The organism is Streptomyces avidinii (assembly GCF_014650695.1).
Taxonomy (GTDB): Bacteria; Actinomycetota; Actinomycetes; order Streptomycetales; family Streptomycetaceae; genus Streptomyces; species Streptomyces avidinii.
This window is the reverse complement of the sequence record NZ_BMVL01000012.1, coordinates 135,187-191,493: the sequence shown is the minus strand read 5'-3', so window position 1 is coordinate 191,493 and position 56,307 is coordinate 135,187. Positions and strand designations below refer to the sequence as shown.

At 72.0% G+C, this 56,307-nt stretch carries 52 protein-coding genes and 7 tRNA genes (1 of these 59 only partly in view); 40 read left to right on the top strand and 19 right to left on the bottom strand.

Features of this window, described 5'->3' with window-relative positions:
- Together IE257_RS28250 and IE257_RS28245 are read left to right on the top strand one after the other, a co-directional pair.
- Positions 1 to 991, top strand: partial view of an MFS transporter gene (locus IE257_RS28250; protein ID WP_189972698.1) — the 3' portion only. The gene continues 554 nt to the left of window position 1, outside the view; 991 of the gene's 1,545 nt are visible here — the last part of the coding sequence; the start codon falls outside the window, past its left edge; it ends in the stop codon at positions 989 to 991.
- A gap of 69 nt (positions 992 to 1,060) precedes the next feature.
- The gene (locus IE257_RS28245; RefSeq protein ID WP_189972697.1) at positions 1,061 to 2,536 is read left to right on the top strand and encodes a membrane-associated oxidoreductase; all 1,476 of its coding nucleotides are present in this window, start codon (positions 1,061 to 1,063) and stop codon (positions 2,534 to 2,536) included.
- Positions 2,537 to 2,548: 12 nt separating this feature from the next.
- Here IE257_RS28245 and IE257_RS28240 read toward each other — a convergent pair whose 3' ends face one another.
- On the bottom strand, positions 2,549 to 3,238 hold the full coding sequence (locus IE257_RS28240) for a lysophospholipid acyltransferase family protein (RefSeq protein ID WP_189972696.1): 690 nt from the start codon (positions 3,236 to 3,238) through the stop codon (positions 2,549 to 2,551).
- Between the two features lie 234 nt (positions 3,239 to 3,472).
- On the opposite strand from IE257_RS28240, the gene IE257_RS28235 reads away from it, so the two are divergent.
- The 3 genes from IE257_RS28235 (at position 3,473) to IE257_RS28225 (ending at position 5,850) form a co-directional block, all read left to right on the top strand.
- Entirely contained in the window at positions 3,473 to 4,648 is a 1,176-nt protein-coding gene (locus IE257_RS28235; RefSeq protein WP_189972695.1) for a glycerophosphodiester phosphodiesterase, read from the top strand.
- 73 nt (positions 4,649 to 4,721) lie between these two features.
- Complete coding sequence (locus tag IE257_RS28230) at positions 4,722 to 5,306, top strand: RNA polymerase sigma factor (protein ID WP_189972694.1); 585 nt, start codon at positions 4,722 to 4,724, stop codon at positions 5,304 to 5,306.
- Between the two features lie 37 nt (positions 5,307 to 5,343).
- Positions 5,344 to 5,850, top strand: a complete 507-nt coding sequence (locus IE257_RS28225) for a GNAT family N-acetyltransferase (protein ID WP_189972693.1) — start codon at positions 5,344 to 5,346, stop codon at positions 5,848 to 5,850.
- A gap of 28 nt (positions 5,851 to 5,878) precedes the next feature.
- Here the strand turns inward: IE257_RS28225 and IE257_RS28220 are convergent, their stop codons facing one another.
- Entirely contained in the window at positions 5,879 to 6,325 is a 447-nt protein-coding gene (locus tag IE257_RS28220) for a hypothetical protein (protein WP_229920704.1), read from the bottom strand.
- Positions 6,318 to 6,686, bottom strand: coding sequence for a hypothetical protein (locus IE257_RS28215; RefSeq protein WP_189972692.1), 369 nt, complete (start codon positions 6,684 to 6,686; stop codon positions 6,318 to 6,320). The genes IE257_RS28220 and IE257_RS28215 overlap by 8 nt, the downstream gene beginning before the upstream one ends.
- 555 nt (positions 6,687 to 7,241) lie before the next feature.
- Between IE257_RS28215 and IE257_RS28210 the strand changes: the two genes are divergently transcribed.
- The 8 genes from IE257_RS28210 to IE257_RS28175 all read left to right on the top strand — a co-directional run bounded on the left by IE257_RS28210 (position 7,242) and on the right by IE257_RS28175 (position 17,947).
- Positions 7,242 to 8,297: a methionine ABC transporter ATP-binding protein gene (locus IE257_RS28210; RefSeq protein ID WP_189972691.1), complete on the top strand. Its 1,056-nt coding sequence runs from the start codon at positions 7,242 to 7,244 to the stop codon at positions 8,295 to 8,297.
- On the top strand, positions 8,294 to 8,962 hold the full coding sequence (locus IE257_RS28205) for a methionine ABC transporter permease (RefSeq protein WP_189972690.1): 669 nt from the start codon (positions 8,294 to 8,296) through the stop codon (positions 8,960 to 8,962). The genes IE257_RS28210 and IE257_RS28205 overlap by 4 nt, the downstream gene beginning before the upstream one ends.
- Before the next feature lie 92 nt (positions 8,963 to 9,054).
- Complete coding sequence (locus tag IE257_RS28200; RefSeq protein WP_189972689.1) at positions 9,055 to 9,918, top strand: MetQ/NlpA family ABC transporter substrate-binding protein; 864 nt, start codon at positions 9,055 to 9,057, stop codon at positions 9,916 to 9,918.
- Between the two features lie 236 nt (positions 9,919 to 10,154).
- Positions 10,155 to 10,853: a GNAT family N-acetyltransferase gene (locus tag IE257_RS28195; RefSeq protein ID WP_189972688.1), complete on the top strand. Its 699-nt coding sequence runs from the start codon at positions 10,155 to 10,157 to the stop codon at positions 10,851 to 10,853.
- A 91-nt stretch (positions 10,854 to 10,944) separates the two neighbouring features.
- Entirely contained in the window at positions 10,945 to 12,144 is a 1,200-nt protein-coding gene (gene cbiE / locus IE257_RS28190; protein WP_189972687.1) for a precorrin-6y C5,15-methyltransferase (decarboxylating) subunit CbiE, read from the top strand.
- A 273-nt stretch (positions 12,145 to 12,417) separates the two neighbouring features.
- Positions 12,418 to 15,495, top strand: coding sequence for a nicotinate-nucleotide--dimethylbenzimidazole phosphoribosyltransferase (gene cobT / locus IE257_RS28185; RefSeq protein ID WP_189972686.1), 3,078 nt, complete (start codon positions 12,418 to 12,420; stop codon positions 15,493 to 15,495).
- A 355-nt stretch (positions 15,496 to 15,850) separates the two neighbouring features.
- Positions 15,851 to 17,086, top strand: coding sequence for a uroporphyrinogen-III C-methyltransferase (gene cobA / locus IE257_RS28180; protein ID WP_189972685.1), 1,236 nt, complete (start codon positions 15,851 to 15,853; stop codon positions 17,084 to 17,086).
- 42 nt (positions 17,087 to 17,128) lie between these two features.
- On the top strand, positions 17,129 to 17,947 hold the full coding sequence (locus IE257_RS28175; RefSeq protein WP_189972684.1) for a TrmH family RNA methyltransferase: 819 nt from the start codon (positions 17,129 to 17,131) through the stop codon (positions 17,945 to 17,947).
- A 4-nt stretch (positions 17,948 to 17,951) separates the two neighbouring features.
- On the opposite strand, the gene IE257_RS28170 is transcribed toward IE257_RS28175, so the two are convergent.
- The gene (locus IE257_RS28170) at positions 17,952 to 19,166 is read right to left on the bottom strand and encodes a serine/threonine-protein kinase (RefSeq protein WP_189972683.1); all 1,215 of its coding nucleotides are present in this window, start codon (positions 19,164 to 19,166) and stop codon (positions 17,952 to 17,954) included.
- Positions 19,167 to 19,693: 527 nt separating this feature from the next.
- Here IE257_RS28170 and IE257_RS28165 point away from each other — a divergent pair.
- The gene (locus tag IE257_RS28165; RefSeq protein ID WP_372453106.1) at positions 19,694 to 19,903 is read left to right on the top strand and encodes a hypothetical protein; all 210 of its coding nucleotides are present in this window, start codon (positions 19,694 to 19,696) and stop codon (positions 19,901 to 19,903) included.
- A gap of 220 nt (positions 19,904 to 20,123) precedes the next feature.
- Here IE257_RS28165 and IE257_RS28160 read toward each other — a convergent pair.
- The 5 genes from IE257_RS28160 to IE257_RS28140 all read right to left on the bottom strand — a co-directional run bounded on the left by IE257_RS28160 (position 20,124) and on the right by IE257_RS28140 (position 20,590).
- A tRNA-Val gene (locus IE257_RS28160) sits at positions 20,124 to 20,198 on the bottom strand.
- Positions 20,199 to 20,240: 42 nt separating this feature from the next.
- Positions 20,241 to 20,312 (bottom strand) — tRNA-Val (locus IE257_RS28155).
- Between the two features lie 19 nt (positions 20,313 to 20,331).
- A tRNA-Val gene (locus IE257_RS28150) sits at positions 20,332 to 20,403 on the bottom strand.
- Position 20,404: 1 nt separating this feature from the next.
- Positions 20,405 to 20,478: transfer RNA gene (locus IE257_RS28145), tRNA-Cys, on the bottom strand.
- A gap of 39 nt (positions 20,479 to 20,517) precedes the next feature.
- A tRNA-Gly gene (locus IE257_RS28140) sits at positions 20,518 to 20,590 on the bottom strand.
- A 180-nt stretch (positions 20,591 to 20,770) separates the two neighbouring features.
- On the opposite strand from IE257_RS28140, the gene IE257_RS28135 reads away from it, so the two are divergent.
- From IE257_RS28135 to IE257_RS28125, 3 genes are all read left to right on the top strand, one after another.
- A complete protein-coding gene (locus tag IE257_RS28135; protein WP_189972682.1) occupies positions 20,771 to 21,853 on the top strand; it encodes a chorismate-binding protein in 1,083 nt (360 codons plus the stop codon).
- A complete protein-coding gene (locus IE257_RS28130; protein ID WP_189972681.1) occupies positions 21,850 to 22,671 on the top strand; it encodes an aminotransferase class IV in 822 nt (273 codons plus the stop codon). The genes IE257_RS28135 and IE257_RS28130 overlap by 4 nt, the downstream gene beginning before the upstream one ends.
- Before the next feature lie 72 nt (positions 22,672 to 22,743).
- Positions 22,744 to 23,568 (top strand): GNAT family N-acetyltransferase, encoded by an 825-nt coding sequence (locus IE257_RS28125; protein ID WP_189972680.1) that lies wholly within the window; start codon positions 22,744 to 22,746, stop codon positions 23,566 to 23,568.
- On the opposite strand, the gene IE257_RS28120 is transcribed toward IE257_RS28125, so the two are convergent.
- Positions 23,565 to 24,062 carry a DsbA family protein gene (locus tag IE257_RS28120; RefSeq protein WP_189972679.1) on the bottom strand — a complete coding sequence of 166 codons (498 nt, stop codon included), beginning with the start codon at positions 24,060 to 24,062 and terminating at the stop codon, positions 23,565 to 23,567. The two genes, IE257_RS28125 and IE257_RS28120, sit on opposite strands and share 4 nt — an antisense overlap.
- Before the next feature lie 176 nt (positions 24,063 to 24,238).
- Between IE257_RS28120 and IE257_RS28115 the strand changes: the two genes are divergently transcribed.
- Positions 24,239 to 24,700 carry a hypothetical protein gene (locus tag IE257_RS28115; RefSeq protein ID WP_189972678.1) on the top strand — a complete coding sequence of 154 codons (462 nt, stop codon included), beginning with the start codon at positions 24,239 to 24,241 and terminating at the stop codon, positions 24,698 to 24,700.
- Positions 24,701 to 24,961: 261 nt separating this feature from the next.
- Here the strand turns inward: IE257_RS28115 and IE257_RS28110 are convergent, their stop codons facing one another.
- Complete coding sequence (locus IE257_RS28110; RefSeq protein WP_189972677.1) at positions 24,962 to 25,582, bottom strand: CGNR zinc finger domain-containing protein; 621 nt, start codon at positions 25,580 to 25,582, stop codon at positions 24,962 to 24,964.
- A 201-nt stretch (positions 25,583 to 25,783) separates the two neighbouring features.
- Positions 25,784 to 26,197 carry an SsgA family sporulation/cell division regulator gene (locus IE257_RS28105; protein WP_030011909.1) on the bottom strand — a complete coding sequence of 138 codons (414 nt, stop codon included), beginning with the start codon at positions 26,195 to 26,197 and terminating at the stop codon, positions 25,784 to 25,786.
- Between the two features lie 177 nt (positions 26,198 to 26,374).
- On the opposite strand from IE257_RS28105, the gene IE257_RS28100 reads away from it, so the two are divergent.
- Positions 26,375 to 26,857, top strand: coding sequence for a TIGR02611 family protein (locus IE257_RS28100; protein WP_189972676.1), 483 nt, complete (start codon positions 26,375 to 26,377; stop codon positions 26,855 to 26,857).
- Positions 26,858 to 26,903: 46 nt separating this feature from the next.
- Positions 26,904 to 26,975, top strand: a tRNA-Val gene (locus IE257_RS28095).
- Positions 26,976 to 27,050: 75 nt separating this feature from the next.
- On the opposite strand, the gene IE257_RS28090 is transcribed toward IE257_RS28095, so the two are convergent.
- Positions 27,051 to 29,381 carry an SCO7613 C-terminal domain-containing membrane protein gene (locus IE257_RS28090; RefSeq protein ID WP_189972675.1) on the bottom strand — a complete coding sequence of 777 codons (2,331 nt, stop codon included), beginning with the start codon at positions 29,379 to 29,381 and terminating at the stop codon, positions 27,051 to 27,053.
- Between the two features lie 151 nt (positions 29,382 to 29,532).
- On the opposite strand from IE257_RS28090, the gene IE257_RS28085 reads away from it, so the two are divergent.
- Positions 29,533 to 29,604, top strand: a tRNA-Val gene (locus IE257_RS28085).
- Between the two features lie 62 nt (positions 29,605 to 29,666).
- Here IE257_RS28085 and IE257_RS28080 read toward each other — a convergent pair.
- Positions 29,667 to 30,392 carry a 3'-5' exonuclease gene (locus IE257_RS28080; RefSeq protein WP_030723568.1) on the bottom strand — a complete coding sequence of 242 codons (726 nt, stop codon included), beginning with the start codon at positions 30,390 to 30,392 and terminating at the stop codon, positions 29,667 to 29,669.
- Positions 30,393 to 30,594: 202 nt separating this feature from the next.
- On the opposite strand from IE257_RS28080, the gene IE257_RS28075 reads away from it, so the two are divergent.
- Together IE257_RS28075 and IE257_RS28070 are read left to right on the top strand one after the other, a co-directional pair.
- On the top strand, positions 30,595 to 31,173 hold the full coding sequence (locus IE257_RS28075; RefSeq protein ID WP_189972674.1) for a DUF4365 domain-containing protein: 579 nt from the start codon (positions 30,595 to 30,597) through the stop codon (positions 31,171 to 31,173).
- Entirely contained in the window at positions 31,173 to 32,378 is a 1,206-nt protein-coding gene (locus IE257_RS28070) for a hypothetical protein (protein ID WP_189972673.1), read from the top strand. The genes IE257_RS28075 and IE257_RS28070 overlap by 1 nt, the downstream gene beginning before the upstream one ends.
- Before the next feature lie 4 nt (positions 32,379 to 32,382).
- Here IE257_RS28070 and IE257_RS28065 read toward each other — a convergent pair whose 3' ends face one another.
- Both IE257_RS28065 and IE257_RS28060 read right to left on the bottom strand, forming a co-directional pair.
- The gene (locus IE257_RS28065) at positions 32,383 to 32,883 is read right to left on the bottom strand and encodes a DUF4232 domain-containing protein (protein ID WP_189972672.1); all 501 of its coding nucleotides are present in this window, start codon (positions 32,881 to 32,883) and stop codon (positions 32,383 to 32,385) included.
- 10 nt (positions 32,884 to 32,893) lie between these two features.
- Positions 32,894 to 33,409: a GNAT family N-acetyltransferase gene (locus IE257_RS28060; protein ID WP_189972671.1), complete on the bottom strand. Its 516-nt coding sequence runs from the start codon at positions 33,407 to 33,409 to the stop codon at positions 32,894 to 32,896.
- A 240-nt stretch (positions 33,410 to 33,649) separates the two neighbouring features.
- On the opposite strand from IE257_RS28060, the gene thrS reads away from it, so the two are divergent.
- Together thrS and IE257_RS28050 are read left to right on the top strand one after the other, a co-directional pair.
- A complete protein-coding gene (gene thrS, locus IE257_RS28055; protein ID WP_189972670.1) occupies positions 33,650 to 35,626 on the top strand; it encodes a threonine--tRNA ligase in 1,977 nt (658 codons plus the stop codon).
- A 69-nt stretch (positions 35,627 to 35,695) separates the two neighbouring features.
- Complete coding sequence (locus IE257_RS28050) at positions 35,696 to 36,256, top strand: HIT family protein (RefSeq protein WP_030387176.1); 561 nt, start codon at positions 35,696 to 35,698, stop codon at positions 36,254 to 36,256.
- Between the two features lie 73 nt (positions 36,257 to 36,329).
- Here the strand turns inward: IE257_RS28050 and IE257_RS28045 are convergent, their stop codons facing one another.
- The 3 genes from IE257_RS28045 to IE257_RS28035 form a co-directional block, all read right to left on the bottom strand.
- Positions 36,330 to 36,752, bottom strand: coding sequence for a DnaJ family domain-containing protein (locus IE257_RS28045; RefSeq protein WP_189972669.1), 423 nt, complete (start codon positions 36,750 to 36,752; stop codon positions 36,330 to 36,332).
- A gap of 59 nt (positions 36,753 to 36,811) precedes the next feature.
- Positions 36,812 to 38,479, bottom strand: coding sequence for an AbeC-like domain-containing protein (locus IE257_RS28040; protein ID WP_189972668.1), 1,668 nt, complete (start codon positions 38,477 to 38,479; stop codon positions 36,812 to 36,814).
- Positions 38,480 to 38,642: 163 nt separating this feature from the next.
- A complete protein-coding gene (locus IE257_RS28035; RefSeq protein WP_189972742.1) occupies positions 38,643 to 40,847 on the bottom strand; it encodes an elongation factor G-like protein EF-G2 in 2,205 nt (734 codons plus the stop codon).
- A 310-nt stretch (positions 40,848 to 41,157) separates the two neighbouring features.
- On the opposite strand from IE257_RS28035, the gene pgsA reads away from it, so the two are divergent.
- The 15 genes from pgsA to IE257_RS27960 all read left to right on the top strand — a co-directional run bounded on the left by pgsA (position 41,158) and on the right by IE257_RS27960 (position 56,271).
- Entirely contained in the window at positions 41,158 to 41,823 is a 666-nt protein-coding gene (gene pgsA, locus IE257_RS28030) for a phosphatidylinositol phosphate synthase (protein WP_189972667.1), read from the top strand.
- A complete protein-coding gene (locus IE257_RS28025; RefSeq protein WP_189972666.1) occupies positions 41,823 to 42,728 on the top strand; it encodes a phosphatidylinositol mannoside acyltransferase in 906 nt (301 codons plus the stop codon). Before pgsA ends, IE257_RS28025 begins: the two co-directional genes overlap by 1 nt.
- Entirely contained in the window at positions 42,725 to 43,897 is a 1,173-nt protein-coding gene (locus tag IE257_RS28020) for a glycosyltransferase family 4 protein (RefSeq protein WP_189972665.1), read from the top strand. The genes IE257_RS28025 and IE257_RS28020 overlap by 4 nt, the downstream gene beginning before the upstream one ends.
- Positions 43,898 to 43,996: 99 nt before the next feature.
- Positions 43,997 to 44,539 (top strand): LemA family protein, encoded by a 543-nt coding sequence (locus tag IE257_RS28015; protein ID WP_030387183.1) that lies wholly within the window; start codon positions 43,997 to 43,999, stop codon positions 44,537 to 44,539.
- Positions 44,540 to 44,676: 137 nt separating this feature from the next.
- Positions 44,677 to 45,594, top strand: coding sequence for a pyridoxal 5'-phosphate synthase lyase subunit PdxS (pdxS, locus tag IE257_RS28010; protein ID WP_030010552.1), 918 nt, complete (start codon positions 44,677 to 44,679; stop codon positions 45,592 to 45,594).
- Positions 45,595 to 45,600: 6 nt separating this feature from the next.
- The gene (gene pdxT / locus IE257_RS28005; protein ID WP_033222573.1) at positions 45,601 to 46,194 is read left to right on the top strand and encodes a pyridoxal 5'-phosphate synthase glutaminase subunit PdxT; all 594 of its coding nucleotides are present in this window, start codon (positions 45,601 to 45,603) and stop codon (positions 46,192 to 46,194) included.
- A 57-nt stretch (positions 46,195 to 46,251) separates the two neighbouring features.
- Entirely contained in the window at positions 46,252 to 47,004 is a 753-nt protein-coding gene (locus IE257_RS28000) for a YebC/PmpR family DNA-binding transcriptional regulator (protein WP_031143614.1), read from the top strand.
- A 128-nt stretch (positions 47,005 to 47,132) separates the two neighbouring features.
- Complete coding sequence (gene ruvC / locus IE257_RS27995; protein ID WP_189972664.1) at positions 47,133 to 47,663, top strand: crossover junction endodeoxyribonuclease RuvC; 531 nt, start codon at positions 47,133 to 47,135, stop codon at positions 47,661 to 47,663.
- A complete protein-coding gene (gene ruvA, locus IE257_RS27990; protein ID WP_189972663.1) occupies positions 47,660 to 48,292 on the top strand; it encodes a Holliday junction branch migration protein RuvA in 633 nt (210 codons plus the stop codon). Before ruvC ends, ruvA begins: the two co-directional genes overlap by 4 nt.
- 114 nt (positions 48,293 to 48,406) lie before the next feature.
- Positions 48,407 to 49,468 (top strand): Holliday junction branch migration DNA helicase RuvB, encoded by a 1,062-nt coding sequence (gene ruvB, locus IE257_RS27985; protein WP_030723602.1) that lies wholly within the window; start codon positions 48,407 to 48,409, stop codon positions 49,466 to 49,468.
- A 165-nt stretch (positions 49,469 to 49,633) separates the two neighbouring features.
- The gene (gene yajC / locus IE257_RS27980) at positions 49,634 to 50,110 is read left to right on the top strand and encodes a preprotein translocase subunit YajC (RefSeq protein WP_189972662.1); all 477 of its coding nucleotides are present in this window, start codon (positions 49,634 to 49,636) and stop codon (positions 50,108 to 50,110) included.
- 153 nt (positions 50,111 to 50,263) lie between these two features.
- A complete protein-coding gene (gene secD, locus IE257_RS27975; RefSeq protein ID WP_189972661.1) occupies positions 50,264 to 52,057 on the top strand; it encodes a protein translocase subunit SecD in 1,794 nt (597 codons plus the stop codon).
- Between the two features lie 3 nt (positions 52,058 to 52,060).
- Positions 52,061 to 53,116 (top strand): protein translocase subunit SecF, encoded by a 1,056-nt coding sequence (gene secF / locus IE257_RS27970; protein WP_189972660.1) that lies wholly within the window; start codon positions 52,061 to 52,063, stop codon positions 53,114 to 53,116.
- On the top strand, positions 53,113 to 53,667 hold the full coding sequence (locus tag IE257_RS27965; RefSeq protein WP_229920703.1) for an adenine phosphoribosyltransferase: 555 nt from the start codon (positions 53,113 to 53,115) through the stop codon (positions 53,665 to 53,667). The genes secF and IE257_RS27965 overlap by 4 nt, the downstream gene beginning before the upstream one ends.
- A gap of 174 nt (positions 53,668 to 53,841) precedes the next feature.
- Positions 53,842 to 56,271 carry a RelA/SpoT family protein gene (locus IE257_RS27960; protein ID WP_189972659.1) on the top strand — a complete coding sequence of 810 codons (2,430 nt, stop codon included), beginning with the start codon at positions 53,842 to 53,844 and terminating at the stop codon, positions 56,269 to 56,271.
- Positions 56,272 to 56,307: the final 36 nt, after the last annotated feature.

The window sequence follows — 56,307 nt, the reverse complement described above, 5'->3', positions numbered from 1 at the left end:
CGTGATGATCGCCCTGGTCGTCGTCGGAATCAAGCTCCTTCCCGAATCCAAGAACCCGGTCGCCGGTCCCTGGGACCTCGTCAGCGTCTGCCTCTCCCTCGTCGGCGTGATCGGCGTGGTCTACGCCGTCAAGGAGGTCGCCACCCACGGCATCACCTGGGAGGTCGCGGTCACCGCGGCAGTCGGTGCCGGAGCCCTGTACGCCTTCGTACGCCGCCAGTTCAGCCTGCCGTCGCCGCTGCTCGACATGCGGCTCTTCAAGCACCGCGGCTTCTCCGGCGCGGTCCTCGCCGACCTGCTCACCGTCTTCGGCCTCTCCGGACTGGTCTTCTTCCTCTCCCAGTTCCTGCAGCTCGTCCAGGGCCGCGACCCGCTGGAGGCCGGCCTCGCCGAACTGCCCGCCGCCATCGGCGCGGTGGTCACCGGCCTGCTCGCGGGCCGGTACGCCCGCCGGTACTCGGTACGGACCGTCGTGGCGGGCGGCCTCGGCGCCATCGGCCTGGCCCTCGGCGTCCTGACCCTGATCCACAAGGAGAGCGGCTACCCGCTGCTCGGCGCGGCCCTGCTCGTCGTCGGCCTCGGCGCCGGATTCTCCTTCACCGTCACCGCCGACGTCATCCTCTCCAGCGTGCCCAAGGAGCAGGCCGGTTCGGCCTCCGCTGTCTCCGAGACGGCCTACGAACTCGGCGCGGCCCTCGGCATCGCCCTGCTCGGCTCCATCGTCACCGGCGTCTACCAGAGCTTCACCGCCCCGGCCTCCGTCGCGGGCCCGGTCGCCGACGCCGCGCACGAATCCCTCGGCGGGGCCGTCGAGGCGGCCAAGGCGCTGGATCCGCACACCGCCCAGGTGATGGTCGGCGCCGCCCAGGACGCCTTCGTGGACGGGCTGCGACTCGCCTCCGGCGTCGGCGCGGCCGTACTGCTGGCCACCGCCGTGGCCGCCTGGTTCCTGCTGAAGGGCCAGCGGCTCCAAGAGGGCGTCGAGCACTGAGGCAACGCCAAACGATGATGTCCCCGGCCGAGTTGACAGTCCGTCCGGCCGCGGGACACCATCCCGGCGATGGAGATCAACGATCTGACCCCGGCCGAACGCCGCGTCTGGGAGGCCTTCCCGCGCGGCGACGGGGTCGACTTCCACGTCGCGCCCGAGGAGAGCTCCGTCGACGGCGCCGACTGGGGTGCCGAGCGCACCCTGCGCGCCGAGGTGCTGCGGGCCGTCCTGCTGGGAGCCTGTCCCGCCGTGGAGGGCCGGGTCCCCGGGCTCAAGGTCAAGGGCGCGAAGATCGTGGGCAAGCTCGACCTGCGCTACGCCGTCATCGACCACCCCATGCGACTGCGCGACTGCTGGTTCGAGCGCAAGCCCCTGATGTACGGGGCCCAGTTGCGCGCCCTGGTCCTCGCCGACTCCACGCTGCCCGGCCTGACCGCCTCCACACTGCGCGTCGACGTGGTCCTGCGGCTCTCCTGCTGCCGGATCGCCGGACCCGTACGCCTGCAGGGCTCCAAAATATCCGGGGGTATCTTCCTCCAGGGGGCCGTGATCGGCCCCACGAGCGGCGAGGAGGCGGACGAGCCGCCGCTCCAGCTCAACCACGTCGAGGTCGACACCGACATCATCGCGAACGACCTGACCGTGCACGGCCAGCTCCGCCTCAACGGCGCCACGGTCGGCGGCCAGATCCAGCTCGACCGCGCCCGGCTGCTCGCGCCGGGCGCCATCGCCCTGCACGCCGAGAACCTGACCGTCGGCACCGACCTGCGCGCGCACCGGCTCAAGGCCCGGGGCATGGTCAACCTCACCGGCTCCCGCATACCGGGCCAGGCCAACCTCAGCCGCGCCGACCTCGCCAACACCGGCGGGACCGCTCTGCGCGCCTCCAGCTGTGCGATCGGCGAGCTGTGGCTGCGCCGGTGCGATCGGATCCGGGGCGATGTGAACCTGCGCCGCTCCACCCTCGACCTGCTCCACATCGATCCGCAGGCGTGGCCCGCGCGGATCGCCATCGACGGCCTCACCTACCGCACCCTCGCCCCCCACCTGCCGGCCGAGCAGCGACTGCCCGCGCTGGAGCGGGAGGAATCCGGATACCTCACGTACGCCTACGAACAGCTCACGGCGGCGTACCGGACGGCGGGCGACGAGGCCGCGGCCCGGACCGTCCAGCTCGCGAAGCTGCGCCGGCACCGGCGCACACTGCCCCGGCCCGCCCGGGTGTGGGGGCTGCTCCAGGACGCCACCGTCGGCTACGGGTTCCGGCCGCTGCGCGCGGCGGGGTGGCTGCTGGCACTGTTGATGACCGGGACGCTCGCCTACGGGATCGACCCGCCGCGCGCCCTGAAGGCGGGGGAGGCGCCGGACTTCAACGCGCTGTTCTACACGATCGACCTGATGGTGCCGATCGTCAGTTTCGGCCAGGAGGCGGCCTTCGCACCGGGCGGCTGGCACCAGTGGCTGTCGTACCTGCTGATCGTGACCGGCTGGATCCTCGCCACCACCACGGCGGCGGGCGTCAGCCGGTCACTCCAGCGACAGTAGGAGCGGCCCGGCTCAGGCGGCCTTCGCCTTGGTCGCGTACATGTCGACGTACTCCTGGCCCGAGAGGCGCATGACCTCGGCCATCACCGAGTCGGTGACGGCGCGCAGCACGTAGCGGTCGCGGTCCATGCCCTCGTAGCGGGAGAACTCCATCGGCTCGCCGAAGCGGACGGTGACCCGGCCCGGGCGCGGCATGCCGGCGCCGCCGGGCTGGAGCTTGTCGGTGCCGATCATCGCGAACGGCACCACGGGGGCGCCGGTCATCAGGGTCAGGCGGGCGATACCGGTGCGGCCGCGGTAGAGCCGGCCGTCGGGGGAGCGGGTGCCCTCGGGGTAGATACCGAAGATCTTGCCCTCTTCGAGGATGCGGCGACCGGTCATCAGGGCCGCGACGCCGCCGTTCGCACCGTCACGGTCGACGGGGATCATGCCGGAGCCGGTGAAGAACCAGGCCATGGCGCGGCCCTTGATCCCCTTGCCGGTCACGTACTCGTCCTTGCCGATGAAGTGGACCGTGCGGTCGCACACCAGCGGCAGGATCATGGAGTCGATGAAGGTGAGGTGGTTGCCCGCCAGAATCACCGGTCCGGAGCCGGGGATGTTCTCGATGCCCTCCACGCGGGTGCGGAACATCATGCGCATGACCGGTCCGACAGTGGCTTTGATGAGCTTCGTACGGAACAACGTGGGGCCCTCCGGCATCGAAAAGCGGTTCGCGCACCCACCCAGCGGCGGTAGCGCAGGTGAGGACGATACTCGCGGGTCAGCTTCCGGCGCACATCGGGTTCACGTGTCGGATACGCATTGTTGACGCGTGTTTGCGCCAAGTTCCCCGGATGTGCCGTCGCCGCACCCCCGTCGGCCACTCCCCTTTGCCTACCATCGGCACGCCGATCGCGGGCCGCGACACGGCGATCACGACGAGGAGTGGCACTCATGACACAGGGTGGGGCAGCGCGGCGCACGGTCCTGGGGGCAGCCGTCCTGGCGGCGGGTACCGGCATCACCGGACTCGCGGCGGGATCCGCCTCCGCGGCGGGCGACGGGTACGGCGACGGGCACGGCGACGGAGGCTACCGGGACCTTCCGTACCCGACGGTCATCGGCCATCGCGGAGCCAGCGGGTACCGGCCGGAGCACACCCTCGGCTCCTATCAGCTCGCGCTCGACCTGGGCGCCGACGTCGTCGAGCAGGACCTGGTCCCGACCAGGGACGGCCAGCTGGTCTGCCGCCACGAGAACGAGATCGGCGGGACCACCGACGTCGCCGATCACCCCGAGTTCGCCTCCCGGCGCACCACCAAGTCCGTCGACGGGGTCTCCGTCACCGGCTGGTTCACCGAGGACTTCACCCTGGCCGAGCTGCGGACCCTGCGCGCGAAGGAACGGATTCCCGCCGTCCGCCAGCGCAACACGCTCTACGACGGTCAGTGGGCCGTGCCCACCTTCGAAGAGGTGCTCCGCTGGGCGGACCGCGAGGGACGGCGACGCGGCAGGCGGGTGTGGCTGCACGTCGAGACCAAGCACCCCAGCTACTTCCGGGGTCTGGGCCTCGGCCTGGAGGAGCCCCTGGCCGAGCTGCTGCGACGCTACGGACGCGACGGCCGGAACGCCGCCGTCTTCCTCCAGTCCTTCGAGCCCTCCAGCATCCAGCGGCTCTCCCGGCTGGTCTCCGCCCCGCGCGTGGTCCTGCTCTCCGCGGCGGGCACCCGCCCCTGGGACTTCGAGGTGGCCAAGGACCCGCGCACGGTCGCGGACCTGGTCAAGCCCGAGGGGCTGAAGTGGATCGCCGGCTTCGCCCAGGGCATCGGCCCGACCATGGACCTGATCCTCCCGCGCGACGCGGCCGGCGGACTCGGCGCCCCGACCACCCTGGTCAAGGACGCCCACGCGCGCGGGCTGCTGCTGCACCCCTACACCGCGCGCAACGAGAACAGCTTCCTGCCCGCCGAGTACCGCAAGGGGACCGACCCCACCGCGTACGGGGACGCCCTCGCCGCCTTCCGGACCTACTTCGAACAGGGCATCGACGGGATCTTCACCGACAACCCGGACACAGGACTGCTCGCGGCGGAGGCCTTCCGGCCGGGCCGACGCCCCGTCAACCGCTGAGCGCCGCTTCCCGTACGAGTGGGCCGGGCCCGGCGGGGAAACCGCCGGGCCCGGCCCACTCGTCCCGCCCGGCATGGACCTGCTGAAGGCTGAATTCCTCGACAAGCTCGGCCCGCTGCTCTCCGCCGAGGCGGCCGCGGAGGCCCCGGGCGCCGGAGTGGACGCCGCCGACCTGGAACAAGCCGTCTGGGTCAGGCTGCTGGAGAGCGGCCGCCGCGCCCCGGACCCGGCCGAGCCCGCGGAGCCGGCGCGCTGGCTGCGCAGGGCGGTCCGGGCGGAGGCGCGCCTCGCCCGGCGGCGGGCCCGCCGGGAGGTTCCGTACGACCACGGTCGTCACTCCGTGGACAGCCACCGCCGGCATTCCGCGGACGGCGGTCCACCGGCCGGGACGGCTGCCGGGGCCGAACCGGAGGACGCCCTCATGCACGGCGAGGAGAACCGGGCACTCCGATCGGCGGTCGCCCGGTTGCCCGGACGCTGTCCGGAGCTGATGAAGGCACTTCTTTCGCCCAGAGACCTCACTTACCGTGAAATCGCAGGAGAGTTGGGTATCTCACAAGGAAGTTTGGGGCCCGTCCGTTCCCGTTGCCTGGGATGTCTGCGCAGAATGCTGGCTGCAGAGGTTGCGGCTCCTGGCCTGCGGGGAAAGGAGCGGTAGACCAACGGGCTACCAGGTGAGCTGGAGGCATGCGCACATGGGCATGAGCGTGACCATTTCGGCGGCAGCCGCCGAGGACGCGGAGCAGATCTTCAAACTGCAGTACCTGGCCTTCCAGCGTGAGGCCGAGCTGTACGGCAACTACCTCATCCAGCCCCTCACCCAGTCCCTGGACTCCCTCAAGGGGGAACTGGCGACCGACACCGTCCTGGTGGCCCGGCTCGGCGACGAGATCGTCGGAACCGTGCGCGGCAACGTCGACGAGGACGGCATCGCCAAGATCGCCAAGCTCTGCGTGCATCCGCGGCTGCAGGGTCACGGTCTCGGAGCGCGTCTGCTGCGCGCGGTGGAAGAGGCCCTGGCGGGCCCCGGCACCACCAACCGCTTCCGCCTGCACACCGGGCACAAGAGCGAGTCCAACCTGCGCCTCTACCGCAAGGCCGGCTACGTCCAGGTCGGCGGCCGCACGGCCTCCGACGGCGTTCAGCTGGTGATCCTGGAGAAGGAAGCCAAGGACCCGACCGATTTCACGGTCAGCGCGTAGCGCGCACCGCCCGCACCGCCCCCTGCTTTCAGGCGTCCGGCGTCCGGCGCCTGCGCAGCCAGAGCATCCCGGTGATCGGCAGGATCACCGGGATGAACAGGTAGCCCATACCGAACTGGGACCACACGGTCGTGTCGGGGAAGGCCTCGGGCCGCAGCACCGTCCAGGTCCCCACGGCCAGCACACCGGCGAGCTCGGCGGCGCAGCAGACCAGCGCCGCCCTGCGGGCCGTCTCCCCGCCGCGGACCAGTGAGTACGTGATGAACGCGTAGGCCAGCGCGGCCACGGCGGACAGGGAGTACGCCAGCGGCGCCCGGTCGAACTCGGTGGAGATCTGGTAGGCGGACCGGGAGACCGCGCCCACCACCATCACCCCGTACAGCCACACCAGCAGCAGCCCGGGCCCGGAGACGAGTCGCTTGCGGCCGTCGGGCGCGGCACCCGTCACGTCGGTCGTCGTGTCAGCGTCAGGCACCGGTGGTTCCCCAGATGTCGTAGAGCCGTACTTCGAGGACGGCGAGCACGACGGCGCCGGCGGCCACCGTCACCGATCCCCATTTGGTCCGCTCGGTCAGCGAGAGCATGCCCGCGGCCGGTACCGCGGCGAACGCGCCCACCAGGTAGGCCACGAAGATCACCGTGCCCTCGTCGGGCTTCTCGCCCTGGGCCAGCTTCACCAGGCCGATCACCAGCTGTGCCAGGACCAGCACGGTCACGACGGCCATACCGATGAAGTGCCAGTCCTTGGTCGGCTGGTCCCGCCATGCGGCGTGGCCGCACCAGGCGGCGAGGGCGAGTGCGGCCACGCCGATGGCGACCGTCAGGGCGTCGAGCATGCAGCGAGGGTATTACGGGCCGAAAGACCCGAAGCGCGCACCCCTGTGTCCGGCCGTGGTCTTGACCACAGGGGACCCGGTGGCCGCGCCCCTGACGGCGGTGGCCGTGCGGGCGCGGGAGCGGACGTCGGTGCAGGTCAGCGACGGCGGAGCGGCTGTTCGCCGGAGGGTCGGCCGTGGTCGTGGAGTCCGGTATGCGGTCGAATTGCGTCCGCTATCCGGACAGCGTTGATCGGTCAGGGGATGCGTCTGGTTTACTGGGGCCCATGACCACGACGAGCAGCCGCACCCTTGCGACCGAGGCGACGATGACGCCCGGTGCTCGTTGTATGTGTCGAATGTGCGCCTTCTGAGGGCCCCTTCCTGAGCCTCGCGCCCCGAAGCGAGACCAGTCGCGCCAGTGCCTCGTCACCTGATGAACAGCACGGCTCGTTCCTGCCCCGCGCACGTGTCGATGCCATCGTTTTCTGACGGTTCGTCCCGTATCGCGTCCCAGATTGTTTGCCCCGTGCCGGCACCCCGCTGCGCCGCGCACTCGACAGCGACGGAAATCCTGTGATCACCACATCGGGCCTCACGAAGGTCTACCAGTCCCGTGGCCGTGAGGTCACCGCCCTGGACGGCGTCGATCTCCACGTCCGTGAGGGCGAGGTATACGGAGTCATCGGCCAGAGCGGCGCGGGCAAGTCCTCCCTGATCCGCTGCGTCAACCTGCTGGAGCGCCCCACCACCGGCACGGTGACCGTCGACGGCGTGGACCTCACCGCCCTCGCCGGCCGCGGCCGCCGTGCGGGCAAGGAACTGCGCGAGGCCCGCAGCCGCATCGGCATGGTCTTCCAGCACTTCAACCTGCTGTCCTCGCGGACCGTCCAGGCCAACGTCGAGCTGCCCCTGGAGATCCTCGGCGTCTCCGGCCGCGAGCGCTCCCGCAAGGCCCTCGAACTCCTCGACCTGGTCGGCCTCGCCGACAAGGCCAAGGCCTACCCGACCCAGCTCTCCGGCGGCCAGAAGCAGCGCGTCGGCATCGCCCGCGCCCTGGCCGGCGACCCCAAGGTGCTGCTCTCCGACGAGGCCACCAGCGCCCTGGACCCCGAGACCACCCGCTCCATCCTCCAGCTGCTGCGCGACCTCAACCAGCAGCTCGGCCTCACCGTGCTGCTCATCACGCACGAGATGGACGTGGTCAAGTCGGTCTGCGACTCGGCCGCCCTGATGAAGAACGGCCGGGTCATCGAGTCCGGCACCGTCGCCGAGCTGCTCGCCACCCCCGGCTCCGAGCTCGCCGGTGAACTCTTCCCGGTCACCGGTACCGCCACCGGCCCCGACCACACGGTCGTCGACGTCACCTTCCACGGCGAAGCGGCCGTCCGGCCGGTCATCTCGCAGCTCTCGCGCACGTACAACATCGACATCTCGATCCTCGGCGCCGCGATGGACACCGTCGCGGGCCGGCAGATCGGCCGCATGCGCATCGAACTGCCCGGTGGCTACGAGGACAACGTCGTGCCCGTCGGCTTCCTGCGCGAGCAGGGCCTCCAGGTCGACATCGTCGAGAGCGCCGCAGACGCCGACACCGAATTCGCCGCGCTGGTCAAGGATGGTGCCAAGTGACCTGGTCCGAAATGCAGCCCCTGCTCACCCAGGGCACCTACGACACCCTCTACATGGTGCTGTGGTCCACCCTGGTGACCGTGCTCGGCGGCCTGCCCATCGGCATCCTGCTGGTCCTCACCGACAAGGGCGGCCTGCTGCAGAACCAGCCGCTCAACAAGGTCCTCGGCGTGATCGTGAACATAGGCCGGTCGCTGCCGTTCATCATCCTGCTGATCTTCCTGATCCCGGTCACCACCGCGGTCGTCGGCACGTTCATCGGCCCCACCGCCATGATCGTCCCGCTGGCCATCGGCGCCCTCCCCTTCTTCGCGCGGCTCGTCGAGACGGCCGTCCGCGAGGTGGACCACGGCCTGATCGAGGCCGTCGAGTCCATGGGCGGCGGCATCCCGACCCTGGTCGGCAAGGTGCTCCTCCCGCAAGCCCTGCCCTCGCTGGTCGCCGGTGTCACCACCACCGTCATCACCCTCGTCGGCTACTCGGCCATGGCCGGCGCCGTCGGCGGCGAAGGACTCGGCTCCAAGGCCATCACCTACGGCTTCCAGCGCTTCGAGACCGGCTTCATGGTCGCCACCGTCGTGGTCCTGATCGTCCTCGTCACGGTGATCCAGCTGCTCGGCGACGGCGTGGTCCGACTCCTCGCCCGCCGCGGCCGGACCGCCTGAAAAGACTTCCCCCCCCAGAGAGCCCGCACTTGTCGTGCTTGGGCCACCACCAGCAAGTCATCAGTACTTGTTCAGCAAGAAAGGCACTCTTCGTGCGTAAGAACATCAAGCTCACCGCCCTCGCCGCCTCGGCCACCGCGCTCGCCCTCGGCCTCACCGCCTGCGGCAGCTCCTCGGACCCGTCCTCGGCCAAGACGGACGGCGGAAAGACCGACGAGAGCAAGCCCCTCGTCATAGCGGCCTCCCCGAGCCCGCACGCCGACATCCTGAACTTCGTCAAGGACAAGCTCGCGGCCAAGGAAGGCCTCGCGCTGGAGGTCAAGGAGTTCACGGACTACGTCCTGCCGAACACCGCCACCGAGCAGGGCCAGGTCGCCGGCAACTACTTCCAGCACAAGCCGTACCTCGACGACTTCAACAAGAAGAACAACACGCACGTCGTGCCCGTCGTGAACGTGCACCTGGAGCCCCTCGGCCTCTACTCCAAGAAGATCAAGGCCATCGGTGACATCAAGGCCGGCCAGACCATCGCCGTCCCCAACGACACCACCAACGAGGGCCGCGCGCTCCAGCTGCTCGCCGCCAACAACCTGATCACCCTCAAGGAGGGTGTCGGCACCAGCGCCAAGCTGTCCGACATCACCGACAAGAAGGGCCTGGAGTTCAAGGAGCTGGAGGCCGCCACGGTCCCGCGCGCCCTGAACGACGTGGACGCCGCGATCATCAACGGCAACTACGCACTGGAGGCCAAGCTGTCGCCCGCCAAGGACGCGCTGATCCTGGAGAAGGCCGAGGGCAACCCCTACGCCAACTTCCTCGCGGTCAAGGACGGAAGCCAGAACGACCCGCGGATCCAGAAGCTGGCCAAGCTCCTGAACTCCGACGAGGTCAAGAAGTTCATCGAGGAGAAGTACCAGGGCTCGGTCATCCCGGCCTTCGGCACCCCCGCCTCCTGAACCAGGCACTCCTGAGCCGGTTCCGGCTCGACCGGTCATGCATATCGGCCCCGCACACCCCTGACGGCGTGCGGGGCCGAGCTCTGCCCGCTTCCGGGCAACCCGGCCCTGCACATCACCGGGTCGATGCTGCATGCTGTGGCCTACGACCCGCATTCCCGGTCCCGCACGAACGGTCCCGCACCGCGGTCGCATCGCAACACGGTCGCACCACGGTCTCAGGCATGGAGCTGCGCATGACTACCACCTTCCCGGACGTCACCATCAGCACGGACCGGCTGGTGCTGCGCCCCTTCGAGGAAGAGGACGTCACCGCGCTCACCGAGATGATGAACGACGAGCACGTGATCGCCTGGACCGGCGCGCCCCACCCCTACACCTCCGCCGAAGCGCACGCCTGGGCCACCCGGCACTCCCACGCCGAACGCACCGAGGGCCGCGGCATCGTCTTCGCCGTCACCGAGTTCCTCACCCAGCGCCTCGTCGGCATCGTCCACCTCCAGAGCACCAACTGGCGCACCCGCGCCACCGAGGTCGGCTACGTCACCGCGCCATGGGCCCGCGGCGAGGGCTACGCCAGCGAATCCGTCCTCGCCGTCGCCCAATGGCTCTTCCGCGACCAGGGATTCGAGCGGCTCGAACTGCGTACCGCCGCCGACAACACCGCCTCGCAGCAGGTGGCGCAGAAGATCGGCTGCATCAGCGAGGGCGTCCTGCGCAACGCGTGGATAGTGCGTACGCAGACGGCCGACGGCGGCTGGACCGACACGCGTACCGACCTCATCGTCTGGAGCCTGGTCCCCGAGGACCTCGACGAGGGCGACGGCTACGACGGGTACGACAGCTTCGACAGCTACGACGGATACGCCCGCAGCTCCGCCTTCCCGCAGCGCGCCGACGCGAGCGGCTACCCCGTCGGCGCCGACTGGAAGTGAACCGATGACCGGGTAGTCTCACCGTGCCCGCGCCCTGCCCGTGCCCGCCGGACGAAGCTTCGCCCCACCCCAGACCAGGAGACTGACGACGATGGCCGACCGGGTCACGGTGATCGGCTGGGACGGTTCGCCCCTGACCGCGGGCGCCCGGTCCGCGCTCTCCGCCGCCACCCTCGTGGCCGGCGCCGCCCACCACCTCGCCCTCCCCGAAGTGCCGCCCACCGCCGAACGCATCCGCCTGGGCAGCCTCGGCCTCGCCGCGAGTCGCATCGCCGGCCACCGCGGCACGGCGGTGGTCCTCGCCGACGGCGACCCCGGCTTCTTCGGCGTCGTACGCACCCTGCGCGCCCCGGAGCACGGCCTGGAGGTCGAGGTCGTCCCGGCCGTCTCCTCCGTGGCCGCCGCCTTCGCCCGCGCCGGCATGCCCTGGGACGACGCCCAGGTCGTCGTGGCCCACCCCCGCACCCTGCGCCGCGCCGTCAACGTGTGCCGCGCCCACGCCAAGGTCGCCGTGCTCACCTCACCCGGCGCCGGCCCCGCGGAACTGGCGCTGCTGCTCGAAGGAGTTCACCGCACCTTCGTCGTCTGCGAGGAACTCGGCACCGACCGCGAACAGGTGAGCGTCCTCACCTCCGACAAGGCAGCCGACCACAGCTGGCGCGACCCGAACGTCGTCATCGTCATCGGCGGCGGGGGACCGGCACCCGCCGACGCCGGCTGGCTGTTCGGCCAGAGCGCCGCCCGGTCGACCGAGCGCGGCTGGGCGAGGCCCCGGCCGGACGCGGGCGAGGGCGAGTCCACGCAGCTGCGCGCCGCCCAACTGGCCCGCCTCGGCCCGCGCACCGGCGACCTCGTCTGGGACATCGGCGCCGGCGCCGGCGGCGTGGCCGTGGACGCGGCCGCCCTCGGCGCCGCCGTCATCGCGGTGGACACCGACCCGGCCGCATGCGACCGCGTAACTGCCGCCGCCCGCAAGCGAGGAGTACAGGTCCAGGTCGTCGCCGGGCGCGCACCGCACGTACTGGAGAACCTGCCCGAGCCCGACGTCGTCCGCGTCGGCGGTGGCGGCGCCCCCGTCGTCGCGGCCGTCGCCGAACGCCGCCCCGAACGGATCGTCAGCCACGCCTCCACCCGCGACGAGGCGGAGGCGATCGGCAGGGCACTCACCGAACACGGTTACGCCGTCGAGTGCGCGCTGCTCCAGTCCGTCGCCCTGGACCCCCGCACCTGGGCCGAACAGGACCGTTCCGTGGTGTTCCTCCTGGCAGCGGAACGCCCCGTCACGCGCTGAGACGAGGGCCGGGGTAGGCTGGCCGATCGTCGTACTGCCCCGGACGATTCGGGCATCGCGACACCGCCTGGACGCGCGACGTGGCGCAGTCCACAGAGGACCGTGACGGTTATGGCCGCCACGATCGCCGACGGGCGCGACAATGCTTACTGGTTGTCGTGCAGGCGTATGCGAGACGAGCTCGTCGCACCGCAACCCCGCAGGCAAACCGCACGGCGGCCCCGTGGGCGACCGGGCGATCGAAGAGGCAACACCGATGGGCGAGGGGTAAGCATGACTGACACCGGCCAGGTCCCGGGCGAGGGTCACCCGGACAACGCGGGCATGGTGGATCAGCAGGGCGTCCCCGCTCCGGTCCAGATCCCGGCACCGATCCCCGCTGGCTACGCCTTCCAGGACCTCATGGACAACCCGGCCGAGCCGGAGGACGAGGAACTGCTGCTGATGCCGAGCGGCCAGGGTGCGTGGAGCGACCCGCAGGTCGTCCCGCCGGCCCCCGCCTTCCCCGCCCCGTCCCCGCTCGACGGCCCGCCGATGTACACGGACCTGTCCTACGGAGCCGAGCCCTCCTACCCCGAGGCCCCGGCACCTGCCCCGTACACCGAATTCCCCCCGCCGGTGTTCCCCGACGGCGGCTACAGCGCGGGCGCGCACGAGACGGGCGGCCGTGACTCCGGCGCGCTCGACCTCGGCGGGCTCGTCGTCCCGCCGCCCGCGGCCCCCGTCGCCCCGGTGGCTCCCGCGGCCCCCGTCCGGCGCCCGCTGCACATGGGCCCGCCCATGCCCGAGGCCAACGGCGGAGTCGTACGGTCCCTCGCGGACCGCGGCCCGGCCGCGGCGCCCGCCCAGCCGGCCCCGATGGCCGCCGTGAGCACCCCGGTGGCGCCCGTCCCGCTGCGCCAGGCGGGGCCCCCGACCACCGGGCCCGAGTACCTGGACATCCCGCGCGCGGAGGCCGCGCCGGGCGAGATCCCGCCGCAGGCCGGGGCCCCGTGGACGCCGGAGCCGCTGGCAGAGCCCGTCCAGGACCCCGCCGTGGAGCCGGAGCCGGCGCCGGCCCCCGCGGAAGCGGTGGTCCAGCCCGAGCCGGTGGCGGCCGAGCCCGTCCAGCCGGAGCCCGTCCAGCCGGAGCCCGTCCAGCCGGAGCCCGTCCAGGCCGAGCCCGTCGCCGTCGAGCCGCAGCCGGAGCCCGAGCCGGAGCCGGTGGCCGCCGCGGAGCCGGTGGAGCCGACGGCGGCCGTGGCCGAGCCGGTCCAGCCCGAGCCGGTCGTGGTCGAGCCGGAGCCGCAGCCCGAGCCTGTCGTCCCCGCCGAGCCGGCGGCCGTGGAGTCCCGGCCCGAGCCGGTCGTTCCCGCAGAGCCGGTCGTGGCCGTGGTGGCCGAGCCCGTCCAGCCGGAGCCCGCACCGGAGCCGCAGCCGGAGCCGGTTACCGTCGTCGAGGCGCAGCCCGCGGCCGAGCCGGAGCCCGAGCCCGAGCCCGTCGTGGTCGAGTCGGTGGCCGCAGCCCCGCAGCCCGAGCCGTTGGCCCAGGCCGAGCCGGTGGCCGCAGAGCCCCGGCCCGAGGAGGCCGCCCCCGCGGAGCCCGTCCCGGCCGAGCCCGTCGCGCCGGAATCCGTGGGCGAGGCGGCCCCCGGTTACGCCGACGCCGAGCGCGAGGCCGTCCTGCGCGTCATGCGCGAGCGCCGTGACATCCGCAAGGGCTTCCGTACCGACCCGATCCCCCACGAGGTGCTGCTCCGCGTCCTGGAGGCGGCCCACACCGCGCCCAGCGTCGGCCACTCGCAGCCCTGGGACTTCGTCGTCATCCGCTCCGCAGAGACCCGCCGGACGATGCACGAGCTCGCCCAGCGCCAGCGCGAGGCCTACGCCAAGTCGCTGCCCAAGGGCCGGGCGAAGCAGTTCAAGGAACTCAAGATCGAGGCCATCCTCGACACCCCGGTGAACATCGTCGTCACCGCCGACCCCACCCGCGGCGGGCGCCACACCCTCGGCCGGCACACCCAGCCGCAGATGGCCCCGTACTCCTCCGCCCTCGCCGTGGAGAACCTCTGGCTCGCCGCGCGCGCCGAAGGCCTCGGCGTCGGCTGGGTCAGCTTCTTCGACGAGCGCGAAATGGTCCGCGAGCTCGGCCTTCCCGAGCACCTCGAAGTCGTCGCCTACCTCTGCGTGGGCTACGTCGACGAGTTCCCCGAGGAGCCCGAGCTGGCGCAGGCCGGCTGGTCGCAGCGCCGCCCGCTCTCCTGGGTGGTCCACGAGGAGACCTACGGCCGCCGCGCGCTGCCCGGCGAGGAGCCGCACGACCTGCTCTCGGAGACCGTCGCCAGCATCCGCCCCCTCGACGCGAAGGCGCTCGGCGAGGCCTGGGAGCGGCAGAAGCGCATGACCAAGCCCGCCGGCGCCCTGGGCATGCTGGAGATCATCTCCGCCCAGCTGTCCGGGCTCTCCCGGGTCTGCCCGCCGCCGATCCCGGAGCCCGCCGCGGTCGCGATCTTCGCCGGTGACCACGGCGTGCACGCCCAGGGCGTCACCCCGTGGCCGCAGGAGGTCACGACGCAGATGGTCGCCAACTTCCTGGGCGGCGGGGCCGTGTGCAACGCCTTCGCCAACCAGGTGGGCGCCGAGGTCTGCGTGATCGACGTCGGCGTCGCCGGGGACCTCCCCGCCACCCCCGGCCTCCTGCCCCGCAAGGTCCGCCCCGGCACGGCCGACCTCTCCACCGGCCCGGCGATGACCCGCGAGGAAGCCGTCGCGGCCATCGAGGTCGGCATCGAGACGGCCCGCGACCTCGTCGCCGCCGGCAACAAGGCCCTCCTCACCGGCGAGATGGGCATCGCCAACACCACCGTCTCCGCGGCCCTGATCTCGGTCTTCACCGGCGTGGACCCGGCGGAGGTCACCGGCCGCGGCACGGGCATCAACGACGAGACGCACGCCCGCAAGGTCGAGGTCGTCCGCCGCGCCCTGGAGCTCCACCAGCCCGACCCGGCCGACCCGATCGGCGTCCTGGCGGCCATCGGCGGCCTGGAGCACGCCGCCATCGTCGGCCTGCTCCTCGGCGGAGCCTCGCTGCGCACCCCCGTGATCCTGGACGGCGTCAGCGCCGGAGCTGCCGCCCTGGTGGCCCGCGCCATCGCCCCCGAGTCCCTCTCGGCATGCATCGCGGGCCACCGCAGTGCGGAGCCGGGGCACGTGGCGGCCCTGAACAAGCTGGGCCTGCGCCCGCTGGTCGACCTGGACCTCCGCCTCGGCGAGGGCACGGGCGCCCTCCTGGCCCTCCCCCTGGTCCAGAGCGCGGCCCGCGCCATGCACGAGGTCGCCACCTTCGACTCGGCGGGCGTGACGGAGAAGTAGCCTCCGGCGCTGCCGTGGGGCGGGGACACTCCGGGATGTCCCCGCAGGTCGAGCGAACCCACCGCCGGTCGGCAGGCCGCTCCGGCGCGGGGTTCGCGAGCCGAGGAGACGTCCCGGAGGGGCACCGCCCCACATCGAAGCCACCCCCAGCCCCGCCGGCGTTTGAGGCGCAGGGTTCGGGGCGGAGCCCCGAGCCCTGACCCGCACCCGCCCAGGACGCCGCAGCCCCCGTCCGCGCCTCGGGACGGCTCGCGCCGTATGGTGGACCCGCACTACATAACCGCACGTCAGTACACCGCCGCTCCAGCGTCGCAGCGGCACGCAAGACACCGCCGCCCTCAGGAGCCGCACCGCCATGGCCGACACCCCCGCCTACCCCGTAGGCCTCCGCCTCGCCGGCCGCCGCGTCGTCGTCATCGGCGGTGGCCAGGTCGCCCAGCGCCGCCTCCCCGCGCTCGTCGCGGCCGGCGCCGACGTCCTGCTCGTCTCGCCCTCCGCCACCCCCTCCGTGGACGCCATGGCCGCGACCGGCGAGATCCGCTGGGAGCGCCGCCGCTACCAGGACGGCGACCTCGCCGACGCCTGGTACGCCCTGATCGCCACGCAGCACCGCGACGTCAACGAGCAGGCCTCCGCCGAGGCCGAGCGCGAGCGCGTCTGGTGCGTCCGCGCCGACGACGCCTCCGCCGCCACCGCGTGGACCCCGGCGACCGGCCGCATCGAGGGCGTCACCGTGGCCGTGCTGACCGGCAACGACCCGCGCCGCTCCGCCGCCGTCCGCGACGCCGTGATCGAGGGCCTGCGCGACGGCACCCTCACCGCTCCCGCGCACCGGCACAAGGCCACCCCCGGCGTCGCCCTCGTCGGCGGCGGCCCGGGCGACCCGGACCTGATCACCGTGCGCGGCCGCCGGCTCCTCGCCGAGGCCGACGTGGTCATCGCCGACCGGCTCGGCCCCCGGGACCTGCTCGACGAGCTCCCCCCGCACGTCGAGGTCATCGACGCCGCGAAGATCCCGTACGGCCGGTTCATGGCCCAGGAGGCCATCAACAACGCCCTGATCGAGCACGCCAGGGCCGGCAAGGCCGTGGTCCGGCTCAAGGGCGGGGACCCGTACGTCTTCGGCCGCGGCATGGAGGAGCTCCAGGCCCTCGCCGAGGCCGGCATCGCCTGCACCGTCGTCCCCGGCATCTCCAGCTCCATCTCGGTGCCCGGCGCCGCCGGCATCCCGGTCACTCACCGCGGTGTGGCGCACGAGTTCACCGTGGTCAGCGGGCACGTCGGCCCCGACGACCCGCGCTCGCTCGTGGACTGGGCCTCCCTCGCCAAGCTCACCGGCACCCTGGTGATCCTCATGGGCGTCGACAAGATCGGCCTCATCGCCGAGGCGCTGGTGCGCCACGGCCGACCCGCGCAGACCCCCGTCGCGGTGATCCAGGAGGGCACCACCGCCACCCAGCGCCGGGTGGACGCCACCCTGGCCACGGTCGGGGAGACCGTGCGCGCCGAGGAGATCCGCCCGCCCGCCGTCATCGTCATCGGTGAGGTCGTCCGCGTCGGAACCCCCGACGTTCCCACCACCAGCGCCTGACAGGCCGTTGGCACCGTACCCAGGACAAGGCAGTATCACCCTGTGGCTGATCTCATCACCATCAACGACCCCGACGACCCGCGCCTGCGTGACTACACGGGCCTGACCGACGTCGAACTCCGGCGCAGGCGCGAGCCCGCGGAAGGCCTCTTCATCGCCGAGGGCGAGAAGGTCATCAGACGCGCCAAGGACGCCGGGTACGAGATGCGCTCGATGCTGCTCTCCGCCAAGTGGGTCGACGTCATGCGCGACGTCATCGACGAACTCCCGGCACCGGTCTACGCGGTGAGCCCCGAGCTCGCCGAGCGCGTCACCGGTTACCACGTGCACCGCGGCGCCCTGGCCTCCATGCAGCGCAAGCCGCTGCCCACGGCCGAGGAACTGCTCGCCACGACCCGCCGGGTGGTCGTCATGGAAGCGGTCAACGACCACACCAACATCGGGGCGATCTTCCGCAGCGCGGCCGCGCTCGGCATGGACGCGGTACTGCTGTCGCCGGACTGCGCGGACCCGCTCTACCGCCGCTCGGTGAAGGTCTCCATGGGCGCGGTGTTCTCCGTCCCCTACGCCCGGCTGGAGGCCTGGCCCAAGAGCCTGGACTCGGTGCGCGAGGCGGGCTTCAAGCTGCTCGCCCTCACCCCGCACGAGAAGGCCACGCCGATCGACGTGGCGGCGCCGCAGTCCCTGGAACGGGTCGCGCTGATGCTCGGAGCCGAGGGCGACGGCCTGTCCACGCAGGCGCTCGTCGCCGCCGACGAGTGGGTGCGGATCCCGATGGCGCACGGAGTGGACTCGCTGAACGTGGGTGCCGCGGCCGCGGTCGCCTTCTACGCGGTGGCCCAGGGCCGCACCGCGCAGTAGGGCGCTACAGCTTCTGGGCCGCCGCGATGCCCAGCGCGACGATCAGCGTCACCACGACGAACACGATCAGCCGCTGCCGCATCAGCCTCGGGTCCGGCCGTGAGGGCCGCCGGCCCGTCCCCGTCGTCCTCGGGGCCGGACGGCCGCCCGTACGGCCCGAGGTCGGCCGCGAGGTCGGGCCGCCGGGGTGCTGCGGGTTGCGGGAGGACGAGGGCCGCGAGTGCGGACCGCTCGGGGACCCGCCCTGGGCCCGGGGCGTGGTGGAGCCGCCCGTACGACGCTCCGTACGCCGCCCGGGGTACTCCTCTGCGCTGCCGATCCGCTCGGCCTCGGGGAGCCGTCCCGTCGGCCGCTCGACCCGGGCCCGCTGGGCCGGCGGGCGCCCGTCGGAGAGCCCCTGCGCCTCGCGGGCCGCGATCTCCTTGAGCCGCATCGACAGCTGGAGCGTGCTGGGCCGCTCCTCGGGGTCCTTGGCGAGGCAGGCCCGCACCAGGGGAGCCAGCGCGTCCGGGACGCCCTGCAGATGCGGCTCCTCGTGGACCACGCGGTACAGCATGACCTCGGAACTGCCGTGCCCGAAGGGCGAGTCGGCGGTGGCCGCGTAGGCCAGGGTCGCGCCGAGCGCGAAGACGTCGGTGGCGGGGGTCACGGCGGCACCGCGTACCTGCTCCGGCGCGAGGAAGCCGGGGGAGCCGACGGCCGTACCCACATGGGTGAGGGTGCTCGCCCCGGTGGCCCAGGCGATGCCGAAGTCGATGATCCGGGGGCCCTTGGGCGACAGGAGGATGTTCGAGGGCTTGAGGTCCCGGTGGACGACCCCGGCCTCGTGCACGGCGACCAGGCCCTCCGAGAGCGCGGCGCCCACGGCGGCGATCTGTGCGGCCGTCAGGGGGCCTTCCTCGGCCACCTTGTCGTGCAGCGAGGGACCGGGTACGTACTGGGTGGCGAACCAGGGCCGCTCGGCCTCCAGGTCCGCGGCCACCAGGCGGGCGGTGCAGCCGCCCCGGATCCGTCGGGCGGCGGACACCTCGCGGGCGAACCGCGAGCGGAACTCCTGGTCCTCGGCCAGATCCGGCCGGATGACCTTGAGGGCGACGCGCTGTCCGCGCCGGTCCGATCCGAGGTAGACCACGCCCATGCCGCCGGCTCCGAGCCGCCGGTGCAGTCTGAACGAGCCGACGACACGCGGGTCCTCGCGCCGGAGCCGCATCATCGCCATGTCCACCCCGCTGACCGGTCGTCCTGTTGACGTGGCACAGCTTACGGACCATCCGGCATGCGTGCTCAGAGGCCGCGCCCTCGCCGGGGGATTCGATTGTCAGTGCGGCACAGCACACTTGAGGGAGCGTCGGCGCCGCCGCCCGGGGGTATGCCCGGGGTGCTCCATAGCCCCAAGCGGCCTTTGCACCAAGGGGATTGGCGTCCCAGGGGCGGTCCGGACGCATGGTGACGTGCCCGTACGGGGCCCACAGCCGAGTGGATCTTGTCGGCGGCCGGTGGTCGGACACGCGGCAACAGGGAGTGACGGAAGTGAGCGAAGTCACTACCCTCCGGTCATCCCCTCCGGGAAGACCCTCACACCGGGGGAGCGGTCTCCACCCAGGGGAGTACACGGGGGAGGCCCCGTCATCCTCCTGTAGGCCCGGCAATGGGTACGAGGGCATGAGGCCAGGGGCCGCCCGCCCGCCTAGTGTTGAAGACAAGCGGCGGGTGGCGCACTCGTCCCCCGAGGTCACAAGCCCGCCGCTGCCAGACGACAGGGAGAGGACCATGGCGGACATCGCTCGGCAGGGACGCAAGGCATTCGCGTTCAACGGCCACGAGTCCGGCACCCGCCACCCACTGGTGGCCGCGGCCATGGTGCTCCCCCTGGCCGCCCTGCTGCTCTTCCTCTTCGGAGGCTTCGATCAGCTGGCGGCACAGGCGTCGTCCGTAGGTCTGATGCTGGGGCGCTGAGCGGCGCCCCAGGTCCGGGAGAGCGGCCCGGACCGGGACATCGGCCTGTCGAACCCCGTGGGGACGGGGGAAAGACGGACGGACGGCAGGTGAAGGGTGCTGCCCGTACGACTGGGGAGTCGGACGGGCAGCACCCTTTTTCATGCCCTCTTTCGTGCCCCGCCCACCCGTGCGGGGTAACGCGAAAGCCCCGGCCGTGAGAACGGCCGGGGCTTTCGGGTGGTGCGCGATACTGGGATTGAACCAGTGACCTCTTCCGTGTCAGGGAAGCGCTCTCCCGCTGAGCTAATCGCGCGGGCTCCGCGGCTCGAAAGCCGCAGGTCGTACAGGTACTGCGTGCGCGATACTGGGATTGAACCAGTGACCTCTTCCGTGTCAGGGAAGCGCTCTCCCGCTGAGCTAATCGCGCGGGGATCCTTGCGGATCAGTGGACGATACTGGGATTGAACCAGTGACCTCTTCCGTGTCAGGGAAGCGCTCTCCCGCTGAGCTAATCGTCCTTGGAGGTGGAGACGGGATTTGAACCCGTGTAGACGGCTTTGCAGGCCGTTGCCTCGCCTCTCGGCCACTCCACCATGGAGCTGCAGGGGTTCTCGGGAAGATCCCCCACTTCGAGCGGACGACGAGACTCGAACTCGCGACATCCACCTTGGCAAGGTGGTGCTCTACCAACTGAGCTACGTCCGCAGGTCGCCGTGCTCGCTCCGGGGTTTTGCCCCTTCGCTCCCTGGCGACGTGTTGAACTCTAGCGGATTCCCGGGCCAGCTCAAAAACGCGTTTCCGCAGCGTGCTGCCGCTCGATCACCACAGGTCACCCGCCCGTCACCGCACCGGCGCCGCGTCGTCACCGGTCATAGACTCGCAGCCGTGCACGACCTGCCCCCCATGGCCCGCTTCGGCGGCCTCCTCGCGACCGATCTCCGCGACGTCACCAGCGATCCCGCCGCTCTCGACTCCACCGGCTTCTGGGCGGTGTCCGCCGACTTCGAAGGGCGGCTCGTCTGCGCGCGCTTCGGCGACGTGCGTCGCGAGCCGGTGCCCGCGCCCGTCCCCGGGGCCTGGCGCGGACCCGACCCCGACCGGTGGACCTCCTCGCTGGACCGTGCCGCCTACGTGGCCGGCGTACGGCGGGTCCGCGAGCACATCGCCGCCGGCGAGGTCTACCAGGCCAACCTCTGTCGGGTGATGTCGGCGCCGCTGCCCCACCCGGACCGCGCCGACGTCGACGCGCTCACCGCGCTGCTCGCGCGCGGCAACCCGGCACCCTTTGCAGGAACGATTCGCCTGGCCGCGTACGGGGTCGAGATCGCGACTGCCTCCCCCGAGCTGTACCTGCGCCGGTCCGGTCGTCACATCGAGTCCGGGCCCATCAAGGGCACCGGCCGCACCGTCGACGACCTGCTCCCCAAGGACCACGCCGAGAACGTGATGATCGTGGACCTCGTGCGCAACGACCTCGGACGGGTCTGCGCGACGGGCTCCGTCGCCGTCCCCGAGCTGTGCGCCGTCGAGGAGCACCCGGGGCTGGTCCACCTGGTCTCCGTCGTCAGCGGCGAGCTCGCCGACGGCGCCGGCTGGCCCGAACTGCTCGCCGCCACCTTCCCGCCCGGATCCGTCACCGGCGCGCCCAAGTCCTCCGCCCTGCGGATCATCGAGGCGCTGGAGACCGCGCCGCGCGGCCCCTACTGCGGAGGCATCGGCTGGGTCGACGCCGACCGGGGCACCGCCGAGCTCGCCGTCGGCATCCGCACCTTCTGGATCGACCGCGGGACCCCCGGCGGCCCCCGCCTGCTCTTCGGCACCGGCGCCGGCATCACCTGGGGCTCCGATCCCGACCGCGAGTGGGCGGAGACCGAGCTCAAGGCGGCCCGCCTGCTGCGGGTGGCCACGGGCCACGAGGTCAGCGGTACCCAGGGGGCGAACGGCACGATCGGAAGGACCGCACCATGAGAATCTGGCTCGACGGAGAGCTGACCGAGGTGGACCGCGCGAAGGTATCCGTCCTCGACCACGGCCTGACCGTGGGCGACGGCGTCTTCGAGACGCTGAAGGCGGAGCGCGGTCGCGCCTTCGCGCTCACCCGCCACCTGGAGCGGCTCACCCGCTCGGCCCGGGGCCTGGGCCTGCCGGACCCCGACCTCGACGAGGTCCGCCGCGCCTGCGCCGCCGTACTGGAGGCCAACCCGCTGGAGCACGGGCGGCTGCGCCTCACCTACACCGGTGGTGTCTCCCCGCTCGGCTCCGACCGCGGGGACGCCGGGACCACCCTGATCGCCGCCGTCGCCGACTCCCCCCGCCGGCCGGACACCACCGCCGTCGTCACCGTGCCCTGGGTCCGCAACGAGCGCTCGGCCGTGGCCGGACTCAAGACCACCTCGTACGCCGAGAACGTGGTCGCCCTCGCCGCCGCCCACCGGGCCGGGGCCTCCGAGGCGCTCCTCGCCAACACCCTCGGCCGGCTCTGCGAGGGCACCGGCTCCAACGTCTTCGTCGTCCTCGACGGCGAACTGCACACCCCGCCGCTGGTCTCCGGCTGCCTCGCCGGCATCACCCGGGCCCTGATCATCGAGTGGGCCGGTGCCAAGGAGACCGACCTGCCCTTCGAGGCGCTGGAGCAGGCCGAGGAGGTCTTCGTGACCTCCTCGCTGCGCGACGCCCAGGCGGTGCTGCGGATCGACGACCGCGACCTGGGGCGCGCCCCCGGACCGGTGACCGCCGAGGTGATGCGGATCTTCGAGGTGAAGGCCGCCGCGGACATCGACCCGTAGCGGGTGTCCGGCCGGGTGTCCGCCCGGCAGGAGGGCTGTCGCGGCGGCTGCGGGAAGGGTAGAACTCAGGGGATGACCACCACCCTGCGGCCGTCCGGGCCGCTCCAGCACACGGCGGACGGGGCGCGGTCGCGCCCGTACGAGATCCGGGTCAACAGCAGGCGGGTCGGCGCCCTGCTGATCGCGTCCGACACCCCCTTCGGGCCCACGGTCGGGGAGATCCGCGACCTGGCCGTCGAGGACGGGGACCGGCGGCGGGGGAGGGCCACCGTGGCCGCGCTCGCCGCCGAGGAGGTGCTGCGCGGCTGGGGCTGCCGCCGGGTCCGCGTGTCGGTTCCGGCGGAATCGGAGGGCGGCCTGTGCATGGCCGAGGCCCTCGGCTACAGCGAGTACAGCCGCCATATGGCCAAAGACCTGCCGGCCGAGCCGCCCGCCCTCTCCGAGGGGGTCCTCGGCCGGCCCATGACGGACGCCGAGTACGAGGTCTGGCACGCGGCGGCCGTCGACGGCTACGCCGAGAACTGGCGCGGCCGCGGCATGTCCGCCGAGGCCGCCCGCGCCAAGTCGGTTGCCGACCACGAGAGCCGGCTGCCCCGGGGCCTGGCGACCCCGGACGTCACCTTCGTCGTCCTGGAGGCGGCCGGGGTGCCCGTCGGCCACGTGTGGCTCGCGCCGTACGGGGAGGGCTCGTACATCTACGACATCGAGGTGCGGGCCGAGCACCGGGGCCGCGGGCACGGCCGCGACCTGATGCTGCTCGCCGAGCGCGTGGCCCTCGCCGACGGGCACCGCCGGCTGGCGCTCCACGTCTTCACCGACAACACCCCGGCCCTGCGGCTGTACCAGTCCCTCGACTACCGCCCCACGAACTTCAACTTCGCCAAGGACCTGATCTAGGCCTGCGCGAGCAGGCGGTCGGCGATCTCCTCGATGCGGGCGCGCAGGCCGTCCTGGCTCTTGCCGCCGTCGAGCCGCTGCCCGTCGATCACGTACGTCGGGGTCCCGGTCACGCCGATGGCCTTGCCCTCGGCCTGGTCGGCGTCGACGATCAGGATGTGCCGACCGTCGATCAGGGCCGTGTCGAACTCCTCGACGTCGAGACCCAGTTCACGCGCCACGTCCAGCAGGACCGACTCGCCGCGCTCGGCCAGCTCGGCGGTGCGCGCCAGTACGGCCTCCGCGTAGGGCCAGCCCCGGCCCTGCTCCACGGCCTCCTCGGCGGCCTGGGCCGCGGCGAAGGCGTGCTTGTGCTTCTCCAGCGGGAAGTGGCGCAGCCGGATGTCCAGCCGGTCGCCGTAGCGGGCCCGCAGGGCGCGTACGTCGTCCAGGGCGCGGTGGCAGTCCGGGCACTGCAGTTCGCACCAGACGTCGAGGATCACGGAATCGGTCATACGGACAGTCTCCCAGTCCCCGACCTCCCCACCGACCGGGACCCAGGGAGGAGGAGCGACCCGGAGATGTCCCGGAGATCCGTCCGGGGCCGGCTGCGGACCTGGCCGCTGCGGCGGCGGTCGGTGCAGGATGGATAGGGACAGATCGCCGACCCGCCGAGAGTCCGGAGGACCGCATGCTTGCCGAGACCATTTGCTCCGCGGTGTCAGCGGCGGGCCTGGGCCTGGCCGCGGTGACCGCCTACCGCAAGCGCTTCCTCGCCGCCACGCGGATCGCCGCGTACGCACTGGTGCCGGTCGCCCTGGTGATGACGGGCTTCGTGGAGTGGGTGTCCGGGATGGTCTTCAATCCGACCGTCTGGATCGGCTTCGGGCTGCTGGGGCTGTCCTGGCTGCTCTTCATGACCACCCGCGCCGTCGAGCGCCGCGGCCTCGCCGCCTCCGAGCGGTCCGGGACGCCCGCGAAGTCCGGGAAGTCCCCGAAGAAGGTCAAGGGGAGCCCGGTCGCGGAGGCCGTCGCCCCGGCCGCTTCCGCGCCGTCGCTGGGAGCAGCCGGAAGCGGTTCACGGCCGCAGTCCGCCGCTCCCGCCGACGACTTCTCCGACATCGAGGCCATCCTCAAGAAGCACGGGATCTGACCCGGGGCCCGACCCGCGATCCGACCCGCGTGCCCACCCGCGATCCGGTCCGACGGCACCCGCGGAGCAGCCCTCGTCCACAAGATCGAGCGAACTCCCGCGCGGATGTTGGCGTGTTGAGGGGCGGTCCGTGGTGCCCTGCGCCATCATCGGCCCGACATGTTCGAGACATCGCACGGTGAGCCGCCGGTACCCGCCCCCGTTGTGGAGGAGCCGCGAGGCTGTCTCTTCGCGCTTTCCCAACCGCCCCTGATGATCTTCCTAGCGGTGATCGGCATCCTGCTGCTGCTCGCCGCCGTGCACGATCTCTTCCTGCTCTGACGCCTCCGCGTCGGCCTCCTTGCGCCGGGCCCGGTACGCCGCCACGTGCAGCCGGTTCCCGCAGGTCCGGCTGTCGCAGTAGCGCCGGGAGCGGTTGCGGGACAGGTCCACGAAGGCCCGTCGGCAGTCCGGCGCCTCGCAGCGGCGCAGTCGTTCCTGTTCGCCGGAGACCACGATGAAGGCCAGGGCCATGCCGCCGTCCGCCGCCAGGTGGTCGCCCACCGACGCGCCCGGCGCGAAGTAGTGCACGTGCCAGTCGTAGCCGTCGTGGTCGGTCAGCTGCGGGGTGGTGCCGGCCGTGGCCACGAGCTCGTTGATCAGTATGGAAGCCGCACGCGGGTTCGGGGAGGCGAAGACCTGGGCGAACTTCTGGCGCACGGTCCGGACCCCGGCCAGGTCGCGGGCGCTGAGCTCGCCGACGTCGCTGATCGAGTATTCCTGGACGAATCCGCGCAGCGCGCCGATGTCGGAGAGCCCGTCGGGCTGGTCCGTCTCGGCCGCGGTGTTCACCAGCGCGACGACGACGTCGAGCGCGCGACGGGTGTCGTGGGGGATCTGCACGGGGTCTCCCTCAGGGGCCGGGCCTGCGGCGACGGGGGCGCCGCCGCTGCCGCCCGACAATAGCGGGTCCCGCCGAAGCAGACCGGCGCCGTCCTCGCGGGTGGCTTCCGCGGGAACAGCGCCGGCACTGCCGTATGTGGTTGTCGGCCGACCCGCACCGTCGCCCCGAGTCGGACGGTGTCGAGCGGCTGTAGGCCTGGCTCAGCTTTCGGCCAGGATGTGGGAGAGCTCCTTGTCGAGGTCGAAGTGCCGGTGCTCGGTCCCGGGCGGGACCGCGGCGTCCGTCCGCTTGAGGAACGACTCGAGTGCTCGGGCTGGTGCTTCGAGCAGTGCTTCTCCCTCCGGTGAGCTCAGGGCGATGCAGACGACGCCCTGACCGTGGCTGCGGGACGGCCAGACGCGGACGTCGCCGGTACCGGTGGGCCTGTGGAGGCCCTCCGCGAGGAGGTCGCGGGCGAATACCCATTCGACCGTCTCCTCGGCGCCGGTGTGGAAGGTGGCGTGCACGGCGTAGGGGTCGGCCGTGTCATACCGCAGGCCCGCGGGAACAGGCAGTGAGGACTCGCTCGACACAACGAGGCGCAGGTGCAGCTCGCAGCTGACCGTGGTGTTCATAAGCGCCAGGGCCTTTCGCTCAGTGTGCGCTCGGGGATTCGCACGTCGGCGAAATCGACATGCCACCTACGGTGCCGTTGTAAACCCCTCTGACCGTTTTGCGGACCTCTGGGTCCCTCGGACGGCGGATCCAAACCTGCATTCACGTGTGTATCGAGCTCGGGTAGATTCGGGTTCATGAATACGGGGAGTGACCGCGGCACCCACGGGTCCGCCGCTGACGAATCCACGCCGGAACCCACCGCGGCCGCTGGCTCGGAGGCCGCTGCGGAGGGCGCCGCGCAGACGCCGCACGTATCGAAGGCCCCGGCCTTCATCAAGTCCAACAAGAGCCTGCACCTGAGCTGGCAGGTCGGCGTCTTCATCGTCGGCCTCGCCGTGATCGCCGCCGGTGTCGCCATGCTCGTGCTGCCCGGCCCCGGCTGGGTCGCGATCTTCGCGGGCCTGGCGATCTGGGCCACCGAGTTCGCCTGGGCCCACCTCGTGCTGCGCTGGACGAAGCGGAAAGTCACCGAAGCGGCACAGAAGGCGCTCGACCCGAAGGTCCGCCGCCGCAACATCATCCTGACCAGCGTGGGCCTCGTCATCGCGGGCGCGCTGATCGGCTTCTACCTGTGGAAGTACGGGCTCGTCCTGCCCTGGAACCTCAAGGACCAGTGATGGTCGGGGAGCACCGCTGACATGCGGTAATGTTTGCGGTGCGTCCGGGCGATTAGCTCAGTGGGAGAGCACTTCGTTCACACCGAAGGGGTCACTGGTTCGAACCCAGTATCGCCCACCCGGACCAGAGGCCCGGAGACTTCAAAGTCTCCGGGCCTCTGGCGTTTCGGGCCCTGCGGCCCCCGCCCGCCGCCTACCGCAGGCGGCCGATCGCGGCCCGCAGCCGGCGGGCGTCGCGCAGGCGCCGCTCGTACGTCGCCCCCACCGCCAGCAGCAGCAGGCCCGCCAGGGCCGGCGGCACCCAGCGCGGGAGGGCGCCCGCGACCTGCACCACGTACGGGGCCAGCTCGTGCAGCGCCACCGCGGCCAGCACCGCCCCGCCCAGCAGCAGCGGAGCCTGAAGCCGCCGCTGCGCGCCCGCCAGGGTCACCGCCAGCGCGGCCGCCCCCAGCAGCAGCGGGCGCAGCCAGCCCGGGTCGCCCCAGGCCGCCACCAGGCTCGGCAGCAGCGTCGCCGCCAGGCCCGGGCCGTACGCCGTCCAGGACGAGGCCTGCGGGTCCCGGCGCCGCCGCAGCACACCCACCACCAGAGCGGGCACCGTCACCGGCAGCGTGTAGGCCTCCGGCGCGGTCACCCCCGCCTCGGCCAGCCGGACCCAGGTCGCCGCCGCGAACAGCGCCCCCGCCGCCCAGCCCAGCACCCGCCGCTCCGGCCGCACCGCGGCGCCCGCGCAGACCACCCCGGCCAGCGCCAGGACCAGAGCCAGGGTTCCGGCCCGCCCGGCCGACAGGCCCAGCGCCACGACCCCCGCCACGGCCGCCGCGATCTCGACGGGCAGCCGGACCTCGCCCAGCCGCGGCCCGAGCGCCGCCGCCAGCGCCGGGACCGCCAGTACCGGCAGCGCCCACCAGACCACCGCCGGCTCCGACACGGCGCCCGCCGCCACCAGGACGCCCGTGGCGTACCCGACCGCGCCCACGGCCGCCGTGGACCGCACCGGCCGCGGAGCGGGCCCGTACGCCGCTCCAGCCGCGCAAGCGGCGCCCAGCAGCCCCCACACCGCGAAGGTCGCCGTGCGGCCGTCCAGCGCGCCCAGGGACACGTTCGCGGCGCCGACCAGCGCGCACACCGCGGCCGCGATCCGGATCCCGCGCGCCGGGGAGCGCAGGGCGAGCACACCTGCCGCGCCCGTCACCGCGAGCTGCGCGGCGAGCACCGCCGCCACCGGCAGGCCGGGCAGCGCCGGGGCCGCGAAGAGGCCCGCCCAGCCCAGGACCACCGCCACCACCACGGGCTCCGGTCGCGACAGCGCCCGCGACAGCCACCAGGCCGCTCCCGCCGAGATCAGCAGGGTGAGCGGAACCGCCGCCCCCGGTGCATACGGGTCCGGGCCCGGGGTCGTCGCCGCCCACACCTCGCCCAGCACCCGCAACCGCGCCACCAGCGTCGGAACCACCGAGGCAGCCGCCAGCACCGCCGCCAGGGCCACGACCGCCGCGCCGGCCCGGGTCAGACCGTGGCGGACCGCCTCCGGGAGCGCGGAGCCCCGTACCGCCGCCAGCAGCGGCAGCGCCAGCAGCAGGTGCACCAGCACCGCCCAGGCCGGTTCCAGACCCGGCCGGGCCACCCCGCCCAGGCCCGCCACCGCAGCCAGGGCGCCCACCAGCGCCGCCGCCGAGGCGCGCGGCTCCCGCCAGGCGGCGGCCACGCCGAGGCCCGCGCCCGCCAGCAGCAGCGCCGCCGGAGCCACGGCCGCCGCGGCGGACCCCGCCGACCACGACTGGGCCACCCCGATCAGCAGCGCCCCGGAGGCCGTCACGGCCGCCGGGACCGCCACCGCCCTGACCCGCAGGGCAAGCGCCGCGTCCAGCGCGGCCGTCGCCAGCAGCGCCCAGCCGAGCGGCAACGGGTCCGGCTGCACGGCCAGCGCCGCCAGCGGCAGCGGGAACTGCGCCGCCAGCACCGCCGCCGGCAGCGGGATCCGCAGCTTCCGCAGGCCCGAGCCGTACCCGGCCCACACCGCCGCGAGCACCGCGGCCGCCCCCGCCGCGTACCCCGTGCCGTCGAGGTCCGGCATGCCGACCGCGTACAGCGCGTACGCGTCGAGCACCGTCAGCAGCAGCCCCACCGCAGCGACCGACTCCGCCGTCGACCGCAGCCCGCGACGCAGCAGCAGTACGGGTGCGCCCAGCGCCGCCGCCGTCACCGCGGCCAGCACCGCCGAGCGGCCGGCGATCCCCATGGACCCCCAGCTGAGCAGTGTGAACGCGAGCGCGGCGACGGCCAGCAGCACCGCGCCGAGGGTCAGCAGCACGGTCTGCGCGCTCGGGGCCGAGGCCTCCTTCGCGGGCCCGGCGGCCGCGGCAGGCCACCGGTGGACCGGGGCGGGCGTGCCTCCCGGCTGGTGCAGGAGCCGCAGCAGCCAGTCCCGGCGGGCCAGCAAATACACCCGGCGGGCATCGAGTTGAGCCAGCTCGCGGTCGATGAGCGCCAGCTCTTCGGCGGGCGGCAGGGCGGTGTTCATATCCGGAGTGTGGCGGCGGTCACGCAGTCAGGACATGGGTGTGCGTACTCAGATGTGCCCTGAGTAGGTACGTGACGTGCGTCCGGCGGGGCGGCTCGGGGGAAGCGGTTTGAACCAGCCCCGAGCCTTCTGTATTGTTCGGTGCGTTCCCGGGCGATTAGCTCAGCGGGAGAGCACTTCGTTCACACCGAAGGGGTCACTGGTTCGATCCCAGTATCGCCCACCGGGACAGGCCGGTCCGTCACAGACGGACCGGCCTTCCGCATGTTCCGGACACCTGCCGCCCTACGCGGCGGTCGACAGATCGGGCCGCAGCGGCCAGTGCGGATCCACCGCCTCCGGAGTCCCCTGCCGGGCGAACCACGCCTGCAGACCGCGCGCCTGCGCCGCGTGCCACACGGCCTGCAGCGTGTGCAGCTCGGCCGGCGTCAGCCGCTCCAGCCGGGCCGCGAACCGCCGCCCCACCGCCCGCACCAGCTCCAGCGAGGCCATCGCGTCCGCCGCCGCGTCGTGCGCGCCCTCCAGCTCGATCCCGTAGTGCGCGCACAGGTCCGTCAGCGTCCGGCGGCCCTTGCGGTACCGGTCCAGATGCTTGTCCAGCACCCGCGGATCCAGCACCGTCAGCGGCCGGTTGTCCAGATAGCGCGACAGCGAGGACGCCCGGTGCCGGCGCAACTCACGGTCCAGCAGCGTCAGATCGAACGGCGCGTTCATCACCACCACCGGCCGTCCCGCCACCTGCTGCTCCCCGAGCGCCCGGGCTATCTCCTCCACCACCGGCGCCGGCCAGCGCCCGTGACGCTGCAGGTGCTCGTCGGTCAGCCCGTGCACTTCCGTGGCGCCCGGGGGCACCGGAACCCCGGGATTGACCAACCAGCGCGTGGTGCGGACCCGGCCGCCCGCACACTCCTGGACGATGAGCGCGGCGGACACGATCCGGTCCTGCTCGACGTCCACCCCGGTGGTCTCCGTGTCGAATGCGGCCAGCGGGCCCTCGTACCAGCGTGTCATGGCGAACTCCTCGTCCCCGAGCGGCGGATGGAGCTTCCTGAACACTCCAGCCCCGCCGCATCGGTGATACCCGGGCTGTTTGCCCCGTACGCCGTTTGCGGGCAGTCGGGTGCGGAGACAACATCCTTGGGGGGCCGCACACATGACCGGTCGTCACCCAGCACCGCTCGCGGCAGAGCCCGCAAGGCATGGGGAGCCGGCCATGGCGCTCACACAGCCCGAACAGAGCGGGGTGCTGCACGGGGGGGCGGGTCCGCGGACCGGAGCCCTGCGCGGCACGCTCGCCACCACCGCCTGCATGGAGACCCTCCAGGTGGGATACCTGCACGCCGTCGCGGCCGCCGCGGGCTGTTCGCTCTCCCAGCCCTTCCCCGACAACGGCATCGACTGGCACGTCTCCCACGGAGCGCCCGAGCACGTCGTCGACGACGAGGTCACCATCAAGGTGCAGCTCAAGGCGACCTACCAGATACCGCCGCGGCCGGCCGGTGCCACCTTCTCCTTCACCCTCGACAACGAGCACCTGGTGAAACTGGCCCGGACCCCCGTCGCCGTCCACAAGATCCTCGTCGTGATGCTCGTACCGAGGGAGCGCGACCAGTGGCTCGCCGCCGGGCACGACCGGCTCGACCTGAGGCACTGCTGCTACTGGACCAACCTCGCCGGACACCCCGTGACCGGCCGGCGCCGCACCACCGTGAGGATCCCCACCACGCGGATCTTCGACGACCGTGCGCTGTGCGAGATCATGACCCGGGTCGGGTCGGGAGGGACACCCTGATGAACCTGCACTCACCGCACCTCGAACCGCTCCCGTCCCCGCAGTACACCCCGGGCGGTCCCGATCCCGCACAGGTCGACCCGCAGGTACTGGGGGCCCTGTTGCAGCGGCACGGTTGGCTGCGGCGCGGCGGCGCGGCCGGCCGGTACGGGCGGTGGACCCCGCCGGGGCGTTCGGGCACCAGCCTGCTCGTCCCCGAGAGCCGCGGCTTCCCCGACTGCGCGGACCTGCTGGAGGAGGCGGTCACCGCCCTCGCGCACGGCGGGCTGCCCTCGGCGCGCGAAGTGCTCCTCGGGCTGAGCGTGCCCAGCGACGAGATCCGCTGGGAACGCGAGATCCCGGAGGGGCCCTACGGCTTCCAGGGCGAGGCCGCCTGGCCCGTGCAGGAACAGCTCCGCTCGGCCGCCCGCCGGCTCCTGCTGGCCGCGGCCCTCGCCGACCGGGCCCGGGCCGGCTACTACGGGGCCCGGCACCAGGCACAGGCCGAACACACCCTGGACCGGGTGCTGGTGGGGCCTTCCCCGGGCGGGCGCCGGCTGAGCGCGTACGTCCCCGTGGACGGTGGCCGGGGGCCGGTGACCCGGCTGCACCACGCCCTGCACGCGGCCCGCGAGGCGGTGGACTACCAGCGGGCCACCGGCGGTATGGAGGCCTTCGACGCGGCAGTGGCCGCCGGGGTCAGCCGGGAACTCGCCGAGGCGCTCATCGCCCTGGTCCGGGGCTCGGAGGGAGCCCGGATCGCGCTGGCCTGGGCGCCCGCGGCAGGCGTCCCGGCGGGCTGCGCGGCCCGCCCCGAGCCGGTGGAGTTCTCCCCGGGCGACCTGCCCGTACTGCGGGAGGCCGCGGCCCGCTACACCCGCGCGGAGCCCGCCGTACCGGTCCGCCTCGCGGGGGCCGTCGTACGGATGCGGCGCAAGGCCGCCGGGGGAGGGGGCACGGTCCGGCTACGGGTGCTGGCAGGGGCGGAGGTCCCGTACGTCCGGGTGGCGCTCGACGAGGAGGCGTACCGCACCGCGGGCCACGCCCACCTGGTGGGCCTCCCGGTCCGCGTCACGGGCCGGCTGCAACGGCGCGGCGGCTTCCGGCGACTGTCCGACGCGGCGGACGTGACGCCCGTCCCGATGGACGAGGTCGAGCGGGACCGCCTGATGAAGTCCCTGGACGCGGCCTTCGACCCGGAGGACGTCCTGCCGTCCGACGACTAGGCCGTCAGCGGAAGGCGGTGGCGCGGACGGTGTTGCCGCAGAGGGCGAACTGGCCTCCGTCGGACGGTGCGACCTGGAAGCCCATGCCCGCGACGCCCACCACCAGGGAGGGGGCGACGGTCGGATCGGCGCCGGAGGCGCAGTAGCCGTCCGCCTCGCCGAGGACCGGGGTGAAGGTCAGGACCGTGGAGGCGCGCCCGCCCTCGGGCAGCAGCACGGTCCGGGCCTCGCCGCGGGGGACGACGCGCAGCGGCGCGTTGCGGTCCGGGGAGCCCTGGCCGGAGAGGGCCACCGTCGGGAAGCCCCGCAGGGTGCACGCCGGGCCTTCGTTGACCACCGTGAAGCGCACCCGGGCGGAGTCCGTCCGCTCCGCGCCGGTGGCCGAGAGCTGCTGCCCCGTGCACGCGGAGGCCGGCGCTGCCACCGCCGGGGCGGCGACGAGCAGTCCGCCCGCCAGCACGGCCGTCGCGGCGCCCAGGGCAGCCGCCTTCCTGATCACTCCCATGGGTGTCCCCTCATGCCGGGTCGGAAGATCCCCTTCCACCATCCCACGGGGTGCCTCCGGCTGCGGCCCGGGCGAAGGAGGCCATGGTCAGCCCCGGGACGGGCGAGAAGTCCGGGCCGCGGCTGAAGCCGAGGCGCTCGTAGAGCGTGACCGCGGGGGTGTTCGCGGCGCCGGTCGTGACCACGACGGCCCGCTCGGGGAACACCTCCGTCAGTGCGTGGCGCAGCAGGAGGGAGCCGACACCGCGGCGGAACCGGTCCGGGTCCACACACAGCCGATCGATGGAGATCGCCTCACCCTCCTCTTCCCACGCGAGGAAGCCGTCGAGCGAGCCGTCCCCCGAAAGCACTCCCAGCCAGTTCAGCGGGCAGGCCCTCATCCCGGCGAGGCTCTCGCCCAGCGCCGGGATGCCGTCGAAGCCGATGAGCTCCGCCTCCACCGCGTACGCAGCCCGCCCGATCCGGTGCACGGCGGCCGCGGTGGCGTCGTCGGTCAGGTCCAGCGGACGTATCTGCGGGCCGGGCATGCGGGTCCCTCCGGGGGAGTCGGGCGGTCCGGGCCACGCTACCCGTGGCTCGCGCCGACGGGCCCGGAGTTTCGGGGCCCCCACCCCACGGGCCGCTGCCCGGGCCGGCCCGGCCCGGGCCGGGGTCGGGAGGGCCCGGCGGGCGGGCCACCCGTAACCGTTTAGCGGCGCAGCCACTCCGCTCGGTACGATTCAGGCGCGCGGCGTTCGCCCGCGCATCCCCTGAGTCAGGAGAGACCGGTGTCAGACGTCCGTGTGATCATCCAACGCGATTCCGAGCGGGACGAGCGCGTGGTGGCCACGGGCACTACGGCGGCGGAGCTCTTCGCCGGCGAGCGCACCATCGTCGCCGCGCGCATCGCGGGGGAGCTCAAGGACCTCGCGTACGAAGTGAAGGACGGCGAGACCGTCGAGCCGGTGGAGATCTCCTCCGAGGACGGCCTGAACATCCTGCGCCACTCGACCGCGCACGTCATGGCCCAGGCCGTGCAGGAGCTGTTCCCCGAGGCCAAGCTCGGCATCGGCCCGCCGGTCCAGAACGGCTTCTACTACGACTTCGACGTGGCCCGGCCCTTCACCCCGGAGGACCTGAAGGCCATCGAGAAGAAGATGCAGGAGATCCAGAAGCGCGGACAGCGGTTCTCCCGCCGCGTGGTCACCGACGAGGCGGCCCGCGAGGAGCTCGCCGACGAGCCGTACAAGCTGGAGCTCATCGGCATCAAGGGTTCCGCGTCGACCGACGACGGCGCGAACGTCGAGGTGGGCGGCGGCGAGCTGACCATCTACGACAACCTGGACGCGAAGACCGGCGACCTGTGCTGGAAGGACCTCTGCCGCGGTCCCCACCTGCCCACCACCCGGAACATCCCGGCGTTCAAGCTCATGCGCAACGCGGCCGCCTACTGGCGCGGCAGCGAGAAGAACCCGATGCTCCAGCGCATCTACGGCACCGCGTGGCCGTCGAAGGAGGAGCTGAAGGCCCACCTCGACTTCCTCGCCGAGGCCGAGAAGCGCGACCACCGCAAGCTCGGCAACGAGCTCGACCTCTTCTCCATCCCGGACGAGATCGGCTCCGGCCTCGCCGTCTTCCACCCGCGCGGCGGCATCATCCGCCGGGTGATGGAGGACTACTCGCGCAAGCGCCACGAGGAGGAGGGCTACGAGTTCGTCTACTCCCCGCACGCCACCAAGGGCGCCCTCTTCGAGAAGAGCGGCCACCTGGACTGGTACGCGGAGGGCATGTACCCCCCCATGCAGCTCGACGGTGGTACCGACTACTACCTCAAGCCCATGAACTGCCCGATGCACAACCTGATCTTCGACGCGCGCGGCCGCTCCTACCGCGAACTGCCGCTGCGCCTGTTCGAGTTCGGCACCGTGTACCGGTACGAGAAGTCGGGTGTCGTCCACGGCCTGACCCGCGCCCGCGGCTTCACCCAGGACGACGCGCACATCTACTGCACCCGCGAGCAGATGGCGGAGGAGCTCGACACGACCCTCACCTTCGTGCTCAACCTGCTGCGCGACTACGGTCTGACCGACTTCTATCTGGAGCTGTCCACCAAGGACCCGGAGAAGTTCGTCGGCTCGGACGAGGCCTGGGAGGAGGCGACCGCGGTGCTCGCGCAGGTCGCCGAGAAGCAGGGCCTCCCGCTGGTCCCGGACCCGGGCGGCGCGGCCTTCTACGGTCCGAAGATCTCGGTGCAGTGCAAGGACGCCATCGGCCGCACCTGGCAGATGTCGACCGTGCAGCTCGACTTCAACCTGCCGGAGCGCTTCAACCTGGAGTACACCGCGCCCGACGGCTCCCGCCAGCGTCCGGTCATGATCCACCGCGCGCTGTTCGGCTCGATCGAGCGGTTCTTCGCCGTGCTGCTGGAGCACTACGCGGGCGCCATGCCGCCGTGGCTGGCCCCGGTCCAGGCGGTCGGCATCCCGATCGGTGACGGGCACGTCGAGTACCTGCAGGAGTTCGCCGCGGCGGCGAAGAAGCAGGGCCTGCGCGTCGACGTGGACGCCTCCTCCGACCGCATGCAGAAGAAGATCCGCAACCACCAGAAGCTCAAGGTGCCGTTCATGATCATCGTCGGTGACGAGGACATGGCCGCCGGCACCGTCTCCTTCCGTTACCGCGACGGTTCGCAGGAGAACGGCATCGCCAAGGACGAGGCGCTGGCCAAGCTGGCCAAGGTCGTCGCGGACCGCGTCCAGGTCTGATCCGTCCAGGAGGGCCCCCGGGAATGATCACTTCCCGGGGGCCCTCCTCGTACGCGAAGCCAAGGTCATATGCTTGCCGCCATGACGACTCAGCCGGAGCAGCAGATCGGTGTGGGCACTCAGGACGCGTTCCAGCGTCTGTGGACGCCCCACCGGATGGCCTACATCCAGGGGGAGAACAAGCCGACCGGCCCGGAGGCCGGGGACGGCTGTCCCTTCTGCGGGATTCCGGAGATGTCGGACCAGGACGGCCTGGTCGTGGCCCGGGGCCGGCACGTGTACGCCGTGCTGAACCTGTACCCGTACAACGGCGGTCACCTGATGGTCGTCCCGTACCGGCACGTCGCCGACTACACGGAACTGGACGGGCCGGAGACGGCCGAGCTCGCCGACCTCACCAAGCGGGCGATGGTCGCGCTGCGCAAGGCGTCGGGTGCCCACGGATTCAACATCGGCATGAACCAGGGCGCGGCCGCCGGCGCCGGCATCGCCGCGCACCTGCACCAGCACATCGTGCCCCGCTGGGGCGGGGACACGAACTTCATGCCGGTCGTGGGCCACACCAAGGTCCTGCCGCAACTCCTTGCGGACACCCGCCAGATGCTCGCCGACGCCTGGCCCGTCGACTAGGCCGTCTCTTTCGGATCTTGCCGGGCCCGCGACGCCCCGGGTCGAGCGAGGGGTGCCGGTGCTGCCGGCCCCGTCAAGGGGTGTCGCGGGCCGCCCGGTCCGGGTGCTCCCGGCGCCAGCTCTCCACCTCTGCCTCGACGTCGAACTCGGTCAGCCCCAGGGGCGGGCCCGGCGGGGGCATCCTCAGGGCCGCCCCGATCTTCTCGTTGACCTCCGTGAGGACGGCCCGCACCTGACGTTCGGATCGGGCCGCCCGGACCTTCTCCACGGCGTCCTCGGCCTCCTTGCGCAGCGCGAGCGCCGGAGGCAGGACGGCGAAGCCCTCGCTGTGCAGCTTGCCCCGGATCCACCACAGCTCGTCGTACGGCGCGTCCAGCGAGGCCAGCGGCTTCCCCCAGCCCGGCAGGTTCTCGAACTCGCCCCGCTCGGTCGCCTCCCGGATCTGCCGGTCCACCCAGGACTCGACGCTGACACCCGGTGGTTTGCGCTCGGTCATGGTCCCTCCTCGTCCCGTCTCTCCAGCCTACCCACGGGCTCCTACGCGCCCACGTGCTCCTACGCGTCGTAGACGTCGGCCTTGCGCGGCGAGGGCTCCTGGACGAGCCCGCTCATGATCGAGGAGCGGTTGGTGAAGCGGTCGGTGTCGACGCCGTTCTCCTCCAGCACCTTGAAGGTCGCCGCGTGGATCGACCGCAGCACCGGGGCCACCGTGCGCAGGGCGTCGTCCGCCATGAACCGGTGGCGCCACATCGAGCTCGCCCAGACGTGGCGCAGGCCGAAGGGCTCGGGCAGGACCAGCTTGCCGCCGAGGAACTCCAGGATCGGCGGGTACCAGGTCAGCGGGGCCCGCACGGCGAGGCGCACCACCTCCTGCACGTCCACCAGCGGAAGCGGGCGCTCCACGGTCTCCCAGAACCGGATGCTCTTGGGCACTTCCACGGTCGGGGCCTTGGACTTGCTGGTGAACAGGCCGTGCACGGGGCCCAGGGCGTGCGCGGTGACGTCCACGCGCAGCGTCTTGTAGAGGACGGTGACGGTGACCAGCATGTTGATGACCAACTGGCCGTCCCAGAGCGGGTACTGGATGCCCAGGTAGTGCCGGTTGCCGGCGCTGAACTGCTGCTCGTTGCAGATCCGGGTGATCTCGTGCGGCTTGATGAGGAAGGCGTCGACGTTCTCGCCGGTGGGGCGGGCGACCTCGCCCGCGCCCTCGCCGATCGGGGTGACGATCCAGTGCTGGATCGCGGCGGGCGGGAAACCACCGGTGTGCAGGGGGCCGCGCTCCAGCTTGCGGAGCTGGGCGTCGATCCCGCGTATGACGTCCCAGCTGCGGAAGGGGTGGATCTCCATCCCCTCGCTCTTCGGGGCCAGCTCCTCGGCCATCTGCCAGCTGCCCCAGCGGGTGCCCATGCCGAGGATGCCCTTGGGGCCCGCGTAGAAGACCTGGTTGCTGCGGTTCTCCGCGGTCAGTTTGGCGAGCTGGTGGCGCAGTTCCTCACGCGCCTTCTCGTCGGGGTTGCCGGGCACGGCCTCCGGGATCTTGGCGCCGACCCCGCCGCCCGACAGCAGCCCGTCCCAGCGGGCGCGCAGGTCCCTGGCGGTGGCCTCGCAGGTGCGGCGGGCGAGCAGCCAGCCCAGGGCCGGGGCGATGATCATGCCGCGGGCGTAGAGGCCGAGGAAGCCGGTCAGCGGCAGCCGGAACATCAGCACGGCCACCACGACGCCGACGCCGACCAGGAGGGCGGTGCCGATCCAGGAGCTGCCCCGGCCCTCCCGGGAGGACAGGGACTTGCGGAGCTGGAACAGGCCCAGCCACAGCAGCAGCCCGGGCAGGAACAGCACACCGCAGACCAGCGTGATCAGCCGGAGCCTGCGGTCGCGCTCCTTGCGGATGTGCGAGGCGGCCAGGCAGTGCTCCACCACCGTCTGCGGATCGCCGCCGAAGGACTGGATCAGCGGCTTGCGGCCCGGGCCGAGGGCGCGGGCCTCCACGGCCCGGCAGAAGGCCTCGCCGAGGCTGGGCTCGAAGAGGGAGATCTTCGGGGGCTTGACCGTGGCCGGGTGGTTCTCGTTGTTGGCACCGAGTATCGCGTCGAGTTTGGTGTCCTTGCCGCCGTCCCGGTACGCGGCCGAGGCAAGGGCGTTGGTCGCCGCCGTCTGCCCGCCGCCACCCTGCAGCGGGACCTGCGCTCCGGGCCTGAAGTCGAATCCGTCGTCCGCCACCGCTGCCCCCACCCCTCGCTGTGCGTTCCTGCTCTTTCGGTGCGCCGACGAGCCTATCGGCGGATCTCGCCCCATGGTCATGGGACAGGGAAATGCCGCCCACCGCAAGCGGGTTGGGTCGGCCGCCCGCCCAACCCGCTTGCGGTGGGCGGCCGACCCGGTGCTACACCTGTCGACTTCCCTTCTCGGCCTGTCCGCGCACCTTCTCCGCGATCTGCGGCGGCATCGGTTCGTGGCGTGCGTACGCCCGGGCGAAGCGGCCGGTGCCGTGCGAGACGGAGCGCAGCTCGACGGCGTAGCGGCCGATCTCGATCTCGGGGATCTCGGCGCGGACCCGGGTGCGCCCGGGACCGGCCTGGTCGGTGCCGACGACGCGGCCGCGGCGGCCCGCCAGGTCGCTCATGACCGGGCCGACGTACTCGTCCGGGACGAGGACGGCGAGCTCGGCCACCGGTTCGAGCAGCTCGATCCGGGCCTCGGCGGCGGCCTCGCGCAGCGCGAGGGCCCCGGCGGTCTGGAAAGCGGCGTCGGAGGAGTCCACCGAGTGCGCCTTGCCGTCGAGGAGCGTGATGCGCACGTCGACGAGCGGGTAGCCGGCGGCGACCCCGCGGGCGGCCTGCGTGCGTACGCCCTTCTCCACCGACGGGATGAACTGGCGGGGCACGGCGCCGCCGACCACCTTGTCGACGAACTCGATGCCGCTGCCCGGCGGGAGCGGTTCCACCTCGATCTCGCAGATCGCGAACTGGCCGTGCCCACCGGACTGCTTCACGTGCCGGCCGCGCCCGGCCGCCTTGGCGCCGAAGGTCTCGCGCAGGCTCACCTTGTGCGGGACGGGGTCGACCTGGACGCCGTAGCGGGTGCGCAGCCGCTCCAGGGCGACGTCCTGGTGGGCCTCGCCCAGGCACCACAGGACGACCTGGTGGGTGTGCGGATTCTGCTCCAGCCGCATCGTGGGGTCCTCGGCGACGAGCCGGGCCAGGCCCTGGGAGAGCTTGTCCTCGTCGGCCTTGCTGTGCGCCTCGATGGCGAGGGGGAGCAGGGGGTCGGGCATGGTCCAGGGCTCCATCAGGAGCGGGTCGTCCTTCGCGGAGAGGGTGTCGCCGGTCTCCGCGCGGGTCAGTTTCGCGACGCAGGCGAGGTCACCGGCGATGCACCGGGTGAGGACGCGCTGCTGTTTGCCGAAGGGGGAGGAGAGGGAGCCGACCCGCTCGTCGACATCGTGGTCCTCGTGTCCGCGGTCGGCGAGGCCGTGCCCGCTGACGTGGACGGTCTCCTCGGCCTTCAGGGTGCCGGAGAAGACGCGGACGAGGGAGACGCGGCCGACGTAGGGGTCGGAGGAGGTCTTGACGACCTCGGCGACGAGGGAGCCGTCGGGATCGCAGGTGACGGCGGGCCGGGCGGAGCCGTCGGGGCGGGTCACGGGGACGGCGGCGCGCTCCAGGGGGGTGGGGAAGCCGCCGGTGACCAGTTCGAGGAGCTCCACGGTCCCCAGGCCCTGGCGGGCGCCGTCGGAGGCGGGGGCGGCCATCAGGACGGGGTGGAAGGTGCCGCGCGCCACCGCCCGCTCCAGGTCGTCGACGAGGGTCTTGAGGTCGATCTCCTCACCGCCGAGGTAGCGGTCCATGAGGCTCTCGTCCTCGCTCTCGGCGATGATCCCCTCGATCAGCCGGGCGCGGGCGTCGGCGATGAGGGCGAGCTCGGCGGGGTCCGGGTCGCGCTCCACGCGCTCGCCCGAGGAGTACTCGTAGACGCGCTGGGAGAGCAGGCCGAGCAGCCCGGTGACGGGGGCGTGCCCGTCGGGGCCGGCCGGGCCGTGCAGGGGGAGGTAGAGGGGTATGACCGCGTCCGGGTCGTCGGCGCCGAAGATCTCGCCGCAGACGGTGGTCATCTGCGTGTAGTCGGAGCGGGCGGCCTCCAGGTGGGTGACGACGATGGCGCGGGGCATGCCGACGGCCTCGCACTCGTCCCAGACCATGCGGGTGGCGCCGTCGATCCCGTCCGAGGCGGAGACGACGAAAAGGGCCGCGTCCGCGGCGCGCAGACCGGCCCTGAGTTCCCCGACGAAGTCGGCGTATCCGGGGGTGTCCAGGATATTGATCTTGATTCCGCCCCATTCGACGGGGACGAGGGACAGCTGGACGGAACGCTGTCGGCGGTGCTCGATCTCGTCGTAGTCGGAGACGGTGGCACCGTCCTCGACCCGGCCGGCCCGATTGACCGCTCCCGCGGTCAGGGCGAGGGCTTCGACCAGCGTGGTCTTGCCGGATCCGCTGTGGCCGACCAGCACGACATTCCGGATGGAAGAGGGGCGGTCGGCCGTCAGTGCCCTGCCGGCGGCTCCGGCTTGGTGTGATGTGGCTCCCATGATGCTCATGCCTCCCGGTGGTGACGGTGAGGAGGGTTGGGTGTGGTGGATCGATGTCCGGATCGGTGTTCCCGGCCCCTCCCCGGAGGAGGAATGCGGGATTCTTCGAGCTTTGCACTGGTGTCACATCCCGTCCATACGTCGTACCGGGGACGTACCCGGGGCCCACCGGAGGCGGTCGGCGGCGTGAAGTACGTCTTACGTGGCACGAACCGGTGGGTGCGCGGCGTCCGCGCGGTGGCGTGCTGGCTACGATGGGCCAGCCGGTGGCCGTGGTGGCCGTGCGGCCCAGCGACCCTCCGGGAAGGCCATGCTGAACAAGTACGCGCGTGCATTCTTCACGCGTGTTCTCACGCCATTCGCCGCATTTCTTCTCCGGCGGGGGGTGAGCCCGGACGCGGTCACCCTGATCGGCACGGCCGGAGTGGTGGCCGGAGCGCTGTGGTTCTTCCCCCGCGGCGAGTTCTTCTGGGGCACCATCACGATCACCCTCTTCGTCTTCTCCGACCTGGTGGACGGCAACATGGCCCGCCAGGCCGGGATCTCCAGCCGGTGGGGAGCCTTCCTCGACTCCACCCTCGACCGGGTCGCCGACGCGGCGATCTTCGGCGGTCTCGCCCTCTGGTACGCGGGCACCGGCAACGACAACGCGCTCTGCGCGGTGGCGATCTTCTGCCTCGCCAGCGGTCAGGTGGTCTCGTACACCAAGGCGCGCGGCGAGTCGATCGGACTGCCGGTGGCCGTCAACGGCCTCATCGAGCGGGCCGAGCGCCTGGTGATCTCGCTGGTCGCGGCCGGCCTGTCCGGGCTGCAGACCTTCGGGGTGCCGTCCTGGATCGGGGTACTGCTGCCGATCGCCCTGTGGATCGTGGCGGTGGGCTCGCTCGTCACCCTGATCCAGCGGGTGGTCACCGTGCGCCGCGAGTCGGCCGAGGCCGACGCCGCCGCGGCGGCCGCCGAGGGTGGCGCAGCCTGATGGGCGCGGCGCAGGACAAGCTGATCGACGGGCTGTACGGGCTCGGCTGGGCCGGGGTCAAGAAGCTGCCCGAGCCGGCCGCCGTGGCGCTGGGCCGGCGGATCGCCGACTTCGCCTGGAAGCGGCGCGGCAAGAGCGTGCTGCGGCTGGAGTCGAATCTGGCCCGGGTGGTGCCCGACGCCGGTCCGGAGCGGCTGCGCGAGCTGTCGCAGGCGGGCATGCGCTCGTACATGCGGTACTGGATGGAGTCCTTCCGGCTGCCGACCATGGATCCGCGGCGCTTCAGCACCGAGGTCCGGTTCCAGGACGAGCACCTGCTGCGCGAGGCCATCGCCTCCGGGCGCGGGGTCGTCGTGGCCCTGCCGCACCTGGCCAACTGGGACCTCGCCGGGGCCTGGGCCATCGGCCACATCGGGGTGCCGTTCACCACGGTCGCCGAGCGGCTGAAGCCCGAGAGCCTCTACGACCGGTTCGTGGCCTACCGCGAGAGCCTGGGCATGGAGGTCCTGCCGCACAGCGGCGGCGCCGCCTTCGGCACCCTCGCCCGCCGGCTGCGCTCCGGCGGCCTGGTCTGCCTGGTCGCGGACCGGGACCTGTCGGCCTCCGGGGTCGAGGTGGACTTCTTCGGCGCCACGGCGCGCATGCCGGCCGGGCCGGCGCTGCTCGCCCAGCAGACCGGTGCCGTCCTGCTCCCGGCCACCCTGCACTACGGCGACACGCCGACGATGTACGGCCGGATCCACCCCGAGGTGGAGGTGCCGAAGACCGGGACCCGGACCGAGAAGACCACCGTCATGACGCAGGCGCTGGCGGACGCCTTCGCGTGGGGCATCGCCGAGCACCCGGAGGACTGGCACATGCTGCAGCGGCTGTGGCTGGACGATCTGGAGGAGCGCACGCTGTGAAGATCGGCATCGTGTGCCCGTACTCGTGGGACGTGCCGGGCGGCGTCCAGTTCCACATCCGGGACCTGGCGGAGCACCTGATCCGCCTCGGCCACGAGGTGTCGGTGCTCGCTCCCGCGGACGACGACACCCCGCTGCCGCCGTACGTGGTCTCGGCGGGGCGGGCGGTGCCGGTCCCGTACAACGGCTCGGTGGCCCGGCTGAACTTCGGCTTCCTGTCGGCGGCCCGGGTGCGGCGCTGGCTCCACGACGGCACCTTCGACGTGATCCACATCCACGAGCCGGCCTCGCCCTCGCTGGGGCTGCTGTCGTGCTGGGCGGCGCAGGGCCCGATCGTGGCGACCTTCCACACCTCGAACCCGCGGTCCCGGGCGATGATCGCGGCGTACCCGATCCTGCAGCCGGCCCTGGAGAAGATCAACGCGCGGATCGCGGTGAGCGAGTACGCGCGGCGCACGCTCGTCGAGCACCTCGGCGGCGATGCCGTCGTCATCCCCAACGGCGTCGACGTCGACTTCTTCGCCAAGGCCGAGCCCAACCCCGACTGGGCCGGGCAGACCCTGGGCTTCATCGGCCGTATCGACGAGCCGCGCAAGGGCCTGCCGGTACTGATGGCGGCCTTCCCGAAGATCGTGGAGGCCTGCCCGGACGTACGGCTGCTCGTCGCCGGCCGCGGTGACGAGGAGGAAGCGGTGGCCTCGCTCCCCGCGGAGCTCCGCGCGCGGGTCGAATTCCTCGGCATGGTCTCGGACGAGGACAAGGCGCGGCTGCTGCGCAGCGTGGACGTGTACGTCGCCCCGAACACCGGCGGCGAGAGCTTCGGCATCATCCTGGTCGAGGCCCTCTCGGCGGGCGCGGCGGTCCTCGCATCCGACCTGGACGCCTTCGCGCAGGTCCTGGACCAGGGCGGGGCGGGCGACCTGTTCGCCAACGAGAACGCCGATGCCCTGGCGACGGCGGCCGTCGCGCTGCTGCGCGACCCGGACCGCCGGGCCGAGCTCAGCGCCCGCGGCTCGGCACACGTCCGCCGCTTCGACTGGTCCACGGTCGGGGCGGACATCCTGGCCGTCTACGAAACGGTGACGGACGGCGCGGCGGCGGTGGCCACGGACGAACGCGTCCCCCTCCGCACCCGCCTCGGCTTCTCGAAGGACACCTCGCCCTCCTGAAGCGTCACCACCCGGTGCTGACCGTCCGCTCCGGCCCGGGTCGGACGCGGCCAGGGGCGATGGGGGCCGGGGGCGCGTGGAGCGGTAGGGTCGCGCAGCGTGATCGAAACCCTTGTCTGGATCGCCCTGGCTCTCGGAGTCATCGGGGTCTACCTCAGCTGGACCGCCGGCCGGCTCGACCGGCTGCACTCGCGGATGGACGCCGCGCGGGCCGCGCTCGACGCGCAGCTCGTGCGGCGTGCCTCCGTCGTGCTGGAGGTGGCCACGTCCGGGGTGCTCGACCCCGCCTCCTCCCTGGTGCTGTACGAGGCCGCGCACGCCGCCCGGCAGGCCGAGGAGGACCACCGCGAGGTCGCCGAGAGCGAGCTCAGCCAGGCGCTGCGCGCGGTCTTCGCCGATGCCGACCAGGTCGACGTGCTCAAGGCGGCCCCCGGCGGGGCGGAGGCGACCGAGGAGCTGGCGGCGGCCGTCCGCCGGGTGCCGATGGCGCGGCGCTTCCTCAACGACTCGGTACGGGCCGCCCGCGCGCTGCGCAGGCACCGGAAGGTCCGCTGGTTCAGACTGGCGGGACACGCGCCCTTCCCGCTCGCCTTCGAAATGGACGACGAGCCGCCGGTGGATCTTGCAGAACGGCCGATCTAGGGCTTCCAAGGGCCGTGAGGGACAAATCAAGGAGCCACAGGCTCCACATTGGCCCTTGTAGTGGACTGATCCCCTGGGGTTTCCTCAGCCGAGTAGTACGAGCAGTACCCCGTCTTCCTTTCGAGTGAGGTCAATCCGTGAGCACGCTTCCCACCTCCCCCCAGTCCGCCGAGTCGGCGATCGGCACCTCGCGCGTCAAGCGCGGCATGGCCGAGCAGCTGAAGGGCGGCGTGATCATGGACGTGGTCAACGCCGAGCAGGCGAAGATCGCCGAGGACGCCGGCGCCGTGGCCGTCATGGCCCTGGAGCGGGTCCCGGCCGACATCCGCAAGGACGGCGGCGTCGCGCGCATGTCGGACCCCAACATGATCGAAGAGATCATCGAGGCCGTCTCGATCCCGGTCATGGCCAAGTCCCGCATCGGCCACTTCGTCGAGGCCCAGGTCCTGCAGTCCCTCGGCGTCGACTACATCGACGAGTCCGAGGTCCTGACCCCGGCCGACGAGGTCAACCACTCCGACAAGTGGGCGTTCACCACCCCCTTCGTCTGCGGCGCCACCAACCTGGGCGAGGCCCTGCGCCGCATCGCCGAGGGCGCGGCCATGATCCGCTCGAAGGGCGAGGCCGGCACCGGCAACGTCGTCGAGGCCGTCCGCCACCTGCGCCAGATCAAGAACGAGATCGCCCGCCTGCGCGGCTACGACAACAACGAGCTGTTCGCCGCCGCCAAGGAGCTGCGCGCCCCGTACGAGCTCGTCAAGGAAGTTGCCGAGCTCGGCAAGCTCCCGGTCGTGCTGTTCTCCGCCGGTGGCGTCGCCACCCCGGCCGACGCCGCGCTGATGCGCCAGCTCGGTGCCGAGGGCGTCTTCGTCGGCTCCGGCATCTTCAAGTCGGGCGACCCGGCCAAGCGCGCCGCCGCCATCGTGAAGGCCACCACCTTCTACGACGACCCGAAGATCATCGCGGACGCCTCCCGCAACCTGGGCGAGGCCATGGTCGGCATCAACTGCGACACCCTCCCCGAGTCCGAGCGCTACGCCAACCGCGGCTGGTAATCGGTCATGACGAACACCCCCGTGATCGGTGTCCTGGCTCTCCAGGGCGACGTACGGGAGCACCTGATCGCCCTGGCTGCGGCGGACGCCGTGGCCAGGCCGATCCGGCGCCCCGAGGAGCTCGCCGAGGTCGACGCCCTGGTGATCCCCGGCGGCGAGTCCACCACCATGTCGAAGCTCGCCGTGCTGTTCGGCATGCTGGAGCCGCTGCGCGAGCGCGTGGCCGCCGGCATGCCCGTGTACGGCACCTGCGCCGGCATGATCATGCTGGCGGACAAGCTCCTGGACGGCCGTGAGGACCAGGAGACCCTGGGCGGCATCGACATGATCGTCCGCCGCAACGCGTTCGGCCGCCAGAACGAGTCCTTCGAAGCGAAGATCGATTTCGCGGGGATAGCGGGCGGCCCGGTCGAGGGCGTCTTCATCCGCGCACCCTGGGTCGAGTCCGTCGGCGCCGCCGCCGAGGTGCTCGCCACGTACGACGGCCACACGGTCGCCGTGCGCCAGGGCAACGTCCTCGCGACCTCGTTCCACCCCGAGCTGACCGGAGACGACCGCGTCCACGCCTACTTCGTCGACATGGTGCGCGCCGGGCTGTAACGGCGTCCCGGTAGGATCTGAGGCGAACATTGTTGGTGACGCGAAGGAGACAGGCAGATGTCCGGCCACTCTAAATGGGCTACGACGAAGCACAAGAAGGCCGTGGTTGACGCCAAGCGCGGCAAGCTCTTCGCGAAGCTGATCAAGAACATCGAGGTCGCGGCCCGTATGGGCGGCGCCGACATCGATGGCAACCCGACGCTCTTCGACGCCATCCAGAAGGCCAAGAAGAGCTCGGTCCCGAACAAGAACATCGACTCCGCGGTCAAGCGCGGCGGCGGTCTCGAGGCCGGCGGCGCCGACTACGAGACGATCATGTACGAGGGCTACGGTCCGAACGGCGTCGCGGTGCTCATCGAGTGCCTCACCGACAACCGCAACCGTGCCGCCTCCGACGTGCGTGTCGCCATGACCCGCAACGGCGGTTCGATGGCCGACCCGGGCTCGGTCTCGTACCTGTTCAACCGCAAGGGTGTCGTGCTGCTGCCCAAGGGCGAGCTCTCCGAGGACGACGTCCTGGAGACGGTGCTCGACGCCGGCGCCGAAGAGGTCAACGACCTCGGCGAGAGCTTCGAGATCATCAGCGAGGCCACCGACATGGTCGCGGTCCGCACCGCGCTCCAGCAGGCCGGCATCGACTACGACTCGGCCGACTCCAACTTCCTGCCGACCATGCAGGTCGAGCTGGACGAAGAGGGCGCGCGCAAGATCTTCAAGCTGATCGACGCGCTGGAGGACAGCGACGACGTGCAGAACGTCTTCGCCAACTTCGATGTCTCGGACGAGGTCATGGAGAAGGTCGACGCCTGACCGGCGTCCACCGCGCACAGCACCGGGCAGCGGGCCGACGGGGACACACCCCGTCGGCCCGCTGCTTTGTCAGTGCCACCCGATAACCTGCGAAGCTGCACGTACAGGAGATCGAAGAAGGGGGCGGGGTGCGCGTACTCGGTGTGGACCCGGGGCTGACGCGATGCGGCGTCGGCGTCGTCGAGGGCGTCGCCGGCCGGCCCCTGACCATGCTCGGCGTGGGCGTCGTACGGACGCCCGCGGACGCGGAGTTGGGCCACCGGCTCGTCGCCATCGAGCAGGGCATCGAGGAGTGGCTCGACCGGCACCGGCCCGAAGTGGTGGCCGTGGAGCGGGTGTTCAGCCAGCACAATGTCAGCACCGTGATGGGAACCGCCCAGGCGAGTGCCGTCGCGATGCTGTGCGCCGCCCGCCGCGGGATACCGGTCGCCCTGCACACCCCCAGCGAGGTCAAGGCAGCCGTCACCGGCAGCGGCCGGGCCGACAAGGCCCAGGTCGGTGCGATGGTCACCCGGCTGCTCAGGCTGGACGCACCGCCCAAGCCGGCGGACGCCGCCGACGCCCTCGCCCTGGCCATCTGTCACATCTGGCGGGCCCCCGCCCAGAACCGCCTCCAGCAGGCGGTCGCCCTGCACGCCTCGAAAGGCCGTACCCGATGATCGCCTTCGTCAGCGGCCCCGTTGCCGCACTCGCCCCCACCCTTGCCGTGATCGAAGTCGGGGGAGTGGGCATGGCCGTGCACTGCACGCCGAACACCATCGCCGGACTGCGGATCGGGGAAGCGGCCCGGCTGTCGACCTCCCTCGTCGTACGGGAGGACTCGCTGACCCTGTACGGCTTCGCCGACGACGACGAGCGCCAGGCCTTCGAGGTCCTGCAGACCGCCAGCGGGGTCGGGCCCCGGCTCGCGCAGGCCATGCTCGGCGTGCACAGCCCCGACGCGCTGCGGCTGGCCGTCTCCACCGGCGACGAGAAGGCGCTGGTGGCGGTACCGGGCATCGGCAAGAAGGGTGCCCAGAAGCTCCTCCTCGAACTGAAGGGCAAGCTCGGGGCCCCGCTGGGCAGCAGCGGCCTCGTGGGCGCCCAGCGCGCCGCGGCCTCCGGGCCCGCGCCCTGGACCGAGCAGCTCTCCGCCGCGCTGATCGGCCTCGGCTACGCCGCGCGCGATGCGGAGGACGCGGTCGCGGCGGTCACCCCGCAGGCCGAGGCCGCCATCGCCGCCGGCGGCTCGGCCCCGGTTCCGCAGCTCCTGCGAGCCGCCCTGCAGTCCCTGAACCGGGCCCGCTAGCCGCGAGACCGGGGCTCCGCCCCGGACCCCGCTCCTCGAACGCCGGAGGGGCCGGTCCGGAGCGGCGCCGCAGGCGACCGACCACCGTACGAACCGAGAAGGCAGACTGACAGCGTGAACTGGGAAGACGAGAGCGACGACCGGATCGTGGCCGCCGCCGCCGACGGTGAGGACACCGCCGTCGAGGCGGCCCTGCGCCCCAAGGACCTCGGCGAGTTCGTCGGCCAGGAGAAGGTCCGCCAGCAGCTGGACCTCGTCCTCAAGGCGGCCCGGCAGCGCGGAGCCACCGCCGATCACGTCCTGCTCTCCGGCGCGCCCGGCCTCGGCAAGACCACGCTCTCCATGATCATCGCGGCCGAGATGGGTGCGCCGATCCGCATCACCTCGGGACCCGCCATCCAGCACGCCGGCGACCTCGCCGCGATCCTCTCCTCCCTCCAGGAGGGCGAGGTCCTCTTCCTCGACGAGATCCACCGCATGTCGCGGCCCGCCGAGGAGATGCTCTACATGGCCATGGAGGACTTCCGCGTCGACGTGATCGTCGGCAAGGGCCCCGGGGCCACCGCGATCCCGCTGGAACTGCCGCCCTTCACGCTGGTCGGCGCCACCACCCGGGCCGGACTGCTGCCCCCGCCGCTGCGGGACCGCTTCGGTTTCACCGGGCACATGGAGTTCTACGCCCCCGAGGAGCTGGAACGCGTCATCCACCGCTCCGCCCGCCTCCTCGACGTGGAGATCGACACTGCCGGCGCCGCCGAGATCGCCGGCCGCTCCCGAGGCACCCCGCGCATCGCCAACCGCCTGCTGCGCCGGGTCCGCGACTACGCCCAGGTCCGGGCCGACGGTGTGATCAACCGCGAGGTGGCCGGTACCGCCCTCCAGGTGTACGAGGTGGACGGGCGCGGGCTCGACCGGCTGGATCGGGCCGTTCTGGAAGCCCTCCTCAAGCTCTTCGGCGGCGGCCCGGTGGGCCTGTCGACCCTCGCCGTGGCGGTGGGTGAGGAGCGGGAGACCGTGGAGGAGGTCGCCGAGCCCTTCCTGGTCCGCGAGGGGCTGCTCGCGCGCACCCCCCGGGGGCGGGTCGCGACGCCCGCCGCATGGGCTCACCTGGGACTCGTGCCGCCCCAGCACGGCGGGAGTGGATCAAGCGGACAACAGGGCTTGTTCGGGGCCTGACGGCGCGGAGGTTCGACCCCTCAGGAACTGCGGTGCCATGCTGGGCGTTGTTCCATCGGTGCGGACTCGCCTAGACTCCGCCGATGCCGACCCTTCGGGTCGGTGTGCCCACCCCCGTAGAAAAGGCCGCCGTCCGCGTGCGGTCGTGCGAAGGATCTCCGTCCCGTGAATCTCGTGACACTCCTCCCGTTCATCGTGCTCATCGGGGCGATGTTCCTGATGACCCGCTCCGCGAAGAAGAAGCAGCAGGCAGCCGCGCAGATGCGCGACCACATGACGCCCGGCACCGGGGTCCGCACCATCGGCGGCATGTACGCCACGGTGAAGGAGATCGGTGACGACACCGTCACCCTCGAGGTGGCTCCCGGCGTCCACGCGATCTTCGCGAAGAACTCCATCGGCGCCGTCCTCGAGGATGCGGAGTACAACCGCATCGTCCACGGGGTCAGCGACGACGCTGCCACCGACGCGCCGGTCGTACCGGACGACGCCTCCTCGCTGACCGAGGCTCCGAAGGCGGACCTCACCAAGGACGAGGACGAGGCTCCCAAGCTCGACCTGGGCAAGAAGGACGAGGACGCGCCCAAGGGCGACGACGAGCCCAAGGACGGCAAGTCCGACGGCGAGGCCGGAGCGAAGTAACGCGCTGCCGGGGACCGTGGAGGCGCCTGACCGGCGACCGGCACGGTCCCCGTCTGTGACACTTCTGCGGGGGGCAGGGGTCCCCACCACACATTTCGTGGCCGTCCGCGCGCTGACCCGGCGCGGGACGGTTGGACAGGGAGAAACGACAAGGTGGCAGCACCGAAGAAGGGCCGGCGGCCCACGGGGGCTCAGGGGAGGCCGGGGCGTGCCCTGGCGATCATCCTGATCGCGATGGTGGCGCTCACCGCGGGGATGTTCCTCACGAAGCAGACGACTCCCAGGCTGGGCATCGACCTCGCAGGCGGCACGAGCATCACGCTCAAGGCCAAGAGCGAGCCCGGGAAGCCGGACGCGATCAACGAGACGAACATGAACACGGCGGTCGGCATCATCGAGCGCCGTGTCAACGGGCTCGGCGTGTCGGAGGCCGAGGTCCAGACGCAGGGCCGCGACCACATCATCGTGAACATCCCCAAGGGGACGAACGAGCAGCAGGCGCGCGAGCAGGTCGGTACCACCGCCCAGCTGTACTTCCGCCCGGTTCTCGCCTTCGCGGACGGCTCCCCGGCCGCTCCCGAGGGCACCCCGAGCCCGAGCCCCTCCGCGAGCGGTTCCGGGGCTCCCAAGGCCGGGGACGGCAAGACCAGCCCCTCGGCCACCCCGTCGTCCAGCGCCACTTCCCAGGGCCGCGCGCTCAGTGAGGCCCTCAAGGCCCCGGCCGCCCCCACTCCCTCGCCCTCGGCGAGGGAGTCGAAGAAGGCAGACGACAACAAGGCTGCTCCGTCGCCCTCCGCGTCCGCATCCGCGCCGCCGACCGGCGACGAGGCCGCGGCCGCTGCCCTCCAGGCCAAGTTCGCGGCGCTGGACTGCAACGTCGAGGCGCAGCGCGCCGCCGCCGGCGCGGGCGCCAAGCCCGAGGAGCCGATGGTCGCCTGCGGCCAGCGCGGTACCGCCTGGGGCAAGTGGATCCTGGGCCCGGCCCAGGTCAACGGCCAGGACGTGAAGGACGCCAAGGGTCAGATCGACCCCCAGCGCGGCCAGTGGATCGTCACCATGCAGTTCACCGACAAGGGCGCCGACAAGTTCGCCAAGATCACCGGTGAGCTGGCCACCAAGCAGATGCCGCAGAACCAGTTCGCGATCGTGCTCGACGGGCAGGTCATCTCCGACCCGTCCGTGAGCCAGGCGCTGACCGGTGGCAGCGCCGAGATCTCCGGCGGCTTCACCCAGCAGTCCGCGCAGGACCTGGGCAACATGCTCTCGTACGGCGCCCTGCCGCTGTCCTTCCAGGAGGACAGCGTCACCACTGTCACCGCCGCGCTCGGCGGCGAGCAGCTGAAGGCCGGCCTGATCGCCGGTGCCATCGGCCTGCTCCTCGTGGTGATCTACCTGCTGGTCTACTACCGGGGCCTGGCGTTCGTCGCCATCATCAGCCTCCTGGTCTCGGCGATCCTGACCTACACGATCATGGCGCTGCTCGGAAAGGGCATCGGCTTCGCGCTGAACCTGCCGGCCGTCTGCGGTGCGATCGTGGCGATCGGCATCACGGCGGACTCGTTCATCGTGTACTTCGAGCGCATCCGGGACGAGATCCGCGAGGGCCGCACCCTGCGTCCGGCCGTCGAGCGCGCCTGGCCGCGTGCCCGTCGCACGATCCTGGTGTCCGACTTCGTGTCGTTCCTGGCCGCGGCGGTGCTGTTCATCGTCACCGTGGGCAAGGTCCAGGGCTTTGCCTTCACACTGGGTCTGACGACCCTGCTCGACGTGGTCGTGGTGTTCCTCTTCACCAAGCCGATCATGACGCTGCTGGCGCGTACGAAGTTCTTCGCCAGCGGTCACCCGTGGTCCGGGCTGGACCCGAAGCGGCTGGGCGCGAAGCCTCCGCTGCGCCGGTCCCGCCGTACCGGTTCCGCCCCCGCCCCCGTCGACGCAAAGGAGGCGTGAGAGATGTCGAAGCTTGGAGATCTCGGCGCCAGGCTGTACCGCGGTGAGGTCGGCTACGACTTCGTCGGCAAGCGCTTTCTCTGGTACGGCGTTTCCATCCTGATCACCATCACGGCGATCGTCGCCCTGGCCGTCCAGGGCCTCAACATGGGCATCGAGTTCAAGGGCGGTGCGGTCTTCACCACCCCGAAGACGGCCGTCTCGGAGCCCAGGGCCCGTGAGTTCGCGGAGAAGGCCTCCGGCCACGACGCGATCGTCCAGCAGCTCGGCACCGGCGGTCTGCGCATCCAGATCTCGGGTGTGGACACCGACGCCGCCACCGACGTCAAGAAGCAGCTCGCCACCGACCTCAAGGTCGACCAGGCCGGTATCAACGCCGACCTGGTCGGTCCCAGCTGGGGCGAGCAGATCGCCAACAAGGCGTGGACCGGCCTCGGCGTCTTCATGGTCCTCGTGGTGATCTACCTGGCCATCGCCTTCGAGTGGCGCATGGCGGTCGCGGCTCTGATCGCCCTGATCCACGACCTCACGATCACCGTCGGCATCTACGCGCTGGTCGGCTTCGAGGTCACCCCGGGCACGGTCATCGGTCTGCTGACCATCCTTGGTTACTCCCTCTACGACACCGTCGTCGTCTTCGACGGTCTCAAGGAGGGCTCGAAGGACATCACGAAGCAGACCCGCTTCACGTACAGCGAGGTCGCCAACCGCAGCATCAACGGCACCCTGGTCCGCTCGATCAACACCACGGTCGTGGCGCTGCTCCCGGTCGGTGCCCTGCTGTTCATCGGTGGCGGTTTCCTGGGCGCGGGCATGCTCAACGACATCTCGCTGTCGCTGTTCGTCGGCCTCGCGGCCGGTGCGTACTCCTCGATCTTCATCGCGACCCCGCTGGTCGTCGACCTCAAGGAGCGCGAGCCGGCGATGAAGGCGCTCAAGAAGCGGGTGCTCGCCAAGCGGGCGGCCGCGGACGCCAAGGGCGAGTCCCCGGACGAGGGCTACGCGACCGAGGACGAGCCGCAGGTCGTGGCGCAGGGCCGGCCGGGGCGGCGGCGTTGACCGGGCCGCTGTCCGAGGACGGCCGGGCCCTGCTGCTCAGCCGGATCAAGGACGTGCCGGACTACCCGAAGCCGGGCGTGATGTTCAAGGACATCACCCCGCTGCTGGCGGACCCGAAGGCGTTCGCCGCGCTCACGGAGACGCTGGTGGAACTGGCCGGGCAGTACGGCGCGACGAAGATCGTCGGTCTGGAGGCGCGCGGGTTCATCCTGGCGGCCCCGGTCGCCGTGCAGGCCGGCATCGGCTTCGTACCGGTGCGCAAGGCCGGGAAGCTGCCGGGCGCGACGCTCGCGCAGTCGTACGAGCTGGAGTACGGCACGGCGGAGATCGAGGTCCACGCCGAGGACCTGGCGGCGGGTGACCGGGTCATGGTCATCGACGACGTGCTGGCCACCGGCGGTACGGCGGAGGCCTCGCTCTCGCTGATCCGGCGGGCCGGGGCCGAGGTCGCCGGCGTGGCGGTCCTGATGGAGCTGTCGTTCCTCCCGGGCCGGGCCAAGCTGGCCGCCTCCCTCGCGGGGGCTCCGCTGGACGCGCTGATCGTGGTCTGATCCCTTCGCTTGTCGAGCGGCGGGTATCCGGGACGTCCCGGATACCCGCCGCTCTCGCGTGCGGCGCCGCACCGGAACGCTCGTGGCGGAGGCTCGGGGAACGGGGGCGGGGAACCCTCGCTACCATGGGTTGTCCGGACCGGACACGGGCACCGGATCCGCTGAGGAGCGCTCTTGCCAGACGAGGTCCAGCCAATCTCCGCCGCGCAGCCCGACCCGCAGGCCGAGCCGGCCACGGCGGTTCCCGCCACGCCCCCGCCGGCTCCGCCGGTGCCGCCGGTCAAGCCCGCGCCGGCGAAGTCCGCCGGGTCCTCCAACCGGGTGCGCGCCCGCCTCGCCCGGCTCGGCGTACAGCGCTCGAACCCGTACAACCCGGTTCTGGAGCCCCTGCTCCGCATAGTCCGCAGCAACGACCCGAAGATCGAGACGTCGACGCTGCGCCAGCTGGAACAGGCCTACCAGGTGGCCGAGCGCTGGCACCGCGGCCAGAAGCGCAAGAGCGGCGACCCGTACATCACCCACCCGCTCGCGGTGACGACCATCCTCGCCGAGCTCGGTATGGATCCGGCCACCCTCATGGCCGGTCTGCTCCACGACACGGTCGAGGACACCGAATACGGCCTGGAGGACCTGCGCCGCGACTTCGGCGACGCCGTGGCCCTGCTCGTCGACGGCGTCACCAAGCTCGACCGGGTGAAGTTCGGCGAGGCGGCCCAGGCCGAGACCGTCCGCAAGATGGTCGTGGCGATGGCCAAGGACCCGCGCGTCCTGGTGATCAAGCTCGCCGACCGGCTGCACAACATGCGCACCATGCGCTACCTCAAGCGGGAGAAGCAGGAGAAGAAGGCCCGCGAGACCCTCGAGATCTACGCCCCGCTGGCTCACCGGCTGGGCATGAACACGATCAAGTGGGAGCTGGAGGACCTCTCCTTCGCGATCCTCTACCCGAAGATGTACGACGAGATCGTGCGCCTGGTCGCCGAGCGCGCGCCCAAGCGCGACGAGTACCTCGCCGTCGTCACCGACGAGGTGCAGGTCGACCTCAGGGCCGCCCGGATCAAGGCGACCGTGACCGGCCGCCCGAAGCACTACTACAGCGTCTACCAGAAGATGATCGTCCGCGGCCGTGACTTCGCGGAGATCTACGACCTGGTGGGCATCCGTGTCCTCGTCGACACCGTCCGGGACTGCTACGCGGCCCTGGGCACCGTCCACGCGCGGTGGAACCCGGTCCCCGGCCGGTTCAAGGACTACATCGCGATGCCCAAGTTCAACATGTACCAGTCGCTCCACACGACGGTCATCGGACCCAGCGGCAAGCCGGTCGAGCTCCAGATCCGCACCTTCGACATGCACCGCCGCGCCGAGTACGGCATCGCCGCGCACTGGAAGTACAAGCAGCAGACCGTCGCCGGTACCTCCAAGGTCCGCACCGACGTCCCGCAGGCCGCCAAGGGCAGCGCCGGCCAGGACACGGTCAACGACATGGCCTGGCTGCGCCAGCTGCTGGACTGGCAGAAGGAGACCGAGGACCCGGGCGAGTTCCTCGACTCCCTGCGCTTCGACCTCTCCCGCAACGAGGTCTTCGTCTTCACCCCCAAGGGCGACGTCATCGCGCTGCCCGCCGGTGCCACCCCCGTGGACTTCGCGTACGCGGTCCACACCGAGGTCGGCCACCGGACGATAGGGGCCCGGGTCAACGGCCGGCTCGTCCCGCTGGAGTCCACCCTCGACAACGGCGACCTGGTCGAGGTCTTCACCTCCAAGGCCGAGGGCGCGGGCCCGTCCCGCGACTGGCTCGGCTTCGTCAAGTCCCCGCGGGCCCGCAACAAGATCCGCGCCTGGTTCTCCAAGGAGCGCCGCGACGAGGCGATCGAGCACGGCAAGGACGCCATCGCGCGGGCCATGCGCAAGCAGAATCTGCCGATCCAGCGCATCCTGACCGGCGACTCGCTCGTCACCCTCGCCCACGAGATGCGCTACCCCGACATCTCCTCCCTCTACGCGGCGATCGGCGAGGGCCACGTGGCCGCGCAGGGCGTCGTGCAGAAGCTGGTGGCGGCCCTCGGCGGTGAGGAGGCCGCCAACGAGGACATCGAGGAGTCGATCCCGCCCGCGCGCGGCCGCAAGCGGCGCAGCAACGCCGACCCGGGTGTCGTCGTCAAGGGCGTCGACGACGTGTGGGTCAAGCTGGCCCGCTGCTGCACCCCGGTGCCGGGCGACCCGATCATCGGCTTCGTCACGCGCGGCAGCGGCGTATCGGTTCACCGCGCGGACTGCGTCAACGTCGACTCCCTCTCCCAGCAGCCCGAGCGGATGCTGGAGGTCGAGTGGGCCCCCACCCAGTCCTCGGTCTTCCTGGTCGCCATCCAGGTCGAGGCGCTGGACCGGTCACGGCTGCTGTCGGACGTCACCCGGGTCCTCTCGGACCAGCACGTCAACATCCTGTCGGCGGCGGTCCAGACCTCCCGCGACCGGGTGGCCACCTCCAGGTTCACCTTCGAGATGGGCGACCCCAAGCACCTGGGACACGTCCTGAAGGCCGTCCGGGGCGTCGAGGGCGTCTACGACGTCTACCGCGTGACCTCGGCGCGGCGCCCGTAGCTCCGGACCCCCGCGGCACCGAAAAGGCGGCCCCGG

Coding starts and splice junctions, on each gene's coding strand:
- IE257_RS28245 (WP_189972697.1), top strand. CDS start 1,061: ATGGAGATCAACGATCTGACCCCGGCCGAACGCCGCGTCTGGGAGGCC.
- IE257_RS28240 (WP_189972696.1), bottom strand. CDS start 3,238: ATGCCGGAGGGCCCCACGTTGTTCCGTACGAAGCTCATCAAAGCCACT.
- IE257_RS28235 (WP_189972695.1), top strand. CDS start 3,473: ATGACACAGGGTGGGGCAGCGCGGCGCACGGTCCTGGGGGCAGCCGTC.
- IE257_RS28230 (WP_189972694.1), top strand. CDS start 4,722: ATGGACCTGCTGAAGGCTGAATTCCTCGACAAGCTCGGCCCGCTGCTC.
- IE257_RS28225 (WP_189972693.1), top strand. CDS start 5,344: ATGGGCATGAGCGTGACCATTTCGGCGGCAGCCGCCGAGGACGCGGAG.
- IE257_RS28215 (WP_189972692.1), bottom strand. CDS start 6,686: ATGCTCGACGCCCTGACGGTCGCCATCGGCGTGGCCGCACTCGCCCTC.
- IE257_RS28195 (WP_189972688.1), top strand. CDS start 10,155: ATGACTACCACCTTCCCGGACGTCACCATCAGCACGGACCGGCTGGTG.
- cbiE (WP_189972687.1), top strand. CDS start 10,945: ATGGCCGACCGGGTCACGGTGATCGGCTGGGACGGTTCGCCCCTGACC.
- cobT (WP_189972686.1), top strand. CDS start 12,418: ATGACTGACACCGGCCAGGTCCCGGGCGAGGGTCACCCGGACAACGCG.
- cobA (WP_189972685.1), top strand. CDS start 15,851: ATGGCCGACACCCCCGCCTACCCCGTAGGCCTCCGCCTCGCCGGCCGC.
- IE257_RS28170 (WP_189972683.1), bottom strand. CDS start 19,166: ATGGCGATGATGCGGCTCCGGCGCGAGGACCCGCGTGTCGTCGGCTCG.
- IE257_RS28130 (WP_189972681.1), top strand. CDS start 21,850: ATGAGAATCTGGCTCGACGGAGAGCTGACCGAGGTGGACCGCGCGAAG.
- IE257_RS28125 (WP_189972680.1), top strand. CDS start 22,744: ATGACCACCACCCTGCGGCCGTCCGGGCCGCTCCAGCACACGGCGGAC.
- IE257_RS28120 (WP_189972679.1), bottom strand. CDS start 24,062: ATGACCGATTCCGTGATCCTCGACGTCTGGTGCGAACTGCAGTGCCCG.
- IE257_RS28115 (WP_189972678.1), top strand. CDS start 24,239: ATGCTTGCCGAGACCATTTGCTCCGCGGTGTCAGCGGCGGGCCTGGGC.
- IE257_RS28105 (WP_030011909.1), bottom strand. CDS start 26,197: ATGAACACCACGGTCAGCTGCGAGCTGCACCTGCGCCTCGTTGTGTCG.
- IE257_RS28100 (WP_189972676.1), top strand. CDS start 26,375: ATGAATACGGGGAGTGACCGCGGCACCCACGGGTCCGCCGCTGACGAA.
- IE257_RS28090 (WP_189972675.1), bottom strand. CDS start 29,381: ATGAACACCGCCCTGCCGCCCGCCGAAGAGCTGGCGCTCATCGACCGC.
- IE257_RS28080 (WP_030723568.1), bottom strand. CDS start 30,392: ATGACACGCTGGTACGAGGGCCCGCTGGCCGCATTCGACACGGAGACC.
- IE257_RS28075 (WP_189972674.1), top strand. CDS start 30,595: ATGGCGCTCACACAGCCCGAACAGAGCGGGGTGCTGCACGGGGGGGCG.
- IE257_RS28070 (WP_189972673.1), top strand. CDS start 31,173: ATGAACCTGCACTCACCGCACCTCGAACCGCTCCCGTCCCCGCAGTAC.
- IE257_RS28065 (WP_189972672.1), bottom strand. CDS start 32,883: ATGGGAGTGATCAGGAAGGCGGCTGCCCTGGGCGCCGCGACGGCCGTG.
- IE257_RS28060 (WP_189972671.1), bottom strand. CDS start 33,409: ATGCCCGGCCCGCAGATACGTCCGCTGGACCTGACCGACGACGCCACC.
- IE257_RS28050 (WP_030387176.1), top strand. CDS start 35,696: ATGCTTGCCGCCATGACGACTCAGCCGGAGCAGCAGATCGGTGTGGGC.
- IE257_RS28045 (WP_189972669.1), bottom strand. CDS start 36,752: ATGACCGAGCGCAAACCACCGGGTGTCAGCGTCGAGTCCTGGGTGGAC.
- IE257_RS28035 (WP_189972742.1), bottom strand. CDS start 40,847: ATGGGAGCCACATCACACCAAGCCGGAGCCGCCGGCAGGGCACTGACG.
- pgsA (WP_189972667.1), top strand. CDS start 41,158: ATGCTGAACAAGTACGCGCGTGCATTCTTCACGCGTGTTCTCACGCCA.
- IE257_RS28025 (WP_189972666.1), top strand. CDS start 41,823: ATGGGCGCGGCGCAGGACAAGCTGATCGACGGGCTGTACGGGCTCGGC.
- pdxT (WP_033222573.1), top strand. CDS start 45,601: ATGACGAACACCCCCGTGATCGGTGTCCTGGCTCTCCAGGGCGACGTA.
- IE257_RS28000 (WP_031143614.1), top strand. CDS start 46,252: ATGTCCGGCCACTCTAAATGGGCTACGACGAAGCACAAGAAGGCCGTG.
- ruvA (WP_189972663.1), top strand. CDS start 47,660: ATGATCGCCTTCGTCAGCGGCCCCGTTGCCGCACTCGCCCCCACCCTT.
- secF (WP_189972660.1), top strand. CDS start 52,061: ATGTCGAAGCTTGGAGATCTCGGCGCCAGGCTGTACCGCGGTGAGGTC.